This window comes from Salipiger thiooxidans, assembly GCF_900102075.1.
GTDB classification, from domain to species: domain Bacteria; phylum Pseudomonadota; class Alphaproteobacteria; order Rhodobacterales; family Rhodobacteraceae; genus Salipiger; species Salipiger thiooxidans.
Window position 1 is genome coordinate 109,115 of the sequence record NZ_FNAV01000013.1, and the last position, 53,974, is coordinate 163,088.

Annotated in this window: 57 protein-coding genes and 1 tRNA gene (2 of these 58 cut by a window edge); 25 read left to right on the forward strand and 33 right to left on the reverse strand. The window is 66.9% G+C overall.

Annotated features, from left to right (window positions below; all coding sequences use genetic code 11):
* Nucleotides 1-1,684, reverse strand: the 5' portion of a protein-coding gene (locus BLQ77_RS19295) for a primosomal protein N' (RefSeq protein WP_089962164.1). Its footprint begins 506 nt before the window's first position; only the first 1,684 of its 2,190 coding nucleotides appear in the window; the start codon lies at nt 1,682-1,684; its stop codon lies off the left edge, out of view.
* 107 nt (nt 1,685-1,791) lie between these two features.
* Here BLQ77_RS19295 and fsa point away from each other — a divergent pair, with 107 nt between their 5' ends.
* Together fsa and BLQ77_RS19305 are read left to right on the forward strand one after the other, a co-directional pair.
* Nucleotides 1,792-2,445 carry a fructose-6-phosphate aldolase gene (gene fsa / locus BLQ77_RS19300; protein WP_008883908.1) on the forward strand — a complete coding sequence of 218 codons (654 nt, stop codon included), beginning with the start codon at nt 1,792-1,794 and terminating at the stop codon, nt 2,443-2,445.
* A 2-nt stretch (nt 2,446-2,447) separates the two neighbouring features.
* A complete protein-coding gene (locus BLQ77_RS19305) occupies nt 2,448-2,786 on the forward strand; it encodes a hypothetical protein (protein WP_008884644.1) in 339 nt (112 codons plus the stop codon).
* A 6-nt stretch (nt 2,787-2,792) separates the two neighbouring features.
* Here BLQ77_RS19305 and BLQ77_RS19310 read toward each other — a convergent pair whose 3' ends face one another.
* Both BLQ77_RS19310 and parA read right to left on the reverse strand, forming a co-directional pair.
* The gene (locus BLQ77_RS19310; RefSeq protein WP_089962166.1) at nt 2,793-3,635 is read right to left on the reverse strand and encodes a DUF6206 family protein; all 843 of its coding nucleotides are present in this window, start codon (nt 3,633-3,635) and stop codon (nt 2,793-2,795) included.
* Nucleotides 3,636-3,676: 41 nt separating this feature from the next.
* The gene (gene parA, locus BLQ77_RS19315) at nt 3,677-4,318 is read right to left on the reverse strand and encodes a ParA family partition ATPase (protein WP_008883742.1); all 642 of its coding nucleotides are present in this window, start codon (nt 4,316-4,318) and stop codon (nt 3,677-3,679) included.
* Between the two features lie 164 nt (nt 4,319-4,482).
* On the opposite strand from parA, the gene BLQ77_RS19320 reads away from it, so the two are divergent.
* Complete coding sequence (locus tag BLQ77_RS19320) at nt 4,483-5,175, forward strand: hypothetical protein (protein WP_089962169.1); 693 nt, start codon at nt 4,483-4,485, stop codon at nt 5,173-5,175.
* A gap of 38 nt (nt 5,176-5,213) precedes the next feature.
* Complete coding sequence (locus BLQ77_RS19325; protein WP_089962170.1) at nt 5,214-5,696, forward strand: HugZ family pyridoxamine 5'-phosphate oxidase; 483 nt, start codon at nt 5,214-5,216, stop codon at nt 5,694-5,696.
* A 63-nt stretch (nt 5,697-5,759) separates the two neighbouring features.
* On the opposite strand, the gene BLQ77_RS19330 is transcribed toward BLQ77_RS19325, so the two are convergent.
* Nucleotides 5,760-8,048: a glycosyl hydrolase family 28-related protein gene (locus BLQ77_RS19330; protein WP_089962173.1), complete on the reverse strand. Its 2,289-nt coding sequence runs from the start codon at nt 8,046-8,048 to the stop codon at nt 5,760-5,762.
* Between the two features lie 152 nt (nt 8,049-8,200).
* Between BLQ77_RS19330 and BLQ77_RS19335 the strand changes: the two genes are divergently transcribed.
* Nucleotides 8,201-9,079 (forward strand): CHAD domain-containing protein, encoded by an 879-nt coding sequence (locus BLQ77_RS19335; protein WP_089962175.1) that lies wholly within the window; start codon nt 8,201-8,203, stop codon nt 9,077-9,079.
* A 6-nt stretch (nt 9,080-9,085) separates the two neighbouring features.
* Here the strand turns inward: BLQ77_RS19335 and BLQ77_RS19340 are convergent, their stop codons facing one another.
* Both BLQ77_RS19340 and BLQ77_RS19345 read right to left on the reverse strand, forming a co-directional pair.
* A complete protein-coding gene (locus tag BLQ77_RS19340; RefSeq protein ID WP_089962177.1) occupies nt 9,086-9,490 on the reverse strand; it encodes a DUF4864 domain-containing protein in 405 nt (134 codons plus the stop codon).
* A gap of 56 nt (nt 9,491-9,546) precedes the next feature.
* Nucleotides 9,547-11,124 carry a lysine--tRNA ligase gene (locus BLQ77_RS19345; RefSeq protein ID WP_008884216.1) on the reverse strand — a complete coding sequence of 526 codons (1,578 nt, stop codon included), beginning with the start codon at nt 11,122-11,124 and terminating at the stop codon, nt 9,547-9,549.
* A 122-nt stretch (nt 11,125-11,246) separates the two neighbouring features.
* On the opposite strand from BLQ77_RS19345, the gene BLQ77_RS19350 reads away from it, so the two are divergent.
* Nucleotides 11,247-11,672, forward strand: a complete 426-nt coding sequence (locus BLQ77_RS19350) for a tellurite resistance TerB family protein (RefSeq protein WP_008884423.1) — start codon at nt 11,247-11,249, stop codon at nt 11,670-11,672.
* A gap of 78 nt (nt 11,673-11,750) precedes the next feature.
* Here the strand turns inward: BLQ77_RS19350 and dacB are convergent, their stop codons facing one another.
* The 3 genes from dacB to BLQ77_RS19365 all read right to left on the reverse strand — a co-directional run bounded on the left by dacB (nt 11,751) and on the right by BLQ77_RS19365 (nt 16,464).
* Nucleotides 11,751-13,250, reverse strand: coding sequence for a D-alanyl-D-alanine carboxypeptidase/D-alanyl-D-alanine endopeptidase (gene dacB / locus BLQ77_RS19355; protein WP_089962180.1), 1,500 nt, complete (start codon nt 13,248-13,250; stop codon nt 11,751-11,753).
* A 58-nt stretch (nt 13,251-13,308) separates the two neighbouring features.
* Nucleotides 13,309-13,923, reverse strand: a complete 615-nt coding sequence (locus tag BLQ77_RS19360) for a nicotinate-nucleotide adenylyltransferase (RefSeq protein ID WP_089962183.1) — start codon at nt 13,921-13,923, stop codon at nt 13,309-13,311.
* 156 nt (nt 13,924-14,079) lie between these two features.
* Nucleotides 14,080-16,464, reverse strand: a complete 2,385-nt coding sequence (locus BLQ77_RS19365) for a methyl-accepting chemotaxis protein (protein ID WP_165617152.1) — start codon at nt 16,462-16,464, stop codon at nt 14,080-14,082.
* Nucleotides 16,465-16,688: 224 nt separating this feature from the next.
* On the opposite strand from BLQ77_RS19365, the gene ettA reads away from it, so the two are divergent.
* Entirely contained in the window at nt 16,689-18,344 is a 1,656-nt protein-coding gene (gene ettA, locus BLQ77_RS19370) for an energy-dependent translational throttle protein EttA (RefSeq protein ID WP_089962187.1), read from the forward strand.
* Between the two features lie 393 nt (nt 18,345-18,737).
* Here the strand turns inward: ettA and BLQ77_RS19375 are convergent, their stop codons facing one another.
* The 3 genes from BLQ77_RS19375 to BLQ77_RS19385 form a co-directional block, all read right to left on the reverse strand.
* Nucleotides 18,738-18,929, reverse strand: coding sequence for a hypothetical protein (locus tag BLQ77_RS19375; RefSeq protein WP_089962190.1), 192 nt, complete (start codon nt 18,927-18,929; stop codon nt 18,738-18,740).
* 113 nt (nt 18,930-19,042) lie between these two features.
* Nucleotides 19,043-19,597, reverse strand: a complete 555-nt coding sequence (locus BLQ77_RS19380) for a hypothetical protein (RefSeq protein ID WP_131822038.1) — start codon at nt 19,595-19,597, stop codon at nt 19,043-19,045.
* Nucleotides 19,598-19,743: 146 nt separating this feature from the next.
* Nucleotides 19,744-20,241: a DUF2938 domain-containing protein gene (locus BLQ77_RS19385; protein WP_089962195.1), complete on the reverse strand. Its 498-nt coding sequence runs from the start codon at nt 20,239-20,241 to the stop codon at nt 19,744-19,746.
* Between the two features lie 342 nt (nt 20,242-20,583).
* On the opposite strand from BLQ77_RS19385, the gene BLQ77_RS19390 reads away from it, so the two are divergent.
* On the forward strand, nt 20,584-20,790 hold the full coding sequence (locus BLQ77_RS19390; RefSeq protein WP_008886002.1) for a cold-shock protein: 207 nt from the start codon (nt 20,584-20,586) through the stop codon (nt 20,788-20,790).
* Between the two features lie 121 nt (nt 20,791-20,911).
* Here the strand turns inward: BLQ77_RS19390 and BLQ77_RS19395 are convergent, their stop codons facing one another.
* Entirely contained in the window at nt 20,912-21,517 is a 606-nt protein-coding gene (locus BLQ77_RS19395; RefSeq protein WP_089962197.1) for a CDP-alcohol phosphatidyltransferase family protein, read from the reverse strand.
* Between the two features lie 73 nt (nt 21,518-21,590).
* Here BLQ77_RS19395 and BLQ77_RS19400 point away from each other — a divergent pair, with 73 nt between their 5' ends.
* From BLQ77_RS19400 to BLQ77_RS19440, 9 genes are all read left to right on the forward strand, one after another.
* Nucleotides 21,591-21,974: a winged helix-turn-helix domain-containing protein gene (locus BLQ77_RS19400; protein ID WP_089962200.1), complete on the forward strand. Its 384-nt coding sequence runs from the start codon at nt 21,591-21,593 to the stop codon at nt 21,972-21,974.
* Nucleotides 21,975-22,040: 66 nt separating this feature from the next.
* Complete coding sequence (modA, locus tag BLQ77_RS19405) at nt 22,041-22,814, forward strand: molybdate ABC transporter substrate-binding protein (protein WP_089962203.1); 774 nt, start codon at nt 22,041-22,043, stop codon at nt 22,812-22,814.
* 10 nt (nt 22,815-22,824) lie between these two features.
* Nucleotides 22,825-23,517: a molybdate ABC transporter permease subunit gene (modB, locus tag BLQ77_RS19410; RefSeq protein ID WP_008884743.1), complete on the forward strand. Its 693-nt coding sequence runs from the start codon at nt 22,825-22,827 to the stop codon at nt 23,515-23,517.
* Entirely contained in the window at nt 23,514-24,614 is a 1,101-nt protein-coding gene (gene modC, locus BLQ77_RS19415; RefSeq protein WP_089962205.1) for a molybdenum ABC transporter ATP-binding protein, read from the forward strand. The genes modB and modC overlap by 4 nt, the downstream gene beginning before the upstream one ends.
* Before the next feature lie 147 nt (nt 24,615-24,761).
* The gene (locus BLQ77_RS19420; RefSeq protein WP_089962209.1) at nt 24,762-25,586 is read left to right on the forward strand and encodes a UDP-2,3-diacylglucosamine diphosphatase; all 825 of its coding nucleotides are present in this window, start codon (nt 24,762-24,764) and stop codon (nt 25,584-25,586) included.
* A complete protein-coding gene (locus BLQ77_RS19425) occupies nt 25,583-26,707 on the forward strand; it encodes a ceramide glucosyltransferase (RefSeq protein ID WP_089962213.1) in 1,125 nt (374 codons plus the stop codon). Before BLQ77_RS19420 ends, BLQ77_RS19425 begins: the two co-directional genes overlap by 4 nt.
* A 3-nt stretch (nt 26,708-26,710) precedes the next feature.
* Nucleotides 26,711-27,283: a DedA family protein gene (locus BLQ77_RS19430; protein ID WP_089962216.1), complete on the forward strand. Its 573-nt coding sequence runs from the start codon at nt 26,711-26,713 to the stop codon at nt 27,281-27,283.
* Nucleotides 27,280-27,972: a glycosyltransferase family 2 protein gene (locus tag BLQ77_RS19435; RefSeq protein ID WP_089962219.1), complete on the forward strand. Its 693-nt coding sequence runs from the start codon at nt 27,280-27,282 to the stop codon at nt 27,970-27,972. The genes BLQ77_RS19430 and BLQ77_RS19435 overlap by 4 nt, the downstream gene beginning before the upstream one ends.
* 100 nt (nt 27,973-28,072) lie before the next feature.
* Nucleotides 28,073-29,059 (forward strand): Lnb N-terminal periplasmic domain-containing protein, encoded by a 987-nt coding sequence (locus tag BLQ77_RS19440; protein WP_089962221.1) that lies wholly within the window; start codon nt 28,073-28,075, stop codon nt 29,057-29,059.
* 16 nt (nt 29,060-29,075) lie between these two features.
* On the opposite strand, the gene argE is transcribed toward BLQ77_RS19440, so the two are convergent.
* The 9 genes from argE to BLQ77_RS19485 form a co-directional block, all read right to left on the reverse strand.
* Nucleotides 29,076-30,152, reverse strand: coding sequence for an acetylornithine deacetylase (argE, locus tag BLQ77_RS19445; RefSeq protein WP_089962224.1), 1,077 nt, complete (start codon nt 30,150-30,152; stop codon nt 29,076-29,078).
* A gap of 4 nt (nt 30,153-30,156) precedes the next feature.
* Complete coding sequence (locus BLQ77_RS19450) at nt 30,157-30,834, reverse strand: DUF1028 domain-containing protein (protein ID WP_008883949.1); 678 nt, start codon at nt 30,832-30,834, stop codon at nt 30,157-30,159.
* 89 nt (nt 30,835-30,923) lie between these two features.
* A complete protein-coding gene (locus BLQ77_RS19455) occupies nt 30,924-32,048 on the reverse strand; it encodes an aromatic ring-hydroxylating oxygenase subunit alpha (RefSeq protein WP_089962226.1) in 1,125 nt (374 codons plus the stop codon).
* A gap of 286 nt (nt 32,049-32,334) precedes the next feature.
* Nucleotides 32,335-33,699: an aminotransferase class III-fold pyridoxal phosphate-dependent enzyme gene (locus BLQ77_RS19460; RefSeq protein WP_089962228.1), complete on the reverse strand. Its 1,365-nt coding sequence runs from the start codon at nt 33,697-33,699 to the stop codon at nt 32,335-32,337.
* Between the two features lie 2 nt (nt 33,700-33,701).
* Complete coding sequence (locus BLQ77_RS19465; protein ID WP_089962231.1) at nt 33,702-34,469, reverse strand: carbon-nitrogen hydrolase family protein; 768 nt, start codon at nt 34,467-34,469, stop codon at nt 33,702-33,704.
* A gap of 8 nt (nt 34,470-34,477) precedes the next feature.
* Nucleotides 34,478-35,503 carry an extracellular solute-binding protein gene (locus tag BLQ77_RS19470; RefSeq protein ID WP_089962234.1) on the reverse strand — a complete coding sequence of 342 codons (1,026 nt, stop codon included), beginning with the start codon at nt 35,501-35,503 and terminating at the stop codon, nt 34,478-34,480.
* Between the two features lie 22 nt (nt 35,504-35,525).
* Complete coding sequence (locus tag BLQ77_RS19475; RefSeq protein ID WP_089962236.1) at nt 35,526-36,335, reverse strand: ABC transporter permease; 810 nt, start codon at nt 36,333-36,335, stop codon at nt 35,526-35,528.
* Nucleotides 36,332-37,252, reverse strand: a complete 921-nt coding sequence (locus tag BLQ77_RS19480; RefSeq protein WP_175583534.1) for an ABC transporter permease — start codon at nt 37,250-37,252, stop codon at nt 36,332-36,334. The genes BLQ77_RS19475 and BLQ77_RS19480 overlap by 4 nt, the downstream gene beginning before the upstream one ends.
* Nucleotides 37,252-38,319, reverse strand: coding sequence for an ABC transporter ATP-binding protein (locus tag BLQ77_RS19485; protein ID WP_089962241.1), 1,068 nt, complete (start codon nt 38,317-38,319; stop codon nt 37,252-37,254). Before BLQ77_RS19485 ends, BLQ77_RS19480 begins: the two co-directional genes overlap by 1 nt.
* Nucleotides 38,320-38,432: 113 nt before the next feature.
* On the opposite strand from BLQ77_RS19485, the gene BLQ77_RS19490 reads away from it, so the two are divergent.
* The gene (locus tag BLQ77_RS19490) at nt 38,433-39,233 is read left to right on the forward strand and encodes a helix-turn-helix transcriptional regulator (protein ID WP_242661781.1); all 801 of its coding nucleotides are present in this window, start codon (nt 38,433-38,435) and stop codon (nt 39,231-39,233) included.
* 25 nt (nt 39,234-39,258) lie between these two features.
* On the opposite strand, the gene BLQ77_RS19495 is transcribed toward BLQ77_RS19490, so the two are convergent.
* From BLQ77_RS19495 to BLQ77_RS19505, 3 genes are all read right to left on the reverse strand, one after another.
* Entirely contained in the window at nt 39,259-39,813 is a 555-nt protein-coding gene (locus BLQ77_RS19495) for a L,D-transpeptidase (protein ID WP_008885564.1), read from the reverse strand.
* 75 nt (nt 39,814-39,888) lie between these two features.
* Entirely contained in the window at nt 39,889-40,500 is a 612-nt protein-coding gene (locus BLQ77_RS19500) for a DsbA family protein (protein ID WP_089962247.1), read from the reverse strand.
* Nucleotides 40,497-41,231: a L,D-transpeptidase gene (locus tag BLQ77_RS19505; protein WP_089962248.1), complete on the reverse strand. Its 735-nt coding sequence runs from the start codon at nt 41,229-41,231 to the stop codon at nt 40,497-40,499. Before BLQ77_RS19505 ends, BLQ77_RS19500 begins: the two co-directional genes overlap by 4 nt.
* 197 nt (nt 41,232-41,428) lie before the next feature.
* Here BLQ77_RS19505 and rimO point away from each other — a divergent pair, with 197 nt between their 5' ends.
* Both rimO and BLQ77_RS19515 read left to right on the forward strand, forming a co-directional pair.
* A complete protein-coding gene (gene rimO / locus BLQ77_RS19510) occupies nt 41,429-42,793 on the forward strand; it encodes a 30S ribosomal protein S12 methylthiotransferase RimO (protein ID WP_089962251.1) in 1,365 nt (454 codons plus the stop codon).
* Between the two features lie 495 nt (nt 42,794-43,288).
* Nucleotides 43,289-43,879 carry a thymidine kinase gene (locus BLQ77_RS19515; RefSeq protein ID WP_089962254.1) on the forward strand — a complete coding sequence of 197 codons (591 nt, stop codon included), beginning with the start codon at nt 43,289-43,291 and terminating at the stop codon, nt 43,877-43,879.
* 17 nt (nt 43,880-43,896) lie between these two features.
* Here the strand turns inward: BLQ77_RS19515 and BLQ77_RS19520 are convergent, their stop codons facing one another.
* The 4 genes from BLQ77_RS19520 to dapF are packed head-to-tail and all read right to left on the reverse strand — an operon-like array spanning nt 43,897 to nt 47,364.
* Nucleotides 43,897-44,592, reverse strand: a complete 696-nt coding sequence (locus BLQ77_RS19520; RefSeq protein WP_040383791.1) for a CDP-alcohol phosphatidyltransferase family protein — start codon at nt 44,590-44,592, stop codon at nt 43,897-43,899.
* A gap of 54 nt (nt 44,593-44,646) precedes the next feature.
* Nucleotides 44,647-45,270, reverse strand: a complete 624-nt coding sequence (locus BLQ77_RS19525) for an FMN-binding negative transcriptional regulator (RefSeq protein WP_089962257.1) — start codon at nt 45,268-45,270, stop codon at nt 44,647-44,649.
* A gap of 4 nt (nt 45,271-45,274) precedes the next feature.
* The gene (gene mtaB, locus BLQ77_RS19530) at nt 45,275-46,528 is read right to left on the reverse strand and encodes a tRNA (N(6)-L-threonylcarbamoyladenosine(37)-C(2))-methylthiotransferase MtaB (RefSeq protein WP_089962261.1); all 1,254 of its coding nucleotides are present in this window, start codon (nt 46,526-46,528) and stop codon (nt 45,275-45,277) included.
* A complete protein-coding gene (gene dapF / locus BLQ77_RS19535; RefSeq protein WP_089962262.1) occupies nt 46,525-47,364 on the reverse strand; it encodes a diaminopimelate epimerase in 840 nt (279 codons plus the stop codon). Before dapF ends, mtaB begins: the two co-directional genes overlap by 4 nt.
* A gap of 108 nt (nt 47,365-47,472) precedes the next feature.
* Here dapF and BLQ77_RS19540 point away from each other — a divergent pair.
* A tRNA-Lys gene (locus BLQ77_RS19540) sits at nt 47,473-47,548 on the forward strand.
* 4 nt (nt 47,549-47,552) lie between these two features.
* On the opposite strand, the gene BLQ77_RS19545 is transcribed toward BLQ77_RS19540, so the two are convergent.
* The 4 genes from BLQ77_RS19545 to BLQ77_RS28475 form a co-directional block, all read right to left on the reverse strand.
* Nucleotides 47,553-48,338 (reverse strand): tyrosine-type recombinase/integrase, encoded by a 786-nt coding sequence (locus BLQ77_RS19545; protein WP_089962265.1) that lies wholly within the window; start codon nt 48,336-48,338, stop codon nt 47,553-47,555.
* Nucleotides 48,339-48,443: 105 nt separating this feature from the next.
* Nucleotides 48,444-48,671 carry a hypothetical protein gene (locus BLQ77_RS19550; protein WP_089962268.1) on the reverse strand — a complete coding sequence of 76 codons (228 nt, stop codon included), beginning with the start codon at nt 48,669-48,671 and terminating at the stop codon, nt 48,444-48,446.
* The gene (locus BLQ77_RS28865) at nt 48,668-48,841 is read right to left on the reverse strand and encodes a hypothetical protein (RefSeq protein WP_165617153.1); all 174 of its coding nucleotides are present in this window, start codon (nt 48,839-48,841) and stop codon (nt 48,668-48,670) included. Before BLQ77_RS28865 ends, BLQ77_RS19550 begins: the two co-directional genes overlap by 4 nt.
* 18 nt (nt 48,842-48,859) lie before the next feature.
* Entirely contained in the window at nt 48,860-49,084 is a 225-nt protein-coding gene (locus BLQ77_RS28475) for a MerR family transcriptional regulator (protein WP_131822039.1), read from the reverse strand.
* Between the two features lie 176 nt (nt 49,085-49,260).
* On the opposite strand from BLQ77_RS28475, the gene BLQ77_RS19555 reads away from it, so the two are divergent.
* The 4 genes in view from BLQ77_RS19555 to BLQ77_RS28480 are tightly spaced (at most 6 nt apart) and all read left to right on the forward strand, a layout consistent with a single transcriptional unit that may run on beyond the window.
* Entirely contained in the window at nt 49,261-49,695 is a 435-nt protein-coding gene (locus tag BLQ77_RS19555; protein ID WP_089962273.1) for a helix-turn-helix domain-containing protein, read from the forward strand.
* The gene (locus BLQ77_RS19560; RefSeq protein WP_089962277.1) at nt 49,695-50,270 is read left to right on the forward strand and encodes a hypothetical protein; all 576 of its coding nucleotides are present in this window, start codon (nt 49,695-49,697) and stop codon (nt 50,268-50,270) included. Before BLQ77_RS19555 ends, BLQ77_RS19560 begins: the two co-directional genes overlap by 1 nt.
* Nucleotides 50,271-50,276: 6 nt before the next feature.
* Nucleotides 50,277-53,723 carry a class I SAM-dependent DNA methyltransferase gene (locus tag BLQ77_RS19565; RefSeq protein WP_089962280.1) on the forward strand — a complete coding sequence of 1,149 codons (3,447 nt, stop codon included), beginning with the start codon at nt 50,277-50,279 and terminating at the stop codon, nt 53,721-53,723.
* A protein-coding gene (locus tag BLQ77_RS28480; protein WP_131822040.1) for a hypothetical protein crosses the window boundary here: on the forward strand, nt 53,720-53,974 show its 5' end (the start). 345 nt of this gene lie beyond the right edge of the window; the window shows 255 of its 600 coding nt (coding positions 1-255); its start codon is at nt 53,720-53,722; its stop codon lies off the right edge, out of view. The genes BLQ77_RS19565 and BLQ77_RS28480 overlap by 4 nt, the downstream gene beginning before the upstream one ends.

Here is a 53,974-nt window from a genome sequence, read left to right on the forward strand (position 1 = left end):
GGTCGGCGTCGATCACCCCCACCAGCGTCAGCAGCGGGAAGTTGTGCCCCTTGGCCACCAGCTGGGTGCCGATCACGATGTCCGCCCCGCCCTGCGCGATCTTCTCGATCTCTTCCTTGAGCGCCCGGGCCGAGCCGAAGAGGTCCGAGGACAGCACCGCCAGCCGCGCCTGCGGGAAAAGCTCCGCCGCCTCCTCGGCCAGCCGCTCGACCCCGGGCCCGACCGCGGCGAGCTTGTCCTCGGCCCCGCAGGAGGGGCAGGTTTCGGGCTTGGCGATGGTCTCGCCGCACTGGTGGCAGACAAGACGCTGCAGGAATCGGTGCTCGACCATGCGCGCGTCGCAATGGGGGCAGCCGATCTGGTGGCCGCAGGCCCGGCAGATCGTCACCGGCGCATAGCCGCGCCGGTTCAGGAACAGCATCGCCTGCTCGCCCTTCTGCAGCCGCGCCAGCACCTCGGACTGCAGGCTGGGGGAAACCCAGCGGTTCGAGGGCAGCGTCTCGGCCCGCATGTCGATGGCGCGCATCTCGGGCAGCAACGAGGCGCCGAAGCGCGAGGTCAGGTCGAGCCGCCGATACTTGCCCGCATCGGCGTTGGCCCAGCTCTCGAGCGACGGCGTGGCCGAGGCCAGCACCACCTGTGCCGCGCAGATCGAGGCCCGCAGCACGGCCATGTCGCGGGCGTTGTAGAACACCCCCTCGTCCTGCTTGTACGAGGTGTCGTGTTCCTCGTCGACGACCACCAGCCCGAGGTCGCGGTAGGGCAGGAACAGCGCCGAGCGCGCCCCCACCACCAGCTGCGCGCCACCGGCGGCGATCTGCTTCCAGACCCGCCGGCGCTCGGTCACGGTGACGCCGGAATGCCACTCGGCGGGGCGGGCACCGAAGCGCGCCTCGACCCGGGTCAGGAACTCGGCGGTGAGCGCGATCTCGGGCAGCAGCACCAGCGCCTGCCGCCCCTGCGCGAGGCATTCCGCCACCGCCTCGAGATAGACCTCGGTCTTGCCCGAGCCGGTCACCCCCTTGAGCAGCACCGTGCCGTAGCGCCCCGAGGCGACGCCCGCGCGCAGGTCCTGCGCCGCCACGGCCTGGTCATCGGCCAGTGCCTTGCCGCCGTAGTCGGGATCGAGCCGCGGGAAGGGCGTGTCGCGCGGTGCCTCCTCCTCGCGCACCGCACCCGTCTTCGCGAGCCCCTTGATCACCGAGGGCGTCACGCCTGCGGTCTCGGCCAGCTCCCCCTGCGTGAGCGCGAGCCCGCCCATGTCGCTCAGCACGTCCAGTACGCGGCGGCGGGCGTCGGTCATGCGTTCGGGCTCGCTGTCGCCCAGCCGGTAGATCTTGCGCATCGAGGGCGCGTCGCCCAGCCCCGGCGCCCGCGTCGCCAGCCGCAGCATCGCGGACAGCGGCGTCAGCGTGTAGTCGCCGGCGCGTTCGAGGAAGCTGCGCAGCTCGTCCCTCATCGGCGCCGCGTCGAGCACCCGGATCACCGAGCGCACCCGTGCATAGTCGAAATCGCCGCGCCCCGGCCCCCAGACCACGCCCAGCACCTTGCGCGGTCCCAGCGGGACCTCGACAAAGGCGCCCTGCCAGCACCCGCCCTCCGGCGCCTTGTAGTCCAGCGCCCGGTCGAGCGGCTGCGTGGTCAGTACCGCGACCAGCGTGCCTTCATCGTAGAACGCGTCCATTCACCGGGTTTCCGTTAGCGCAACACTTGAGGGCCTTCCGGCCCGCCCTAGCATGGGGTATGACACGCGCAACGGAATGCCAAGCAATGCCGGGAGGGCAGACGCAGATGAAATTCTTCGTAGATACCGCAGACGTGGACGCGATCCGCGAGCTCAACGAACTGGGCCTCGTGGACGGCGTGACCACCAACCCCTCGCTGATCGCCAAATCCGGCCGTGACATTCTCGAGGTCACCAAGGAGATCTGCGACATGATCGACGGTCCGGTCTCGGCCGAGGTGGTCGCGACCGAATACGAGGCGATGGTCGAGGAAGGCTTCAAGCTGGCCGAGATCGCGCCGAACATCGCGATCAAGGTTCCGCTGACGCTGGACGGCCTGCGCGCCTGCCGCACCTTCAGCGCCGAAGGCAAGATGGTCAACGTGACGCTGTGCTTCTCGGCCAACCAGGCGCTGCTCGCGGCCAAGGCCGGCGCGACCTACATCTCGCCCTTCGTGGGCCGTCTCGACGACATCAACATCGACGGGCTCGAGCTGATCGCCGACATCCGCACGATCTACGACAACTACGGCTACGAGACCCAGATCCTCGCGGCCTCGATCCGCTCGGCCAACCACATGTCGGACTGCGCCAAGATCGGCGCCGACGTGGCCACCGCGCCGCCCGCCGTCATCAAGGCGATGGCCAACCACGTGCTGACCGACAAGGGTCTGGCCGCCTTCCTCGCCGACGCGGAAAAGGCGGGCATCAAGATCGTCTGACCATGGCGCGCAGGGTCCCCGCCCCGGTCCGGCAGATCGACGCCGACCTGAGCCTGCTGGACAAGCGGGCGGTGATCCTCGCGTGGCAGGCCTACCAGCTCGAGATGTGCGACATTCCCGCCGAGCTTTTCGGCGAGGAGCTGGATTTCCACCTCGACTGGTCGCTGAAGGACGGCGATGCCATGGGCGTCCTGTCCCGCTGCCTGCGCGAAGTGCTGATGTCGCTGCGCGAGGTGGCGGTGCAGGATGCCGAGGAATGGCCGATCCTGCGCGACAGCCTGCGGGCAGCCCTGCCCGAGGCGCTCTTCACCACCCTGGTCGAAGGTCTGGCACTGGACTGACGCCGCTCAGACGTTGGGTTCGCCCTGCAGGCCCAGAAGCTTGCGGAACCCGGTCCAGTATCCCGGCAGTTTCGGCGTCTCGGTCATCCCGGAAATCGCCTCCTCCGCCCAGCGCGGCATCTCGCGCGTGGCGAACTCGCGCCCCCAGTCGAGATAGGCCCGCGCGTGTTCGGGCCGCAGCCGGCAGGCCGAGCCCACGAGCCCCACGAGCGTCTCCGGGGCCGAATACCATTCGTCCTGGATGCCGGTCACCCGCCGCCGCATCAGCGGCCCGACGAGCCGCATCAGCCGCTTTTCAGAGAACAGCAGCAGCATCCGGCCCATCTCGTCGCGCGAGTAGTGGATGAGCGGCGGGAAGGTGTCGTAGAAGACCGCGACCCCGGCGACCACCGAGAAATTGCGGATCGATGGGTGAAAGCCGATGCGGGTACCGAAGCGGTCGGCGGCATTCCAGAACCGCGCGATGACCTGCCCCGCGGCCTCCATCATCTCGAGCGTGGAGGCGAGGTCCTCGACCTGCATCCGCGGCCGCATCAGCGAGGATTCGGGCAGCGCCTCCTGCACCACCACCGGCACCCGGCCGTCGTCGGTCTGCAGCAGGTGGAATTCGGTCGCCGGCATCGGCACCCCGGCATCGAGCAGCGCCGCGACGTAATCGTCATGCGCCTTCGCCAGCCGGTCGAGCGCGGCCTCGTCGCCAAGCCCGCGGTAAACCTTGATCACCCGGTCCGAGAACGGCCCGTCCGCGGGGCGGAACGGGGTGCAGAAATAGCCCAGCCGCGAGATCGGCTGGCCCTGCGCGGCCTCGTGGCGGCGGATGGTCTCGGCAAGGGCGGCAAGGTCGGTCATCGGGGCACTCCTTTTCCGCGGCATCCGCGGACAGGTTCCCTTTACCCGTTCGCCAGGATATCCGCCACCTCTGCGGACAGCGCCTCAACCTCGTCACGCGCCGGGGTCTTGCGCCCCTCCGCCGCGCTGAGCCCGTGGCCGAAGGCCTCGGCATAGCCCACGCGGTTGGCGAACTGCGACTCGGCGATGCGCGCCTCCATCTTCTGGGCGGCGCCGGCGATCTCTCCGGACAGGCGGGTGCCGGGACGGGTGCGGTTCATCACCATGAGCACCTCGCGGTTCTCGCGCCGGGCAAGATCGAGCACGCTTTCCGTGGCCCAGAGGTCGAGATGGCTCATCGAGACCGGCACGATCACCAGATCCGCCACCCGCAACGCCGGGCGCAGGTCGCTGTCGGCCTTGGGCGGCGTGTCGACGATCACCACGTCGACCCGGTCGGCAAGCTTGCGGCATTCGTAGGTGATGCCCCAGGCGGACGAGGTCGCGAACTCGATGCCTTCGGCGGCCTCGGGGTTCTGCTCGAGACGGGTCATGAACCAGCGTCCCAGGCTTCCCTGCGGATCGGTGTCGACCAGCGCCACCGTGCGCCCCATTGCCCGGAACCCCACGGCGAGGTTCGCCGATAGCGTGGTCTTGCCCGAGCCGCCCTTCTGTTGCGCGACGGTGATTACCGAACCTGCCATGGCGTCCCCTGATTCCCGCTCACGAAGCGGTTACATTCGCATTCGCAGCATAGGAATTCCTTTGCCCACGTCCAGTGCGCAAGAACGCGGCGGCTCCGCTTACCTTCGTTAACGTCGGATTAACCCTAAATGCGCCACGCTGGTCCCTCGCGAGGACCCCTGCCATGTGGACCAGACCGCTTCTTGCCGCGCTCTTCCTGCCGCTTCTGGCCGGCGCCGCCGTCGCCGGTGCGTGGCCCCGCGAAAAGGGGCAGGTGTTCCTCAGCGGGGCGGCGCGGCTGAACTGGCCGCAGGAGCTCGAGCACTGGACCTCCTACGAGCCCACCGGCCAGTATTACACGCTCTATCTCGAATACGGGCTCACCGACCGCATCACCGTGGGCTTCGACCTCGGGCGCTCGGTCTCGGGGAATGGCAAGAGCGTCGGCTTCCTGCGGCTGCCGGTGCGCGACAAGGCGGGCGGGCTGAAGATCGCCGCGGAACTCGGGCTCGGCAAGATCGACGGCCACCCGGTGATCCGCCCGGGCCTGTCGTTCGGGCTGGGACTCGAGCGAGGCTGGCTGGCGGCGGACGGTTTCGCCGAGATCGCATGGGTCGACGACAGCGACTACATCGCGCCCTTCCTCGGGGTGGATTACAAGCTCGACCTGACCTGGGGCCGGAACCTCGCCAGGGATCGCAAGCTCATCCTGCAGGTGCAGACCGGCAAGCCCTGGGGCAAGCCCTTCTTCGCCCGCTTCGCCCCGTCCGTGGTGCTGCCGGTGACCGACGTGTTCTCGGCCGAGCTTGGCGTCACCTGGGGCGCGACAGGCGACAGCTCCATGGGCGTGCTATTAGGGTTCTGGAGCAGCTTCTGACCCTTCCGCCCGCCCCGCAGCCGCGCTAGCGTGCCGCCATGACCGATCCCATCCGCCCCACCGACGACGCAGCCCGCGCCCTTGCCCGCGACCTGATCGAGACCGCCCGCTTCGGCGCGCTCGCGGTCACCGATCCCGACACCGGCCACCCGATGGTGAGCCGCGTCGCGGTGGTGCCGGGCCCCGACGGAATGCCGCTGAGTCTCGTCTCGGACCTCGCCTTCCACGCCCGCGCGCTCAAGGCCAACCCCGCCTGCGCGCTGATGGTGGGCGAGCCCGGCCCCAAGGGCGACCCGCTCACCCACCCGCGCCTCAGCCTGCAGGCACGGGCGGTGTTCGTCCGTCACGGCGCGCCCGGGCACGCGGCACTGGCCGAGCACTTCCTGTCGCTTCAGCCCAAGGCCAGGCTCTACATCGGTTTCGCGGATTTCTCGCTGCTGCGCTTCGAGGTCACCGGCGCGCACCTGAACGGCGGGTTCGGCAAGGCCTTCCTCCTGGGCCCCGCCGACCTCGGCGCCTGAGTCCCAACGGCAAGGGACCGGCGTCCCGAAGGACACCGGCCCCTGCCACAGACCCCGGCCAGGTCAGTTGTCCATGCGCACCGTCATGGTGATGTCGCCCAGGATGGGCTCGGGCCAGATCACGTGAACCTGGTCCTGCGCCGCGCCTTCACGCGTCGAGGTATAGGGCATCGCGTGGCTGGTGATGTTGCCCGACGTGCGCGGCCGCGACCGGGTCACGAGGCTGTCGACCTCCATGGCGTAACCGCCGAAGGGCAGCCGGTCCTCGGTGTCGATCACCCATGTCGTGGCGTGGGTGTTCTGCGCATGCTTCACCGTCAGCGGGTTGGCGCAGCCGTTGTCCACGTTGAGGTAGGTGTTGCTCGAGACGTAGACGTTGCGCATCGACGACAGGTCGAGCGGCGCGAAGCTGTCGTCCACCCGGTCGACCCGCGCGATGTTGCCCCCCACCGAGCGGAACAGGTTGCCCGAGACGTTGAGCCCGTTGACCCGGTTGTTCTGGCCGTAGGGCTTCACCACGATGAAGCCGAAATGCGACGCCACGTCCGAGCACAGGAAGACGTTGTTGGTGATCGAGAGACCCGAGAAGCCGAAGCCCGAGACGAAATCCGGCTCCGGCTCGCGCTCGTTGGTCCACTCGATGAAGCAATTGTCGACGTAATTCCCCGAGATCGTGGTGTTGGTTGCCTTCACGCACAGCACGATGCCAGCGCTGCGGGTGCCGTTGCCGCTGTCATCGCCCTGAAAGAAGTGGTTGTTGGCAATCACCCCGTTCGCCCCCGAGACCACCGCGAAATGGCGGAACTGCGAGGCGCGGTTGTTGCGGATCTTCACGTCGTTGGCGTTGGTGTTGAGCGCCACCGAGTTGCGGTTCTGGGTCGCGAGTCCGCCCTCGGCGCTGACGAACTGGTTGTGATCCAGAAGCAGGCCCTGGCAGCCCTCGCCGATCGAGGTCACGCAGCGGTCGGCGGGGCGGTTGAACACGCAGTTGCGGATGACGTTCACGGTGCCCACCGGCGGCAGCATCAGCCCGCTGCAAAGCTCGGAACACTGGAACTCCACGTCCTCGATCTCGAACTTGTCGAGCCGGGTGAAGCCGCTGAAGTCGAGCATGTAGCGGAAGCGCGTGAAGGTGTAGGTCTGCGTGCCCACCGCGTCCGAGAGCGGCTGCGACAGGGTCACCGTCTGGGCGCCGACGTTGACCTCGCGCACGTAGATTTCGCGCCCCACCCCGGCGCCGGTCACAAGGCTGCCAACCTCGATATTGGCCACGTTCGCGACGTTGGTGAGCTGCGACTTGTTGCTCGCCGAATAGGTCGCGACCGAGGTCACGCTGTCGCTGTCCCACCCGTTCGAGGTTTCGGCCCGGAGCTGGCCGTTGCGCAGCACCCGGCGCTGCGCGTAGTTGTCGCGGTTGTCCACCGCCGCCTGAACGTCGATCGGCCCGGTGAGCGAAACACGGCGCCCGCAGAGGTCGAAGCTCTCGTGATCGGCGTTGTTCAGCAGCGACTGCAGGCCCTTCTTCAGCGCCAGCTCCTCGTCGTTGCCAAACGCGTCGATATAGGTCGAGAGGTCGAAACCCTTGGTGAGCGACAGCACCGCGCCGACCGGCATCTGGACCGAGCCCTCGAACTCGACATGGTTCTCGAAGGTCACCGAGCTTGCGAGATAGTAGCTGCCCGTCGGCACCAGCACCTTGCGCCCATCGGCGGCGGCATCGGCGGCGGTAAAGGCCGCGCTGTCGTCGGTGGAACCATCCCCCAGCGCCCCGAAATCGCGGACGTCGACCCAGTTCATCATGTCGCGCAGGAAGAGCGAGGTGATGTCCTCGATCTCGATGTCGTCGATCCTGACGATGCCGCCGTTGGCGCCGGTCAGGTCGAGCCCGAAATGCCCGTAGGCGGGCTCGGTCCCCCAGACCATGTCGACGCCGCCGCGTGCGCCGGTGCCGACGATGGCGCTGACCTCGGTGACCTCGCCATAGGCCGTAAGCTGCACCGACGGGCCCACGGTCACGAGCCCGGTCACCTCGGTGTCGTTGCTGCGCCCGGCCCAGCCGGCGATGCGCACCGCGGGCATGGTCCCCGACATGGCCTTCACCCGCACGGTCACGCGCAGGTAGCAGCCGGGGAGGATCGGGGTCTCGCCCATGTAGCGCAACAGCTGCGTGGCATCGGTCTTCTGCAGTTCGAGACAGCCCGCGAAATCGGCATCCGACGGGACGAAGGCGGCCGTGCCGAGGCTCGCATAGGTGTCGGACCCGGCCGTTCCATTGCCCCGCGACCAGACTCCAAGCCCCTCGGAGAAGGGTGTCGGCATGAAGACCACGCCATCGGTTACCGCCTTGTTCATCCGTTCGATCCTCTGATTCTGCGCCAGTCCCCGGGGTCGCGGACGCGCTCCGCGTTGACCCCGCGCAGACAGCAGATATCTACGATGTGTTAAGAGGCTCTGCGGCCACCGTGACGGTGACCGGACTGTCCGCGCAACGCCCGGAGGAGAAAATGGCCTACCGGATCCTGAAGTCCGACAAGTCCCTGACCACAGCCCTGCGGCGCATCTCGGACGAGCAGCTCGGCCGCGCCATCGCCGCGAACGGCCGCCCACCCGAGGAGGCGGACGAGGCGATCCACGACATCCGGAAGCGCTGCAAGAAGCTGCGCGGACTGTTCCGGCTGGTCCGGTCGGGCTTCGACGACTACGCCGACGAGACCCGCGCCGTGCGCGACGCCGCCCGGCTGTCCTCGTCGCTGCGGGACGCGGGCGTGCTGCTCAAGACCTTCGACGCGCTGCTGGCCGAAACCGATCCCGCGCCCTACGCGGTGCTGCGCGAGGTGCTCGGCGGCGAGACAGACGCGGAACTGTTGCCGGACGAGCTGTCCGAGACGCTGGCAACCCAGCGTCTGGCCCTGAAGGAGATCCACGCCCGCAGCCGCGACTGGAAGGTCCGGGGCGGCACCGGGACCGTGCTCTATGCAGGCCTTTCGCGGTCCTGGAGCCACGCCGCCCGCGACATGGAGGCCACAGGCTCCGGCGCGACGCCCGAGATCTTCCACGACTGGCGCAAGCGGGTGAAGGACCACTGGTACCACAGCCGCCTGCTGCAGGGCTTCTGGCCCGCAGGAATCCGCCCCCACCGCAAGGCGGTCAAGGAATTGTCCGAGTTGCTGGGTCGGTATCAGGATCTGACGGTGTTCCTCGAGAGGCTTGACCAGGCGGACCTGCCGAGCGAGGCCGAGGACATGCGCAGGCGCGCCGTCGCGCGGCGCGACACACTGGCCTACGAGAGCCGCGCGCTGGGTGCGAAGATCTTTCAGGGAACGCCCGAGGATCTCCCGGACGAATGGGCCCGCCACTGGCGGAAATGGGCGTCCTCGCGCTAGGCCCTCCTAGGCCGAGACCGCAGGGTCCGTGACAAAGCGCACGCCGCCGATGCGCCAGGCACCGTTGATCTGCTCCATCATGTAGTCGAGAGCGTAAGGCATCCCCTGGCCGTCGCGCACGATGACCCTCTGCCAGAGCGCACCCTCGGTCTGGGACAGCGAGCCGAACTCGACGCTCTGCGGGTGCCACACCATCGGGTAGCCCTCGCGCACCATCTGACCGAAGCTGTCCGCCGTGCCAAAGAGCCCCTGGATGCCGGGGCTTGCGAACTCGAATGCCGCGTCGACGTCACCGGTGCGGAAGGCATCCATCTGCCCCCGGATCACACCCTGGATCGCGTCGGCCTCCTGCGCGCCCGCGGGCGCCGCCAGCATCAGCCCGACCATAAGTCCGAATAGCAACCTGCGCATGGCGCCACCTCCTCCTCTGCGAAGGAGATAGCGCCGGCGTGTGGGGCGTCAAAGGCTCAGCCGAGCTGGCCCGCGAGCCCCTGCTCAATGAGGGCAACGGTCTCGTCCACGCCGTAGAGCGCGATGAACCCGCCGAAACGCGGCCCCTGGCTCTGGCCAAGCAGCACCTCGTAGAGCGCCTTGAACCAGTCGCGCAGGTTCTCGAAGCCGTGCTCCTTGCCGACCGCGAAGACCAGCGTCTGCAGCGCCTCGTCGTCGGCTGGACCATCGTAGGCACGCAGCCGTGCCGCGAGGTCCTCCATGGCGGCGCGCTCGGTCTCGTCGGGGGCGCGGAAGGACTTCGTGGGCTTCACGAAGTCGTTGTAGTAGCGCACCGCAAAGCCCGCGGCATCGTCCATGTCGGGATGGCTCGCCGGGCTCGCCTCGGGGGCGTAGCGGCGGATGAAGCCCCACATCGCGTCCTTGTCCTCGGCCCCCGCGGCGGAGGCGAGGTTGAGCAGCATCGAGAACGGCACCACCATCTTCGACTCGGGCACGTCGCCGCCGTGGATGTGCCACACCGGGTTCGCAAGCTGGGCCTTGACGTCCTGATCGGGGAAGGCGCGGAGCTGCTGGTGGTACTCGTCCACCGCCTTGGGGATCACGTCCCACCACAGCCGCTTCGCGGTCTTGGGCTTCTGGAACATGAAGTAGGACAGCGACTCGGTCGAGGCATAGGTCAGCCACTCATCGATCGACAGCCCGTTGCCCTTGGACTTCGAGATCTTCTGCCCCTGATCGTCGAGGAACAGTTCGTAGGTGAAGTGCTCGGGCGCACGCACGCCCAGCGTCCGGCAGATGCCGTCGTAGATCGGCGTGTTGGTCGAGTGGTCCTTGCCGTACATCTCGAAATCGACGCCCAGCGCCGCCCAGCGCGCGCCGAAGTCCGGCTTCCACTGCAGCTTCACCTTGCCGCCGGTCACCGGCAGCGTGTGCTCGACACCATCATCGTCATCGAAGGTGATGGTGCCGTTGGCGGCGTCCACGTGCTTCATCGGCACATACAGCACCCGGCCGGTCTCGGGGTGGATCGGCAGGAAGATCGAATAGGTCGAGGCCCGCTCGTCGCGCAGCGACTTCAGCATGATGGCCATGAGTTCGTCATACTTCTCGACGCAGCGCAGCAGGATCTCGTCGAACTGGCCCGAGGCGTAGAACTCGGTCGCCGAGTAGAACTCGTACTGGAACCCGAAGGTATCGAGGAACCGCCGCAACATGGCATTGTTGTGGTGGCCGAAGCTTTCGTATTCCTCGAACGGGTCGGGCACGCTGGTCAGCGGGCGCTGCAGGTTCTCCTGCAGCAGCTCCTGGTTCGGCACGTTCTCGGGCACCTTGCGCATGCCGTCCATGTCGTCCGAGAAACAGATCAGCCGCGTCGGGATGTCCGAGATCAACTCGAAGGCGCGGCGGATCATCGTGGTCCGCGCCACCTCGCCGAAGGTGCCGATATGCGGCAGGCCCGACGGACCGTAGCCGGTCTCGAACAGCACGTATCCCTTCTCCGGCGCCTTCTTCTCGTAGCGTTTCAGGACGCGGCGCGCCTCTTCAAAGGGCCAGGCCTTCGAGCTCATCGCGGCTTCGCGCAGATCGGACATCCGAAACACTCCATGGGATAACGCCCCGTTTCGCCCGGGGCAGATGCGAACCGCGTCCTATTGCAGACGCGGTTCGGGGTCAATAAATTGCCCACAACGACACAAATCAAGAAAGAGCAGCCGTGACCGAAGCCGCCCCGCATCCGCTGACCTCGCAAGACTGTCTGGTGGCGGTGATGATCGCCGTATCCGCCTCCGACCAGAACATCCGCACCGCGGAGCTGGTCAAGATCGAATCCTCCGTCAACCTGCTGCCGGTGTTCGCCGATTACGACATCGACCGGATCCGGGTGATGTCCGAGCTGGTGTTCGAACTCTTCGAACAGGAAGACGGGCTCGACGCGCTCTTCGGCCTGGTCCGCGCCAACCTGCCCGAACGGCTCTACGAGACCGCCTATGCGCTGGCCTGCGACGTGGCCGCCGCCGACGGCACCCTGCGCGAGGCCGAGCTGCGCCTGCTGGAAGAGATCCGCTACGAGCTCAATATTGACCGCCTGCACGCCGCCGCCATCGAGCGCGGCGCCCGGGCCCGACACCTGCGCGACTGAGCGCCCGGGACACCGGGTTCCGAGGTCTCCGGATTCCTGAGATTATGATGCACTGAGGCCGCGCGAAGCGGCCTCAGCTCAGCTCGCCGAGAGCACCGCCCAGCGCTCGATGAGGCTCGACTGCAGTCCCTTGGCGCGGGCGTTCCAATACGACGCACCGTCCGGCTTCTCGCGTTGCGCAAGGGTCAGCTTGTCGCGCCGTTCGAGATCGCCGCAGAAGATCGCGAACACCAGCTCGGTGCCGTCGGGCAGATCCGCAAAGCCAGCGAGCCCGCTGACGAAATTGAGCGTGCCGGTCTTCGCGTGCACCTTGATCGGGTGATTCTTGACCATGCGGCGCTGCGCATCGCGCATCGGGAACTTCTTCAGCAGCGGCTTCAGCCCGAGCCTCCGGTTGACCTCGAGCAGGGCTCTCGCCATGTCGCGAGCGGCGATCCGGCTGTCGGCGCCGAGCCCGGAGTGATCGACCATCGCCACGTGGCTCAGGCCGAGATCCGTGCGCGCCCAGTTGCTCATCGTCTCGGCCGACTGCCGCAGCGACAGCGGCCGCCCGTCGCGCGCCGCGGTGGCCGCGAGGCCGACGCATTCGGCGGTGAGATTGGTCGAGTATTTCAGCATCTCGCGCAGCACGGTCTGCAACGGCGCGCTGTCATGGCGCGCGACGACCTCGCCCTCGGGCGCGGAGTCAACGATCTGTGGCGCGGAAAGCTTGATGCCCTTGCCCGCGGCAATCGCCTGGAAGACCTCGCCCGCGTAGATCTCGGGTTTGCGCACCGGCAACCAGCGCGCGCCGCCATTGCCGAGCGCACCGCTCGCCACGGTCCATTCGTCGCGGCCGTCGGAATCAGCATAGGTGTAGACCGGCATGCTGCGGCTCACGACGCCCATGCTGGCCACGTGCACCGCGGGCCGCAACGAGGCGGACCGCGCATCCATGCTGATCTCGTAGCCGCTGCCGCCGCGTTTCCACTCGAAGTGCACGCGGTTGAAATTGAGGTTCAGCCCCGAGACCGAGGGGCTGTAGCCAAGGTGCTCCGGCTGCTCCACGTCGATGGTCCGGGTGAAGGGCAGCGCGCTGCCGCAGACGAGGAACCGCCCCGTGACGTTGGTGACGCCGGCCTGCGCAAGCTGGCCGACCAGCTCCGCCAGCCCGTCGGTGTCGAGCGTCGGATCGCCGCCGCCGAGCAGCACGAGGTCCCCCGCCACGACGCCATTGGTGATGCCGCCGGTGGCGAGAACCTGCGTCGTGAACAGGTGGGCCGGGCCGAGCGTGTCGAGCGCATAGGACGCAGTCAGCGCCTTGGCGACGCTGGCAGGCGGCATCCCGACCTCCGGATCGTGCTCGTCGATGACCGCGCCGGTGGCGAGGTTGAAGGCCGAGAACCCGACGATGCCTTGCAGGCCAGAGGCCGAGATCAGCTCCTCGGGAGTCTTCAGATTGCGGAGCCGCAGGTCCTCGCCGCGGCCGACCGGGCGGAGCGAGGTGAGCGGCGCTTCGGCCCTCGCGGACGTGGCTGCGAATGCCCCGGCTGCAAGGGCCGTGCTCAGGAATCCGCGCCTGGAAAGTCGTTGCGTCATGGCGTCGATCTAACCCGAGCACACCGGCGCGGACAAGCGGGGCCGCTGCGCGCCATGTTCACTTTTTCTCCTGCTTCGCGCGACGAAGCTCGGTCGAGCTCAGGTCGACCATCGGCACGTTCACGAAGCACCACGCGGGCGGCGGCGTCAGCGCAAGCCGTGACGCCTCGCGTTCCGGCAGACGTGCGTGGGCGTAGACATCCGCGGCCATCGAGCCCTGCGCCGCCATGCGGCTGCCAGGCCGCGCCAGCACGCCCACCGGCATCCGTTCCATGATCTGGCGCCAGTCTTCCCAGCGGTGCAGCTGCGCGAGGTTGTCGGCCCCCATGAGCCAGGTGAAACGGACGCCCGGGAAGGCCTGCTGCAGCAGCTCGAGAGTGCGGGCGGTGTGCCGCGTCCCGGCCAGCCGTTCGAAATCGCTGATGAGGACGCGGGGGTGCTGCATGATCGCCCGGCAGGCCGCCATGCGATCCTCGAGCGGTGCGGGGCCATGGGCCTTGAGCGGGTTGCCCGGGCTCACCAGCCAGATCACCCGGTCGAGCCGGAAACGCCGCAGTGCCTCGAGCGTGATGTGCACGTGTCCCTGATGGGGCGGATCGAAGGATCCCCCCAGCAAGCCAACCTTCTGCCCCCGCGCCAGCCGGAACCCGGCGGCATGCGCATCCCAGAGCATTGCGCCCCTTCCCGTTCGAACGGAAGCCAAAAGACACCGGAATGCGCCCCGGTTTCAATAGGTAAAGACCGATCACGCCACTGCCCCCGCCCGGGCATCGCACGGCACAGGACTGGCGCCCGAACGTCGCCGCCAGGCCCGATGGCAACGGTGCGCTCAGAAATCCTCCCAAACCGCATCGGCCTTTCCACCCGCTGCCACGCGCCGAGGAGCGGGCGCCGGCTCGGCGTGCTCGTGCGCCTCTCCGGGTGCCATGTCCCAGCCACTGCCCGAGGATGCGGCCCCGAAGGCCTGTGGCGCGGGCAGTGGTTGCACCTCGCCAGAGTCGAAGCGCGCGACAAGGCTGCGCAACCCGGAGGCCTTCTGCAGCAAGGCCCGCCCGGCGGTAGCACTGTCGCCGACCATCGCGGCGTTCTGCTGGGTCACCTCGTCGAGCACCGAGAAGCCGGAGTTGATCTCGGCAAGGCCGGTGGCCTGATCAGACGCGCCCGTCGCGATATCCTTGATCTGGCCCGAGATGTCGGTGACCTCGGTCAGGATCGTCTCCATCGACTGGCCAAGCTCGGAGACAAGCGTCACCCCCTTGCTCACGTTGTCATTTGAGGTGCGGATCAGATCCCGGATCTCGGCCGCGCTGTCGGCCGAGCGCTGTGCCAGCGCGCGCACCTCGGAGGCCACGACGGCGAAGCCGCGCCCGACCTCGCCGGCGCGCGCGGCCTCGACCCCGGCATTCAGCGCCAGAAGGTTGGTCTGGAAGGCGATGTCCTCCATGACCCGGATGATCTGCCCGATCTGCTTGGAGGAATCCTCGAGGTTCGACATCGCGAGGATCGCGTCGCCGCGCACCCGCTCGCCACGCTCGGCCTCGGCGCGGGCCGAGTTGATCGCGGTGGCGATGGTGTTCGCGCCCTCGGAGGTGAACCTCACGTTGTTGGTGATCTCTTCCATCGCGGCGGCGGTCTCTTCCAGCGTGGCCGACTGGTTCTCGGTCCGCTGAGAGAGCTGGTCGATATTATCGCTGAGGCCGCTCACGTCGGCGTCGATGCTCTGGGCGCTCTCGCCCAGCTCCTGCACCACATCCATGAGCGAATCGACGGTGGCGTTGAAATCGCGGCGGAGCCCCTCGTAGTCGTCGCCGAGCGGCTCCTCGATGCGGCAGACCAGCCAGCCTGCCGCCAGATCGGCAAGGGCACCGCTCAACCGCTCCACCACCTCGCGCTGACGCCCCTGCGCCTTTTCCTGGGCCGCGGACGCCTCGCGCCCCTTGGCCAGATCACCCTTGAGCCGTTCCAGCGCCCGCGCGATGTCCCCAAGTTCGTCGCCGGTCTTGGTCTCGTTCACGATGGTCTCGAAATCGCCCTCGGACATCATGCCGACACTGTCGGCGAGCCGCGAGATCCGCTTGGTGAGCAGGCGCGCGACAGAGACCGACAGGCCCGCCACCAGCGCGATGATCACCACCAGCGTCCCCAGCGTGACCATCAGCAGATGGCGTTCCGCCGCCGTCGCCTCGGCCATGTCCTGTTCGACCACGATTCCCCAGCCGGTGCCTGCGAAGCGCCCGAAGGTGGTGACGGCGACCACGGGCCGGCCCCCGAGCCCGGGCACGTTCAGGAACGTCTCGGACCGCTCATCGCGCGCGGCGCGGATCTGCGGCAGCTCGGGCATCTGGTCGAGCACGGCATAGTCCTGCCCCGCGGACACCGGGCTCAGGGCGCGGCCCTGATGGTCCACCGCATAGGCGATGCCGGTGTCGCCCAGAAGCTCGGACTCGGCCAGCGCCCGCGCGATCTGCTCCGTGGGGATCTGCAGCGCCACGACGCCGATCCGTTGCCCCTCACGATCGAAAACCGGGGTGGCGGCGAACTTCGCGGCGGCGCCTGCACTTGGGGCGTAGCTGTCGAAATCGGTGAAGACCACCTCGTCCGGCCCGGCCACGGAGGCATCGCGGAAGGCTGTCGCGAGCCCGGTCTCGGCATAGGGGCCATCGAGCATGTTGGTGGCGAAATCCAGCTCCTTGAAGACGCTGTAGATGACGTTGCCCTTGAGGTCGAAGAGGAACAGGTCGTAGTAGCCCCGCTGGCGTTGGAAGTTGCGGAGCCCCTCGTGGTAGGTGCCGTGGATCTGCGACCAGGCCGAGCCGTCGTCGGCCTGCACCAGATCGTCCTTCTGCCCCGTCGGATGGGGGTTCGCGTCGATGTAGGCCTCGCGCAGGCGGGCGCCCACGTCGCCCTGTATCAGCCCCCAGTTCCGGTCGAAGAGAGGCAGCGCAGTGCGGATGTCCCTGCTTCCCGCCAGATCGCGAAGATCCGTCTCCGTGTGGGCAAGCCATCTCTGAAGCTCGGCCTTGCGATCCACGAGGAGGTTGCGGAAGGCCAGTTCGCGTTGGTGCCCGAGCTCACGACGGGCGTCGTAGTAGCCAATTCCCACCACCAGCAGCATCAGCAGGATCGACGGTACGCCGATCATGATCGGCATCTTCCACTTCAGCTTGAGACGTCTCCAGCGATTGCTGCGATACTTGCGTTTGGGCGTGGACACGTCGGGCTCCGTCAGGTTCCGGGACATTGCGTCAAAGATCGGCCAGAGGCGGCGCGTACCCCTTCGAGCGGGCCCCGCGTTGCAAGCACATGGCCCCCAAACCCTTACGATCCGATTAAGTCGCGAATTCCCGGCATCGCGGCGCGGAAAAGGACGCGTTCCGGACCTTTGCATTCCCCGCGCGCGATGCGATACAGGCGCCCGACCAGTCACCGGAGGACCGCATGGCCAGCTATCAGTACGTCTACCACATGGATGGAGTGTCCAAGACCTATCCGGGCGGCAAGAAGTGCTTTGAAAACATCCGCCTGAGCTTCCTGCCCGGGGTGAAGATCGGCGTCGTCGGCGTCAACGGCGCCGGTAAGTCGACGCTGATGCGAATCATGGCCGGCATCGACAAGGACTTCACCGGCGAGGCCTGGGCGGCCGAGGGCGCCAAGGTCGGCTACCTGCCGCAGGAACCGCATCTCGAGCCCGGTCTCACCGCGCGCGAGAACGTAATGCTCGGCGTGGCCTCCAAGAAGGCGAAGCTCGACCGCTTCAACGAACTCGCGATGAACTACAGCGACGAGACCGCCGACGAGATGGCGCAGCTGCAGGACGAGATCGACGCCAACAACCTGTGGGATCTCGACGCCCAGATCGACGTCGCCATGGAGGCGCTGCGCTGCCCGCCGGACGACGCCGACGTCACCACGCTCTCGGGCGGTGAACGGCGCCGCGTGGCGCTGTGCAAGCTGCTGCTCGAAGCGCCCGACATGCTGTTGCTCGACGAACCGACCAACCACCTCGACGCCGAGACGATCGCGTGGCTGCAGAACCACCTGATCGAGTACAAGGGCACGATCCTGATCGTGACCCACGACCGTTACTTCCTCGACGACATCACCGGCTGGATCCTCGAGCTCGACCGCGGCCGCGGCATTCCCTACGAGGGCAACTACTCCTCGTGGCTCGAGCAGAAGGCCAAGCGCCTCGCCCAGGAAGCGCGCGAGGACAAGGCCAAGCAGAAGACGCTGGAGCGCGAACTCGAGTGGATGCGGCAGGGTGCCAAGGCGCGTCAGGCCAAGTCCAAGGCGCGTATCGCGGCCTACAACGAGATGGCCGGCCAGTCCGAGCGCGAGCGCGTCGGCAAAGCCCAGATCGTCATTCCGAACGGCGAGCGCCTCGGGGCCAAGGTGATCGAGGTCGAGGGCCTGAAGAAGGCGATGGGCGACAAGCTGCTGATCGAGGACCTGAGCTTCTCGCTGCCGCCGGGCGGCATCGTCGGCGTGATCGGCCCCAACGGCGCCGGCAAGTCGACGCTATTCAAGATGCTGACCGGGCAGGAACAGCCCGACGACGGCAGCATCGAGTTCGGCGACACCGTGCATCTCTCCTACGTCGACCAGTCGCGCGACGACCTCGAGGCCGACGCGACCGTCTGGGAAGCGATCTCGGGCGGGGCGGAAATCATTGAGCTCGGCGACGCGCAGATGAACTCGCGCGCCTATTGCGGGGCGTTCAACTTCAAGGGCGGCGATCAGCAGAAGAAGGTCGGGCTGCTCTCGGGCGGTGAACGCAACCGGGTGCACATGGCCCGGCTGCTGAAGTCCGGCGGCAACGTCATCCTGCTCGACGAACCGACCAACGACCTCGACGTCGAGACCCTTCGGGCGCTCGAAGACGCACTCGTGGACTTCGCCGGTTGCGCCGTGGTGATCTCGCACGACCGATTCTTCCTCGACCGGATCTGCACGCACATCCTCGCCTTCGAAGGCGAGGCGCATGTGGAATGGTTCGAAGGCAACTTCGAGGATTACGAGGAAGACAAGAAGCGTCGCCTCGGCCCCGACGCCATCGAGCCGAAGCGCGTGAAGTTCAAGAAGTTCAGCCGCTGACGGCGGCACTCCGGTTGCCGGGCGGCGCTCCGCCCGGCAACCGGAACGGGAATCCGACTGGTGGAATTCCCAACCTGACAAGTGCGACGTTTTGGCGCATACTCGACCACATTGAACCAAATGTGTTTCGAGGAACGATCATGAAACCGCGCATTAGAATCAAACGTATTCCCGAGAAGCGCCCTGTGCCCCCGATCTGGAAGGAGCCTGCTCCGACCACGATCTTTTCCGATTGGGCAATGATCTGAAGGGACGATGATGATGAGAAACGATTGACCGCCGCCGGTATCCCTACCGGCGGCGGTTTGCGTTTCTCGACTCGGCTTTGCCGATCATTGCGAGATCCGGAGAGTCCGACAGATCAATTCCGCCAGACCAACCCCGGCGTCCGGCTCAGATGGCCTTGCGGATTGCCCGCGCCGCCTTGGACGCCAGTTGCGTCTCAAGGCTCCGGCCGCGCTTGAGCGGGCGGTGCCGGATCGGACGGTTGCGCATCGGGCGGGTGGTGCCGTAGCCCGTCGTGCCGGCGGTCTTGCTGCGTGCGTAGGCCGAAAAGGCTTTCTTCGCGATAGACTTGATCGACATTGGAGGTCTCCTTTCCTGCGATCCGTTGCGGTGTCGGGGAAAGAACACCCATGCCACCAAACCTGTTCCGACGGCGCCGCCGGTCGGCGACGCCTTGCCGGTCCGGCCCGGACCTACTGTACCCGCGTCTGTGCCAGCGGAGCGCCATCCAGCGTCCGGCCGGTGCGCCGCTCGTAGCCGTTCCGGCTGTTCTGGCTGAAGGCGATGGCACAGACCGCACCGATGCCGATGGCGGCGGGCGGCACGCCCCCGGCCAGCAGCGCGATGTTGTTGCACGCCGCGAACATGCCCGCCGTCTCGACCGTCCAGTTGGCCCGCGCGGGCTTCGTCCCGATAGAGACCAGCGCCTTCTTGGCGGCGTATTTCACCGGGATGAGCATCAGCGGCGCCCCGCCCCCGGCCCAGGACACCAGCGGATTGGCCTCGGTGAAGCCCGACGCGATCCCCGCCGCGGTGCTGCCGACATCCCCGATGTCCGCCGGCCCAAGGCGCACACGGTCGAGCGGATCCTGGCTGCGGGTGCTCGCGAGCGGCGTCTGGACGGCGCGCGTCACCTCGGCCACCGCGGCCGGATCGGGGGCGGACCGGCTGCGTGGGGCCTGCGCGCACGCGGTCAGTCCGAGGACCGCCACGAGGGCGGCGGCAGTTGCAGTTCTGGCTGCTGGCATTCGAATACCTCCATGAAACGGGACATCACCCGGCTCATGGATGGGACGGCGGTGCTTAAGACGCGGATAACGCGGCGCCTGCCGACGGGCGCTTTGTCGTCAGCAACCCCAGAATTTACTTCAAATTTTACGCAACACTGGAAATTTTACGCAGCACTGGCGCCATGGATGAAGGCCAGCCCCCCGACCCACATACCGAGACCGAAGACCGTGTGCGCCACCAGCCCGAGCCCCCGCGCCCGCCACGGCGTCGCGCTCTTCGACTGGGCGATGCCCAGCCCCATGCCCGGATGCAGAAGGAACCACCCGGCGCCGACGGTCACCAGCGCGAAGACCCAGAGCGGCAGGAAGCTCGGCGCCGCCAGCCAGTCGCGCCCGGCGAGCAGGACCCAGATCAGCCCGTAGGCCACGCCCACTGCGTAGTGGAACGCCCAGCCGATCGCTGCCTCGCTCGGCACCCCGGGCACGCCGGCGATGGCGTCATGGAACACCCGCCCGCTGCGCAGCGTCGCGACCCAGCGCCCGACGAAGGCCCAGTTCGGACGGCCGATCCCGCAGAGCCGCTCGAGCAGAAGCCCCCAGAGGTCCATGGCCACAGTCCCGGCAAGCCCCATGACCACCCCTGCCACCACCAGTTCGCCCATCGCGGGAATTCCTTGTCACTGTCTCTGCCGCGCCCGGAAGGATGCGCGGGCATCTCTGGGGTCCGCAAGCCCGTCCCGGTCGAGGCACCGAAACCGCCGCCCAAACCCCGGACCGAGGCGCAAAAACCACACAGTATCAAGTGCCGTTGCGGCGTTCCATGCCACCTTGCCGGGATTTTCCTTGCCGGAATCATGTCCTTCTGGCATACGAGTTCGCGCTGACGTTACCACTATCGACCCACCTGTCTCCGTCACCGGCAACAGCGCTACCGATACTGCACTGACGATACGCCGGGCTGTCGCACTCTCGCGGACAGCATGAAACAGGAAAGGGTTCTACCCATGGCAACTGGCACCGTGAAATGGTTCAACACCACCAAAGGCTACGGCTTCATCGCTCCTGAAGGTGGCTCGAAGGACGTCTTCGTGCACATCTCCGCAGTCGAGCGTTCGGGTCTGACCGAACTCAAGGACAACCAGAAAGTGTCCTACGAGCTGCAGTCCGGCCGTGACGGCCGTGAGAGCGCGATCAACCTCGAGCTGCTCTGATCCGTACCGGATCCATTGAAGAATTCTTAAAGGCGCGCGGCCACGGCGCGCCTTTTTTCATTGCGTTACTTTCATGGCCAGACGTTCATGGCCGACAGGCTGATGCGCGGCCCCGGCGGCCTCAGCCGAAGAGCCGCCAGCCGGCCATCCAGCGGGTCAGCGTGGTGACGAAGCAGGCCACGGCGAAGACCACCGCCAGCACCGGGAAGCAGCCCGGCACGAGGCACATGAGCACGAAAAGCAGAATGGTCTCGGCCCCTTCGGTCAGCCCGCCAAGGTAGTAGATGCCCTTGGTCGGGTAGTCTTCGGCCCGGATGCCCCGGCGCTCGGCGATCACCGAGAAGGCGAGAAACGAGGCCCCCGTGCCCACGAAGCTTGTCACCAGCAGCAGTGCCGGCAGGGCGTTCGCCGCCGGATCCGCCAGCGCAAAGCCCAGCGGAAACAGCGCGTAGAACAGGAAATCCAGCGCGATGTCGAGGAAGGCGCCGCGATCCGTCGGCCCCGAAAGCCGCGCGACCTCGCCGTCGAGTCCGTCCGCCAGCCGGTTGGCAAGCAGCCCCGCCAGCGCCAGCCAGAACAGCCCGAACGAGGCGGCAACAACGGCCAGCAGCCCCAGTACGAAGCCCGTCAGCGTGATCCAGTCGGCCCGAATCCCTGCGCCGTGCAAACCCCGCGCCGGGCCGTGCAGCAAGCGGCGCTGCAGCGGCAGAAGTCTTGCGTCGAACATGCGCCCTCCCTCGCTGGGCCGACTGAACCGCGTTGCGCTTGCATGCGCAAGCGCGATCCCGGACAGTTGATCCATGAGCGACCTGATGCCCTCTCCCGAGTCCGACACCCGCCTGCGCATGCGCATCCTCTTCGGCGACAGCGCCATGCTGGGCCCCGGCAAGGCCGACCTGCTCGAGCTGATCCGCGACACTGGCTCCATTGCCGCCGCGGGCCGCGCCATGTCGATGAGCTACAAGCGGGCCTGGAGCCTCGTCGAGGAGATGAATGCCGCCTTCCGCGCGCCCCTCGTGGCCCGCAGCCGTGGCGGCACCAAGGGCGGCGGTGCCCTGCTGACCGAGACGGGCGAGGCCGTGTTGAGCCACTACCGCAACGCCGAGGCCGCCGCCGCCCGCGCCGCCGCCGAGGACATTGCAGCACTAAGGGCCATGCTCTCCGATATTCCCGGCGGGAAATAACGCTTGCAAGCCGGGGCGATCCGAGTCGATATGTTTCAAGAAACATATCACTCCGGAGCTTCCCCCATGTCGCTGTGCCCCTGCCCGCCCCTTGCCGCCGCCGTCCTCATGCTGGCGTCCTCCGTCGCTGCCGCGAATGCCGCCGAGGTGACCGTCTTCGCCGCGGCCAGCATGAAGAATGCCATGGACGAGATCTCGGCCCGCTACGCCGAGGAGACCGGCAATACCGCGGTGGTCTCGCTCGCCGGGTCCTCGGCACTGGCCCGTCAGATCCAGGCCGGGGCGCCTGCCGACGTGTTCATCTCGGCCAACACCGACTGGATGGACACACTGGAGCAGGACGGGCTGATCGACACCGACAGCCGCGTCGACCTGCTGGGCAACAGCATCGTGCTGGTCGCGCACGATCCGGACGCCGCGCCCGTCACCATCGACGCCGACCTGCCGCTGGCCGAGATGCTGGGCGAGGACAGGCTCGCCATGGCGCTGGTCGACGCGGTGCCCGCCGGCATCTACGGCAAGGCGGCGCTGACGTCGCTTGGGCTCTGGGACGGCGTCATGCCCCAGGTGGCGCAGACCGACAACGTGCGCGCCGCGCTGGCGCTGGTGGCCACGGGCGAGGCGCCGCTTGGCATCGTCTACGCCACCGACGCCGCGGCCGAACCCGACGTGTCCGTGCTCGGCACCTTCCCCGAGGACAGCCACGCGCCGATCACCTACCCCGCAGCCACGCTCGCCGACGGCGACGCCGCCGTCGCGCAGGAGTTTCTCGACTACCTGCAAGGGCCTGTTGCGCGCGCGGCCTTCGAACGGCAGGGTTTCACTGTCCTGACGGAGTGATCCCCCCCCCATGACCCTGCTCAGCCCCGAGGAATGGCAGGCCGTCGCGCTGTCGCTGCGCGTCGCGCTCTGGGCGACGCTTGGCGGGCTCCCGTTTGGCATCCTCGTGGCGTATGCGCTGGCCCGCTGGGAGTTTCCAGGCAAGCAGATCCTCAACGGGCTGGTGCACCTTCCGCTGATCCTGCCACCGGTGGTCACCGGCTACCTGCTGTTGCTGACCTTCGGTACCCGAGGGCCCATCGGCAGCGTCCTGCAGGATATCGGCATCGTCTTCGCCTTCCGCTGGACCGGCGCGGCGCTGGCGGCGGGGATCATGGCCTTTCCGCTGATGGTCCGCGCCATCCGCCTGTCGATCGAGGCGGTGGACCCCAAGCTCGAACAGGCCGGCGCCACGCTCGGCGCCTCCCCGCCCTGGGTCTTCGCCACGGTAACCCTGCCGCTCGTGCTGCCAGGCATCCTCGCGGGCGCGATCCTCGCCTTCGCCAAGGCGATGGGTGAGTTCGGCGCCACGATCACCTTCGTCTCGAACATCCCCGGCCAGACCCAGACCCTGCCCTCGGCGATCTACGCCTTCCTGCAGGTGCCGGGCGGCGAGGCCTCGGCGCTGAGGCTGGTCGTGGTCTCGGTGGTCATCGCCATGACCGCGCTGATGCTGTCCGAGGTCCTCTCCCGGCGCATCGCGAAACGGGTGGCGGGCGCATGAGCCTGAAGGTCGAGCTCAGCCACCGCTTCGGCACTTTCGCGCTCGATGCTAGCTTCGAGGCACCGCAGGGGGTGACGGTGCTGTTCGGGCGCTCGGGCTCGGGCAAGACCACCATCGTCAACGCGGTCGCGGGGCTGCTGCGGCCCGACACAGGCAGGATCGCCGTCGGCGAGCGGGTGCTCTTCGACAGCACCCGGCGGGTCTGGTTGCCGACCCATCGCCGCAGGCTCGGCTACATCTTTCAGGACGCGCGGCTCTTCCCGCATCTCACCGTGCGCCAGAACCTCGCCTACGGGCGCTGGTTCGCGCAGAAAGCGGGCCGGAGCGAAGACAGCGCCCGCGTCATCGAGATGCTCGGTATCGGCGCGCTGCTCGACCGGCGGCCCGGCGCACTCTCCGGGGGCGAGCGCCAGCGTGTCGCCATCGGGCGCGCCCTGCTGGCCCAGCCGCAGCTCATCCTTGCGGACGAGCCGCTGGCCGCCCTGGACGAGGAGCGGAAGTCCGAGATCCTGCCCTATTTCGAACGGCTCCGGGACGAGACCTCGGTGCCGATCCTCTACGTCAGCCACTCCCCCGCCGAGGTGGCGCGGCTGGCGACCTCGGTCGTGGCCCTGCAGGACGGGCGCGTCGCCCGGCAGGGCAGCGCCACCGAGGTGCTGGGCGACCCCAAGGTCACCCCGCTTGGCCCCGGCGGCGCTGGTGCGGTTCTCGAAACCACCGTGGCGACGCACCATCCCGACGGGCTGACCGAGCTTCAGGCCGGCGGGGTGCAACTGCTGGTGCCGCAGGTCCAGCGCCCGCCCGGCGCCCACGTACGCGTCCATGTCGAAGCGCAGGACGTGATGCTGGCGATCCGGCGCCCCGAGGGGATCTCGGCGCTCAACGTGCTGCCGGCCCGCATCCTCGCGTTGCGGATCGGCGACGGCCCCGGCGCGCTCGTGCAGCTCGACGTCGGGGGCAACCTGCTGCTGGCACGGGTCACGCGCCGGTCGGCGACAGTGCTCGGGCTCCGGACCGGGCAGGAGGTCTTCGCGGTGCTCAAGGCCGTTTCGGTCGCCAAGGACGGCATCGCGGGGCGCGGGATCCTACCGCGCTGAGGCGCGCCGGAACCGCGCGCTATCGGCCTCCAAATATTCTGCTTTTTGCGTGGAACTTCTGCAGCGCAGAAACTGTTAAAGTTGCGTCATAATACCGATACAAGCTCCCCTCATAAGGCGGGCGAGCGAACAAGGAAGATGCCACGTATGCCGTCCTCCCCTGCCGGCACAGACGCCCGCCGCACCCTGCGCAGCCTATTCCTCTCCGACCTCCATCTCGGTGCCCGTGCCAGCCGGCCCGGACATGTTCTCGACTTCCTGCGCGGGATCGAGGCCGAGACGATCTATCTCGTCGGCGACATCTTCGACATCTGGCACGGTGGCCGCGTACACTGGTCCGACGCCCATGACGCGGTGCTGACCGACCTGCGCGCCCGCGCGAGGGATGGCACCCGGATCGTCTACCTGCCCGGCAACCACGACGCCGCCATGCGCGCCCCCGACGCCAACATGGACGGCTGGGAGTTGCGCGAAGCCGTGGTCCACAAGGCCGCCGACGGCCGCCGCTACCTCGTGCTGCACGGCGACCAGTGCGACCCGCGCTTCCTGCGCTGGCATTTCATGACCCGTCTCGGCAGCCGGCTCGACGCGCTGCTCCGGCAGGTCGACGACTGGCAGCGGAAGCGCAGCGACATCGGCCCCGACGAGCGCAGCCCCGCCCAGCGCGTCATCGACCGCGCCAACCAGGTGATGGCCATGGGCGACCGCTTCGAGCGCCGGCTGATCAAGCTCGCGCAGGCGTCTGGAACCATGGGCGTGATCTGCGGCCACTCGCACAAGCCCGCGCTGCGCCGGCACGGCGAGCTGGTCTACGCCAATTGCGGCGACTGGATCGACAGCCTGACGGCGCTGGCCGAGGACACCCGCGGCACGCTCCGCCTGCTCGAGTTCACCCCCGCCCCCGCCACGCTTCCGGCGCTGCCCAAGCCCGCGAAAAGCAACGACGGCGCGCTTGCAGGGGGCATCGCATGACCGAAATCATCCTCACCACCGTCCTCGCCGTCACCCTCGGGGTGCATCTCCTGACCGCGCTGCTTGCGGCGCTGCGCTATCGCAAGGCCCCGCCCGCGGGCGTTGACGACGAACTGCCGTTCGTGTCGCTGGTGCGCCCGATCTGCGGGCTCGACACCTTCGACGCCGAGACCCTCGGTTCGTCCTTCGCCCAGGAGTACCCGCGCTACGAGGTGATCTTCTGCGCCCCCTCCGACCGCGATCCCGCGGTGCCGCTGGTGCGCGAGATGATCGCCGCCAACCCCCATGTCGAGGCCGAGCTGCTCTGTGGCGAGACTGCGATCAGCGGCAATCCGAAGCTCAACAACCTGCACAAGGGCTATATCTCGGCCCGGGGCGAGTGGCTGGCGATGACCGACAGCAACCTGCTGCTGCCGCCCGAGTACCTGCGCACCCTCGTCGATACGTGGCGCGGCAACACGGGACTGGTCTCCTCGCCCCCCGCCGGGATCCGCCCGGGCAATTTCTGGGGGGCGCTGGAATGCGCCTTCCTGAACACCTCGCAGGGGCGCTGGCAGCTCGCCGCAGATTCGCTCGGCATGGGCTTTGCGCAGGGCAAGACGCTGTTCTGGCACCGCAAGGTGCTCGAGACGGGCGGCGGGCTTCCGGCGCTGGGCCGCAACCTCGCCGAAGACGTGGCCGCGACCAAGCTGGTGCGCAACCAGGGCCGCCGGGTACGCCTGACACCCCGGCTCTTCGCCCAGCCCATCGGCACCCGCAACGCCCGCACCGTCTGGGATCGCCAGCTGCGCTGGAGCCGGGTACGCCGCGACGGTTTCCCGCTGATCTTCTCGGCCGAGATCCTGCAGGGGCCGCTGGTGCCGGTGGCCGCGCTTGCCGGGCTCGCGGCGCTCGGCGTGGTGCCGGCGCTGCTGATCCTGCCGCTTCTTCTGGCGTGGTACGGTGCGGAATACGCGCTTGCGCGCATCGCCGGCTGGCCCGCGTCGGCCCGCGACATCGGCGCCATGATCCTCCGGGACGTCTTGCTTCCTCCGCTCTGGGTTGCCACATGGGCAGGGCGCGGGATTACCTGGCGGGGCACCGAGATGGCGCCCGAGGCTTCCCCCCGCCCCGCGGAGTAGAGTTTGTTGGGACTGGAAACGGTTGCTGCGCTGATCGCCAAGGACGGTCTGGCGATCCTGGCCCCGATTGCCGTGTTGGAGGGGCCCATCGTCACGGTCATCGCCGCATGGCTGGCGAGCCGCGGCCTGCTCGACGTCTGGAGTGTGGCCATCGTCGTCATCCTCGCGGATCTCTTCGGCGACGCGATGTTCTATGCGCTCGGCCGCTGGGGCCTGAACCGCCTGTCGATCCGCTGGCGCTACCGTCTCGGGCTCAGCCGCTCGCGCATCAGCTCGCTGGCCGAGCACTTCCGGACCAGCGGCGGCAAGACCCTCGTCTTCGGCAAGCTCACCCATTCCGCCGGGGCGCCGATCCTCGTGGCGGCGGGGCTGGGCCGGATGCCGGTGGCCAAGTTCCTCTGGGTGAACCTGCTGGCCACGATCCCCAAGAGCCTGTTCTTCGTGGCCATCGGATATGCGTTCGGATCCGCCTACAGCCAGATCGACAACTGGATTGCGCGCGTTTCGCTCCTACTTCTTGGTGTGATCATGCTGACCGGCATCGTCTGGTTCCTGAAGAAGCAAACCCGCAAATGACCAAGATCTCCTGCATCATCCCCGCCTTCAACGAAGCCCCCCGCATCGGGGCCGTGCTGCAAGCCGTGCTCGACCATCCCATGATCCACGAGGTGATCGTGGTAGATGACGGCTCATCCGACGGCACCCCCGACCTTGCTGAAGACTTCGCGACCCGACACGACCGGCTCCGGGTGATCCGCCAGCCGCAGAACGGCGGCAAGAGCCGCGCGGTGGCCTCGGGGGTTGAAGCCGCTTCGGGCAGCCACATCCTGATGCTCGACAGCGATCTGCTGGGGCTCGACCACGAGCACCTCGCGGCGCTGATCTCGCCGGTGGTTGACCGCCGCGCCGAGGCCACGATCAGCCTGCGCCGCAACGCACCGCGCGTCTGGCGCGCCATCGGCATCGACTACATCTCGGGCGAGCGGGTGATGCCGCGCGCCCTGCTGGCCGAGCGTCTGGACGAGCTGCGCGCACTGCCCCGCTTCGGGCTCGAAGTCTTCATCAACGAGCTCTGGCTCGACGAGGAGCTGCGCATCGCCATCGTCGACTGGCCCGGCGTCGAGAGCCCCTTCAAGCACACCAAGCGCGGCGGCTGGCTGGCCGGGATCCGCGCAGACATCTCGATGCTGGGCGACATCTTCCGCACCGTCTCGCCGGCCGAGACCCTGCGGCAGGTTTTCGCGCTCCGCGCACGCCGGATTTGACCCCGCCCCGCCGGAACGCCTTGCGGCGCGGGGCGCCCCCGTCCAGCCGTGCCCCGGCTGCCGGGGACGGCAGCGCCGGGAACTGCGGGACCACTTGCCGATGAGCCGACCCCTGAAGTTCGCCGCCAACGCGGTCTTTGCGATCGTAGTGCTTGCCGGGACCGCGTGGACTGCCACGGCGCTCTGGTTCCACCTCGCGGGCCTGCCGCTGATCCTCGGCTGGGCGCTGCTGGCCATCGTCGCAGTGGTGGCGATCTACGCGCGGGCACGCCAGCCGCTGCTCGGCTGGGTCGTGGTGGGCCTCGCGGCGCTGCTCACCGCGGGATGGTATGCCACCATCCGGCCCTCGGACGACCGCGACTGGGCGCCGGACGTGGCCCGCGGCGTGAAGGCGCAGGTCGCGGGCGAACTCGTCACCCTCAGCGACGTGCGCGACTTCCACTGGCAGGACAGCGACCACGCGGAAGAGCGCTGGATCACCCGCACTGTCGACCTGAGCCAGATCAAGACCGTCGACATGCTGACTTCGGTCTGGAACAACCCCGAGATCGCCCACCTGCTGGTGAGCTTCGGCTTCGCGGGTGGCGAGCACGTCGTGTTCTCGGTCGAGATCCGGCGCGAGGCGGACGAGAGCTTCAACGAGATCGGCGGCTTCTTCCGCCAGTTCGAGCTGGTGCTGATCGCCGCCACCGAGGGCGACATCGTCCGGCTGCGTACCAACCACCGCAAGGAAGAGGTGCGGCTCTACCCCATCGACCTGACGCCCGACCAGCAGCGGCGGCTGTTCCTGTCCTACGTGACGCTGGCGCAAGATCTCGAGGCGGCGCCGCGCTTCTACAACACCGTCACCGCCAACTGCACCACGGTGGTCTACGGGCTCGCGCAAGTGCTGAACCCGAGCCTGCCGCTCCACAGCAGCCTGATCCTGTCCGGGCGGTTGCCGGAGTACATCGACGCGCAGGGCGTGCTGGCCGGCGAGGGAAGCGTCGGCGACCGGCGTGCGGCGGCGCTGATCACGCCCAAGGCGCAGGCCGCCGGAGAAGCCGCGGATTTCTCCGAAGCCATCCGTCGGCCGGCTGCCCCCTGAGCGGGCTTGGGCCGCCTCAGGCCACGAGCCTGCGCAGCGCCTCCATGCAGTCCACCAGCTGCGACAGCTCGATGAACTCGTCCGGCTGGTGCCCCTGCGCCATGTCACCCGGGCCCCAGACCACGGTCGGGATCCCTGCCGCCGCGAAGTAGCCGGCCTCGGTGCCGTAGGAAACCTTTCCGGTCCCCTGCGCCAGCCCGCGCAGCCGCACCAGCGCCGGTTGCTCCGGGTCGGTGTCGAGCCCCGGGTAGGCGATCGTCTGCTCGAGCTCGACGTCCTCGAGCCCCGCCATCACCCGCGGCAGGATCGCCTCGGGCGTTTCCGAGGCGAGGTGGCGGATCTCGAAGGCCACCTCGGCGCGGTCGGGCACGATGTTGAGCGCGGTGCCGCCGTGGAGCGTGCCCACGTGCAGGGTCGAGCAGGGCACGTCGTAGCCCGGATCCTGCGCGCCCTCGGCCATCAGCCGCGCCTGCTCGGCCCGGACCGCGGCGACGAGATCGCAGGCGACGTGCAGCGCGTTCCTGAAGCGGGGTGCCATGGCGGAATGCCCGGCCTCGCCGCGACAGGTGGCCCGGTAGGCGGCCTTGCCCTTGTGGCCGGTGGCCATGACCAGCGAGGTGGGCTCGCCCACGACGCAGAGCGCCGGGTCGGGCAACAGCTCGCGCACGGCGGGCATCATCTGCGGGATGCCGCGGCAGCCGACCTCCTCGTCCCAGGACAGCACGATGGCCAGCGGTCCGGCGCTTTCCGGAAGCTCCTCGGCAAGCGCGAGGCAGCAGGCGACGAAGCCCTTCATGTCTGTCGTGCCGCGCCCGAAGAGCCGATCGCCTTCACGGGCGAGTGCAAACGGATCGCGGGTCCATGCCTGCCCGCTCGCGGGCACCACGTCGGTATGCGCCGAGAGGACCAGCCCGCCGTCGCCGCCGCGGCGGGCGATGAGCCCGGCCTTTTCGCCGCAGGAGGACGGCACCCTCGTCACCTCGAAACCGGCGCCCGAAAGCTGCGCCTGCGCCCAGTCCACCAGCGCGAGGTTGCTGTCCGACGACACGGTGGGAAACGCGATCAGACGGTCGAGAAGCTCGAGAACCCGCATGCGCTCACTCGTCCCCGGGCACGCCGTAGGAGGGCGCGGCAGAAGGGTTCAGCGCGCGCGTGACGTAATCCGCCGCCTGCGGCTGGTAGACCTCCCATGCGCGGGCGATGGCCTTGATCGGGCAGCCGTCGTCGATCCAGTCGCAGCGCAGCTCGGCATAGGGCCAGCTCTCGCGGTCGACGATCAGAAGCCCCGCCGAATGCACCGGCCCGGCCTCGCCTCCCGCAGCCATCCCCGCCTGCATCGCCGCGATCAGCCGGTCGCCCAGCGCGCCGGTCGCTTGTTCGAAGCCCGCGACGATGGCCGCCGGCACGCCGTCATTGGCAAGCAGGTTGCCGGCCGAGACCACGTCGCGCCCGATGGCCTGCGTCCAGATCCCCAGCGAGTTCGGCCCCGAGTGGATTGCCGTGCCGCCCTGCGCATCGACCGCAAGCACCTGTCGGTAGTCCATGAAGGCGCCTGAGGCGCGCACCTGTGCCACGGCCTCTTCGGCGCCCGCGCCCTTGGCCATCAGATCCAGCGCCGCCGGTCCCAGCCGCGGGTCGGTCACGTTCTGCGAGGCCACCGCGCCCACGCCGGCCCGGGCAAAGGCGCAGCGCGCCGCCACGGCGGGCGAGGAGGACGAGATCGCCACCCCGAACTGTCCGGTCTCGGCGCAGCGCGCCACCAGCGAAAAGGTCATGATTGCTCCTTCCGCCCGACCCTCGCCGGGCTGTCTTCTGTCTTCGTTTGCCCGCCGACCCGACGACCCGAAGGGCGCCCCGGCGAGGGTCAGGTCGGGATGCGCCCGGCGATCCAGGTGGCGAACTCGTAGTTCGGCCGCTCGAGATGCGACAGCGCGCCGGGCACGGCGTGGCGGGCCTGCATGCCCTTCCACACCCGCTCGGTGCAGCCCCGGTCCTCGTCGTTGACGTGGTCGAGAAGCCCCTTCAGCGTGGCGAAATGCTGGTCGGCGTCATCGTCCTTGCTGAAATCCGGGTGCAGGCCACCGCCGTAGAGGATCCTGACGTGGCCCGGCCCGTCCGGGGTCAGCGAGAGATACCAGAAATAGCCCGGCGTCAGCGTGATCATCAGCGACGGGTAGACCGACAGCAGCCACGTGCGGTAGCGGTCCTCGCCCTCGAGCACGGTGTTGTCCTTGTGCGCGATCGAGAGCGCGATGCTGTCGTCCTTGAGGATGTGGTGGAAGTTGAAGCCGGGATAGCCCTCGGGGCAGGTCATCTTCTTGAGGTCCACCGCGCCGCCGATGGTGCCGCCGTGGCACATGGGCAGGTGGTAGCTTTCCATGAAGTTCTCGGCGAGGATCTTCCAGTTGGTGTTCCAGCGGTGCTCCTCGCGGAACACCTCGACGTAATCCTCCATCGGCAGGTAGCCGACGAGGTCGTCCATCTCCTTGAGCGTCTCGTGCGGTTCCGGCAGGTCGGGGTCGAGCGTGACCATGATCCAGCCCTTCCAGTCGACGCAGCGCACTGCCGGCAGGCCGGAGGCCTCCTTGCAGAAGCTCGTGTTCATGTCCATCGCCGGCGCGCCGCGCAGCGAGCCGTCGAGGTTGTAGGTCCAGGCGTGGTAGGGGCAGGTGATGGCGCGCACGTGCCCGCGCCCCTCGAGCAGGATCGACATGCGGTGGCGGCAGACGTTCGACATGGCGCGCAGGGTGCCGTCGCGGTCGCGCAGCACAATGACCGGCTCGCCCGAGATTTCCATGGTCAGGTAGTCGCCCGGCTCCTTCAGCGCGTCGGCGCGCCCGGCGCAGAGCCAGCTTCTGGCGAAGATGTGCTCCTGCTCCAGCGCAAGGAAGTCTTCGCTGGTGTAGACCGAAACCGGCATCGCATGGGCGCGTTCGAAGGGCGTGGCGACGTTCGAGCGAAGTTCGGCGGCGGGATCGTGGATATTCATGTCTGCGTTTCCCTCTGGGCCCTGCCGTGGCGCCATCTGCCACGTCTGCGCATCATTTCGTCCGTCCGAAGCCGCCCGTCGTCAAGCGTTTCCGGCGCCGGCCCTTAATTGGGCCCCCGCGCCCGGACCCGGCCAACCGCCGCAGGCCCCCGGAACGACCGTGCCGCCCCTGTTGCGGAACAGGGGCGGCACGCAAGATTTGGCAGAGCGCGGACATCCGCGCCATTAAAGCCTTTCGAAACCCTGCTTAGGGTTTTCCTATGGCGCCTCTGCGGACGCGCCGGCCTCAGAGTTCCTTCATCACGTCGAGGATGCTCTCGCGCAGGATGGCGCCGATGGTGTCGATCTGCTCGGGCGTCAGGATCAGCGTCGGCGACAGAATCAGGATATGGCCGAGCGGACGCGCGATGAGCCCCCGCTCCTGCGCCTTGCGCGCCACCCGCAGGCCGATGTTCAGGGCCGGATCGAAGATCTCCTTCGTCTCCTTGTCCTTCACGAACTCGATGCCGATCATGAAGTGGCTGCCGCGCACCTCGCCCACGATGTCGAGATCGTCGAGCCCCTTCAGCGTGGCCTCGAAATGCTTGCCGGTGCTGCGCACCGTCTGCGGGATCTGCTCGCGCTCCATCAGGGCGATGTTGGCAAGGCCCGCGGCGGCGGCGGCGGGGTGGCCCGAATAGGTCATACCATGCAGGAACACGCCGCCCGGCCCCGAGATCACCTCGTGGATCTCGTCCGACATGATCGTGGCCGAAAGCGGCTGGTAGCCCGAGGTCAGGCCCTTGGCGGTGGTGATGATGTCGGGCTGGAAATCGAAGACGTCCTTCGAGGCGAAGAAATACCCAAGCCGGCCGAAGGCGGTGACCACCTCGTCCGAGACCACCTTGATCTCGTACTCGGCGCAGAGCTCGGCAGCACGCTTGTGATAGCCTGCCGGCGGCACGATGACGCCGCCCGCGCCCATGATCGGCTCGCCGATGAAGCAGGCAATGTTCTCGGCCCCGATGCTCTCGATGTCAGCCTTCATGTCCGCCAGCAGCGCGTCGGTGAACTCGGCCTCGGACATGCCGTCGCCCTCGCGCCAGTAGTGCGGCTTGCGCATGTGGTGGACGATGCCCTCGGCCTTGTGCCAGCCGTCGGAATAGTGCGGCGTGGTCATCGCCACCGCGAGGTGGGTCGAGCCGTGGTAGGCGCCGTGGCGGCTCAGGATCTTGCGCTTCGAGGGCTGGCCGAGCCGCTTGTAGTAGTGGTGCAGCACCCGAACTGCAGTCTCGTTCGCGACCGAGCCCGAATTGCCAAAATGCACCTTGTTGAGGTTCCCCGGCGCCAGCTCGGCGAGCTTGGTGGCCAGCGCCGCGGCGCTCGGGTGGGTGAAGCTGTAGAAGGTCGAGTAGAAGTCGAGCGTGTTGAGCTGCTCGGTGATCGCGTCGATGATCTCGGCGCGCTTGTGGCCGACATTGACGCACCAGAGCCCGCCGATGCCGTCGATCAGCCGGTTGCCCTGGCTGTCGGTCACATAGGAACCCTCGGCCTCGACGATGGCAGTGGTCGCGCCGTTCTGCTTGAGCGAGTTGAGGTCGGCCCAGGACTGCACGAGGTGCACATCGCGGGTCAGGATGTCGTCGGTGGTCTTGGGGAGGTCGAGGGTCATGATCAGAGTTCCCGGTAATCGGTCAGTTGGGTGGAAAGCGCGGCCTTCGGCAGGTCGCCGAGGACGCCGAGATCGGCCACGAGAAGCGCCTCGCCGCGGCCGGCGCTGACGAGCGCGTCGCCCAGCGGTCCGGCGATCAGCGAGCGGCCGCCAAAGGGCAACCCGGCATCGGTGCCGCAGTAGTTGGCGTAGACGATGGTGAGGCCCATCTCGGCGGCGCGGCCCGGCACGGTGTAGTTCTGCACGTGATCGAAGCCCGCGGGGTTGGCGGTCGGCACCAGTACGAGCGAGACGCCCTGCTCCGCCAACGCCCGCACATGCGGCGCGAATTCCACGTCGTAGCAGATCAGCAGGGCGGCCTTCATGCCGCCGAACTCGAAGGTGCAGTAGGCATCCCCGGGCACGAAGGAGGCAGCCTCCATCGGCCCGAAGAGCTGGATCTTGCGATAGTGGCCCAGCACCGCCCCGTCGGGCCCGAAGGCCGTGGCGGCGTTGTAGACCCTGTCGCCCTCACGCTCGGCCCAGCCGATGGTCAGCCCGCAGCCCGCCTCGTGGGCAAGCGCCGCCAGCCGGGTCTCCCACGCGCCGCCACGCGGCTGCGAGAGGCTGCCGTGCATCTCGGGCTGGTTGTAGCCGGGCAGGAAGAGTTCCGGCATCACCAGCATCCGGGCGCCGGCAGCGGCGGCCCCGTTGAGCTGGGTCCCGATGCAGGCAAAAGCCTCCTCCGTGGCCCCGCTGATCGCGGGGCCCTGATAGAGCGCGAGTTTCATGTGTCGTGTTACTTCTTCAGGTTCGTCCAGATGGCGTCGTAGAGCACCTGCACCTCTTCCGGGCAGGCCTCGACGAAGACGGTCTTGGTGCCTTCCGGCGGGTTGGATTCGGGCGAGTTGGCGACCTCCGGGTCGAGGAACTCGGCAACGCCCTTCACCCCGGCGGAGTACTGGGCGTAGTTGGTGAGCGTGGCGGCGTTCTCGGGCTCGAGCATGAAGTTCAGGAAGGCCAGAGCGCTGTCGCGGTTCGGTGCGTCCTTGAGCAGCGTGAGGTTGTCCATCCAGACGATGACGCCCTGCTCGGGGAAGGCATACTCGATCGGCGCGCCCTCGCCCCGGGCCTTGGCGGCGAAGCCCGACCAGATCATGCCCGCGGCGGCGTCGCCCGAGACCAGCACGTCCTTGGCCACGTCCGAGCCGAACGAGGCCCAGTCGGCCTTGGCACCCATCACCAGCGCGTTCAGCGCCTTGAGCTGCTCGCGGTCGCTGGTGCACTGCGGGATGCCGAGGTGCAACGAGGCCAGCGTCAGGGTTTCGCCCGCGGTGTCGAGCACGTTGATCTTGCCCTTCAGCTCGGCGGGCGGCTCGAAGATGATGCCGGTGGTCGAGATGTCGCCGTCAAAGACCTCGCGGTTCACCGCGAAGGAGGTCGAGCCCCACTGGTAGGGCACCGAGCTGTGGCGGCCCTCGTCGAAGGGCACGTTTACCCACTGTTCCTCGATGTTGCCGAAGTTCGGGATCTCGTCGGGCGTGAAGGTGCCGAGCATGCCCTCGTCGCCAAGGATCTTGACCATGTAATCGCCCGGCACGGCGATGTCGTAGGACCCGAGCCGACCGGCCTTGAGCGAGGCCAGCAGCGCCTCGTTGCTGTCGTAGGTGTCCATGGTCACCGTGATGCCGGTCTCGGCGGTGAACTTGTCGAGCAGCTCCTGCGGCATGTACTCGAACCAGTTGTAGAGCTTCAGCTCGCCTTCGGCCTGCGCGGCGGTGGCCGCCACAAGGGCCGCAAGAGAGATTGCGAGGATCTTCTTCATCGTTGTCTCCACTGTTGGTTTCTTATGCTTTGTCCCGCTGACCGCTGCGTCCGATCAGCCAGGAGAGGGTGACGAACACCACCGAGACGCCGAGCATCAGAGTGGAAATCGCCATGATGTTGGGCTTGATGCCCTGTTTCACCGCGCCGAAGATGGCGGTCGGCAAAGTCTCGACGCCCGCCCCCTTCACGAAGTTGGTGATGAGGAAGTCGTCGAGGGAAATGATGAAGGCCAGCAGGAAGCCCGAGAAGATGCCCGGCATCATCAGCGGCAGCAGCACCAGCCGGAACGCTTCCCACGGGGTGGCGTAGAGATCCATCGCCGCCTGCTCGTAGGCGTCGGGGATGCTCTGCATTCGGGCCGCGATGGGCAGGTAGGCGAAGGGAATGCAGAACGTCAGGTGCGCCAGAAGGATGGTGCCAACCCCGCCCGAGAAGCCGATGGCGGTGAAGAAGATCAGGCTCGCGACCGCGGTCACCACCTCGGGCACCATGAGCGGCAGGTTGATCAGCGCGAAGCTCGCGGTCTTGCCCCTGAAGCGGCCCGCCCGGTGCATGGCGACCGCCGCCGCCGTGGCGATGATCGTGGCGCCGCAGCCCGCCAGCACCGCGATGATCAGCGAGTTCATCGCCGCCACCCGGAACTTGGGCGCCTCGGGGCCGGTAAAGACATCCGCATACCAGTCGAGCGAGAAGCCGCCCCAGAGGGTGATCGAGCTCGAGGCGTTGAAGCTGTAGACCGCCACCACCATCAGCGGCGCATAGAGCACCACGACGCAGAGCATGGTCACCGCGAAGAAGCCGGGGAAGCGGCGCAGGTCGAGCTGTCTCATGCGGCGGCCTCCCGGGTCTGGGATCGGGCGTAGACCAGCAGCACGATCATCACGATGGTCATCAGGATCATCGCCGCCGCCGCGCCGAAGGGCCAGTTGCCCGCCGCGCCCTTGAACTGCTCCTCGATCAGCGAGCCGATCATGAAGCTCTTGGCGCCGCCCAGCAGGTCGGGCGCGAGGAAGGCGCCGAGCGAGGGCACGAAGACGAGGATGCAGCCCGCCACCAGCCCCGGCTTCACCACCGGCAGGATCACCAGCCGCAGGATCGTCCAGCGGTCGGCATAGAGATCCGCCGCCGCCTCCGAGAGCGCGAAGTCGTAGCGCTCGACCGCGGCATAGATCGGCAGCACCATGAAGGGCAGGTAGGAATAGAACAGCCCGAGCTGCACCGCGAGGTTGGTGTTGATGAGCCCCAAGGGCTGGTCGATGACGCCGGTCCAGAGCAGGAAGGCGTTCAGCGGGCCCTCGTCGCGGATCAGGAACTTCATCGACACGGTGCGGATCAGCAGGTTCACCCAGTAGGGCACGGTCACCACCAGCAGCCAGACCGTGCGCATCCGGGCGTCGCGCGTGGCGATGAACCACGCGGTCGGGAAGCCGATCAGCAGGCAGAGCACCGTGGCAAGGCCCGCCTGCCAGATCGAACGCCAGAAGATGGTGATGTAGGTCCACTCGATGCTGGGCGGCTCGTCGCCGAACAGCCCGCGGTCGAGGAAGAACTGGTCATAGGCGGCAAGCGTGAACTCCCAGATCACGCCGCCGCGGAATTCCTTGGTGAGAAAAGAATAGATGGCCATCAGGGCGACCGGGACCAGCAAGAAGACCCCGATGACCACCCATGTGGGCAACAGCAGCCGAGGCGCGTTGCCCTTGTAGATTTCCGAGGAAGAGGCGCCGCCCGGCGCCATCGCCGCCATCAGGCCGCGAGCAGGCGCGCCGCGCCCGCTTCCAGTTTCAGCCCCACCTGTGTGCCGGCTTCGGGCAAGCGGGTGGCCAAGGCGTTCTGCAGCCGGATCGTCAGCTCCTGCCCGCCGGCGAGTGTCGCCTTCAGCTGAATGTCGGTGCCGAGGTAGACCTGATCGGTCGCGGTCACCACGAGGTCCGCCTCGCCCGGCGCGCAGAGGTCGATGCGCTCGGGGCGCAGCGACAGCACCCCCTGCCCCACTGGTCCGGTGAGTGGCGTCGGGCAGCGCAGCGCGCGGCCGCCGGGCAGCGAGACCTCGGCCATGCCGCCTTCGATGCCCAGCACCGGAACCTCGATCAGGTTGGTCTCGCCGATGAAATCAGCCACGAAGCGGTTGGCGGGGGCCTCGTAGATCTCGCGCGGGGTGCCGATCTGCTGCACGTGACCGTCTGACATGACCGCGATGCGGTCGGACATGGTCAGCGCCTCTTCCTGGTCATGGGTGACGAAGACGAAGGCGATGCCGGTCTCGCGCTGGATCTGCTTCAGCTCCATCCGCACCGCCTGCCGCAGCTTGAGGTCGAGCGCCGAGAGCGGCTCGTCGAGCAGCAGCACCTTGGGCTCCGGCGCCAGCGCGCGGGCCAGCGCCACGCGCTGCTGCTGGCCGCCGGAAAGCTGGCCGGGGCGGCGCTTGAGGAACTGCGACAGGTGCACGAGCTCGAGCGCCTGCTTGGCGCGGCCCTCGGCGTCGACCACCGACCAGCCCAACCGCTGCAGCCCGAACATCACGTTCTCGAGCACCGTCATGTGCGGGAAGAGCGCGTAGTGCTGGAACACCGTGTTGACCGGGCGTTTGAACGGCGGCAGCGGCGCGATGTCCTCGCCGTGCAGGCGGATCTGCCCGCCCGAGACCGGCTCGAACCCCGCGATGCAGCGCAGGAGCGTGGTCTTGCCGCAGCCGGACGGCCCCAGCAGCGTGAAGAATTCGTTGTCCGCGATGTCGAGCGACACCTCGTGAAGTGCGGTGAAGGTGCCGAAGCTCTTCACCACGCGGTCGATGCTGATCACGGTCCCGGTCACGATGCCGAACCACCCCCTGAACTGTTTTTCTTTGCCCGGATGATACCACCCGTTTATGGGTTCATACCCTAAGAGAGGCACATTCAAGGGGTATATACCCCCAGAGAGGTATGATGAGAAAACTGCCCAACCTGACCGAAAACTTCCTTGGCCGCGCCATCGAGGCGCTTGAGACCGAGGCGTTCGCGGGCGTTTTCTTTCAGTGGCTTGTGCGCTGCTTCGAGATCGACAACACCACGATGCTGGCCTACTTCCAGAACCGCCCGCCGCAGCTTCTGTTTTCCCACGCGCAGGAAAAGCGTGTCCACGAAAAGCTCGAATCGAACTACCTGACCGGGGCCTATCTGCTCGATCCGTTCCACGATCTGCACATCCAGAGGGCACCGGCCGGGCTGCACCGGATGCGCGACATCGCCCCGGACCAGTTCCTGCGCAACGAGTACTACTCGGTCTACTATCGCCGGACGACGCTGATCGACGAGCTGGCCTATGTCGCCTACCCGTCCGAGGGCGTCTCGGTGCACGTCTGCCTCGGGCGCGACGCCAGTTCCGAGCGGGTGTTCTCGACGCGCGACATGGAACGGGCCGAGCAGATCGCGCCCATCGCCTGCGCGCTGATCGCGCGCAACTGGTCGGGGCTCCGGACCTCGGGGGATTTCAAGGACAGCACGGTGTCGGACGGGCTCCGGGCCCGGATGGACAGCGTCCACGGGATCTCGCTTACGCCCCGGCAGGCGGAAATCGCGCTGCTGATCCTCAAGGGGCACTCGTCCGCCTCCATCGCCATGCGGCTCGAGATCAGCCCGCAGACGGTGAAGGTCTTCAGAAAACAGCTCTACCGCAAATGCGAGATCTCCTCGCAGGCAGAGCTGTTCTCGCTGATGATGCCGGTCCTGACGACGCTCGAGTTCTGAGGCGCCTCCGGGACCGGCCGATGGCTCAGATCACCCGGACCTGCGTGCCGATCGGGCAGAGCTTGAAGAGCTCGGCGATCTTCTCGTTGTAGAGCCCGATGCAGCCGTCGGACGAGCGGCGACCGATCTTGCGGGTGTCGTGGGTGCCGTGGATGATGTAGGCGGGCCAGCCGAGATACATCGCGTGCGTTCCCAGGGGGTTGTCCGGGCCGGGGCCGATAGGCTTCCAGTCGGGGTAGCGCTCCATCTGGCTCGCGGTCGGCGTCCAGGACGGGCCCACCTTCTTGCGCACGATCTCGGTGTAACCGCGCTTGGTCAGCTCGTCGGTAAGCGGCACAGAGGTCGGGTAGACGCGGTAGTCCGAGCCATCGCCCGACCAGAAATGCAGCGCCCGCGAGGCGGTGTCGGCGACGATGGCGCCCTTGCCCAGCGTCTCGAAATGGTCGCGCCAGTCCTGCATCGCGAAGCTCGAGATGTTGCGGCGCTGGACCGTCTGCGCGGCCGCGACGGATGGCACCAGAAGGCTTCCGGCGGCGGCGGCGCCCAGTGCGAGGGTTCCACGTCGTGTCAGGCGATTCATGTCGTTCTGCTCCTTGGTCTGCCACGGCACATTCCGGCCGTTGTCGCCAGAAACCAACCGAGCCTTAACCGAAACTTAAGCCTGGTCGCGCGCCTCGGCGATGGCGTCGCGCAGCGCCTGCGCGTCCATGGCGCCGTCGTAGATGGTGGTCTCGACGGCAACGCCGGGCGTGCCCTGGAACCCCAGCGCGGTCGCCTGAAAGGCGTTGCGGCTCATGAGCCCGTCCCACCTCGCGCGGCGGCGGCGGTAGGACTTGCGCGCCTCCGCCGGCGCCAGCACGGCCGAGACCGCCCGGTCGACCTGCCGGTCGCTCAGCCGCCCCTTGGTGGCCATCAGCGCAGACACCACCGCCTCGTAGGCGCCGAGATCGACCGCCCCGAGCGCCAGCTGGCTGGCGCGAAGCGAGGCGGCGCCGAAGATCGGCCAGTCCTTGAGCACCAGCCGGATGTCGCCATCCTCGGCCACGACCTCGGTCAGGGGCTGGTGCATCGCCTTGCAGAAGGGGCACTGGTAGTCGAAATACTCCACGATGGTCAGCCCGCCCTGCGGGTTGCCCAGCACCGGCGCGTCCGGGTCGTTCAGCACCGGCTCGACGGTGAGCCCCTGCGCCGAGGCGCCCCGCGGCAGCAGCGCCAGCGCGCCCGCCCCCGCGAGGATCGCGAATGTGCCCCTCCTGCCGACGATCATCCGGCGTCGCCGTCCGTGGTCTCGGCCGAAGCGACCGCTTCACCCGGAGGGGTGGTCCACTTGCCGGCCTGCTCCTTGGTCAGCACGACGACCTTGGTGCCGTTCGGCACTTCGGCGGCGAGATGGATCGAATCCTGATTGAACATGCGGATGCAGCCCGACGAGGTGGCGTGCCCGACGGTCCAGGGGCTCGGCGTACCGTGGATGCGGTAGAGTGTGTCGCGGCCGTTCTTGTAAAGATACAGCGCCCGCGCCCCGAGCGGGTTCTCGAGCCCGCCGGGAAGGCCGTTGCGCACCGGCCCGTAGGTTTCGGGGTCGCGCTTGATCATGTTGGCGGTCGGCGTCCAGTACGGCCAGTCGCGCTGGAAGGGAATCGTCGCCTCGCCGGCGAACCCGTAGCCCTGCGCGCCCACGGCGATGAGATAGCGCATCGCGGTGTCGTCGCCCTGCAGGTGGTAGAGGAACTTGCCGCCCGGATCGACGACGATGGTGCCGGCACGGTAGGGCGCGTAGTAGTCCACGAGCTGGCGTTTGTTGTATTCCGACAGGTACTTGTCCTCGATCGCCGGCACCTCGATGCCGTTGTCGACGGTGGCGGCGTACATGGCGCGGGTCTCTTCGGTAATCTGGCCCGGCTCGTTCATCGGCACGGTGGTGGCACATGCGCCAAGCAACGCAGGCGCGGCCAGCACCGCGAGCATCGTCAGGCGGATCTTTGTGAGTGCGATCATCGGGTTCCTACTGTCCTCTCGTTGCCGCCAGAGCTCTTCGTCCGGCCCCTTTGCGGGGCGGGACATGCGGATTGTCTGTTCCAAGGCTGTCGTGCGGCGTGATTGTTGTAGCTTAAGACAGCCTTAAGGTCGTTCCCGAAGCGCCGAGGTCAAGCGACAGCGCGCCGGGGCTTCCCCAGAGGCGAAGCGTCGCTTATATGCGCGCCATGCAGAATCCCCCCGACCTGCGCCCCGATCTGGCGCGCGCCCGCATCACCGAGACCCGCCGTGACGGCCAGCCGACCATCGGCATGGTCTCGTTGGGCTGCCCCAAGGCGCTGGTCGACAGCGAGCGCATCCTGACCCGGCTGCGCGCCGAGGGCTACGGCATTTCGCCCGATTACGCCGGTGCCGACGCGGTGATCGTGAACACCTGCGGTTTCCTCGACAGCGCCAAGGCCGAAAGCCTCGAAGCCATCGGAGAGGCGCTCTCGGAGAATGGCCGGGTGATCGTGACCGGATGTCTCGGCGCCGAGCCCGAGTACATCACCGGGGTGCATCCGCGCGTGCTCGCGGTGACCGGCCCGCACCAGTACGAGCAGGTCCTCGACGCGGTGCATGGCGCCGTTCCGCCCTCGCCCGATCCCTTCGTGGACCTGCTGCCGGCCGGCGGCGTGAAGCTCACGCCGCGCCACTACAGCTACCTGAAGATATCCGAAGGCTGCAACCACGCCTGCAAGTTCTGCATCATCCCCGACATGCGCGGCAAGCTGGCCTCGCGCCCGCACCGCGCCGTGCTGCGCGAGGCCGAGAAGCTGGTCGAGGCCGGGGTGAAGGAACTGCTGGTGATCAGCCAGGACACCTCTGCCTACGGCACCGACTGGAAGGACCGCACCGAGAAGGCGCCGATCCTGTCGCTGGCCCGCGATCTGGGAGAACTCGGGGCGTGGGTGCGGATGCACTACGTCTACCCCTACCCCCACGTCCGTGAGCTGATCCCGCTCATGGCCGACGGCAAGGTGCTGCCCTACCTCGACATCCCCTTCCAGCACGCCCACCCGGACACGCTGAAGCGCATGGCCCGGCCCGCGGCCGCGGCCCGCACGCTCGACGAGATCGCCGCGTGGCGCGCCGCCTGCCCCGAGATCGTCCTCCGCTCGACCTTCATCGTCGGCTACCCGGGCGAGACCGAGGAAGAGTTCCAGACGCTGCTCGACTGGATGGACGAGGCCCGGCTCGACCGGGTCGGCTGCTTCCAGTACGAGAACGTCGACGGCGCCCGCTCGAACGCGCTGCCTGACCACGTGCCCGCCGAGCTCAAGCAGGAGCGCTGGGACCGGTTCATGGAGAAGGCGCAGCAGATCTCCGAGGCGAAGCTTGCCGCCAAGGTGGGCCAGCGCATCGAGGTGATCGTCGATCTCGTCGAGGACGACGCTGCCACCTGCCGCACCAAGGCCGATGCGCCCGAGATCGACGGCAACCTCTTCATCGACGAGGGCCACGAAAAGCTCACGCCCGGCGACATCGTCACCGTCGAGGTCGACGAGGCCGGCGAATACGACCTCTGGGGCCGCCTCGTCTGAGGCGCCCTGTCGCCGCCGCCCCCCGTGGCGGCGGATGATTCGCCGGTGATTCGCCGGTGATTCGCGGCTGATTCCCGCCGACGCATCGCGATTCTGGCGATTCCCCGCCTCCCAAGTGTACAATTCGCCTACTTTTTGGGCGAAATCGCTCTCACGGGCCGTTTCGGCACGCCCCGCGGTGCACGACGCGAGTCATCCTGTCGCGGCCATGCTAGGGTCTCGGCGTTAGACTGGTTTGTCGGCAGGGGATCTCGCAAGTGATCGGCTGGCAGGGTGGTGTGGAGAGAACTCGGCCCGGTTTTGGGTGTCGGCATTTCCGCCTTCATCTCGTCACGTGAAATGGATTTTCTCCCCTCGGGGAGAACCGGCTATACGTTTGTATTTTGGCTAATTCAGAATGCTCCTGCGCTGCAGGGGCATTTTTTTCTGGGCAGCGCGCCGGCATCCCCCGGCCCGTCTTGCGAACCGCCCCGCGCTGCGGCATGCACCGGGCCCATGGCCAAGCTCTACTTCAACTATTCCACCATGAACGCCGGCAAGTCGACGCTGCTGTTGCAGGCGGCGCACAACTACGGCGAACGCGGCATGGAGGTCTACCTGCTGACCGCAAGGCTCGACACCCGCGCAGGCGAGGGCCGGATCGGCTCGCGCATCGGGCTCGGTCGCGAGGCGGATACCTTCACGCCCGAGGACGACCTCTTCGCGCGCGTCGCCACGGAACAGTCGAAGCGGGCGCTGGCCTGCATCTTCGTGGACGAGGCGCAGTTCCTGACCGAGGCGCAGGTCTGGCAGCTGGCGCGCGTGGCCGACGATCTGGGCATCCCGGTGATGGCCTACGGGCTCAGGGTGGATTTCCGCGGCCAGCTCTTCCCCGGCTCGGCGGTGCTGCTGGCACTGGCCGACACCATGCGTGAGGTGCGCACGATCTGCCACTGTGGCCGCAAGGCGACCATGGTGATCCGTCAGGACGTCGAGGGCCACGCGGCGACAGATGGTGATCAGGTGCAGATCGGCGGCAACGAGACCTATGTCTCGCTCTGCCGCAGGCACTGGCGCGAGGCGGTGGGAGACCGTCAGCCGGACTGAGCCGCGCCTCGCAGGCCTTACTGCGTGCGGGCGGGGATGACCTGTTGCGCGACGCCCGCGAAGATCAGATAGACCGAGGTGGCCACGAGGCCCCAATGCGCCCAGCTGTCCGGGTGAAAGTCGACCCATGCCGCCCAGCCCGCGAAGAATGTCCAGGCCAGCGCCACCGGCAGCGACAGCCCGCGCCAGCGCTCGGTGCGCACCGGGTGAATGAACTTCAGCGGCAGGAACATCGCCACCGACAGCACCGCCACCAGCGTCAGGATCACCCAGAAGTTCGGCTGCACCGCGAAGAGCACCAGCACCAGCATGTTCCAGCAGCCGGGAAAGCCGTGGAACGAGTTGTCGGAGGTCTTCATGCGGCTGTCGGCGAAGTAGAGCGCGCTGGCGAAGGTGATGATGATGATCGCGAACCATCCGGTCCAGCCCGGCAGCAGCCCCGACTGGAAGAGCGCGAAGGCCGGAATGAAGACGTAGGTCAGGTAATCGATGATCAGGTCCAGCAGCACCCCGTCGAACCGCGGTGCGTTGGCCTTGACGTCGTAGCGCCGCGCCAGCGGGCCATCGAGCCCGTCTACGAAGAAGGCCACGACCAGCCAGAGAAACATCTCGGACCAGTGCTCCTCCGCCGCAGCGAGTAGCGCAAGCATGGCAAAAACCGCGCCGGTGGCGGTGAAGAGGTGGACCAAGAGTGCCTGGGAATTCCGTGTCATGGCCCTGTCATGCCGCATATGCGCGCCCGGCGCAAACACTCACTCGGCAAAGCGTCACTCGGCGGAGGGCGGCACCCGCATGGCCTCGGCCAGCGCCTCGAGCTCCTGCCCGAAGCCGGTCGGGAGCAGTCCCGCCGCGGCGAGACGCGCCGCCTCGGGCTTGTTCTGGGCCAGCTTCCAGGTGCTGTCGACCTCGGCGATTTCGAGACGGAAGGGCAGGATCATGCGCAGCAGCCGCTCCTTCGCCCCGGCCTCCATCTTGTCGAGCGTCCACGGCGCCTTGGGCAGGCGCCGCTCGTAGGCGGCGGACTGGGCGGCGAGCAGCGTCTCGATGGTCTCGGGCGGCAGCGGCACCAGACGGCCGGTCAGGTGCACGGCGACGTAGTTCCACGTGGGCACTTGGTCGGGCCCCAGCCCGTACCAGTCGGGCGAGATGTAGCCGTCGGCCCCCGACACCGCGAGCCGCGCATCGATGCCGTCGCGGACGGCCCGGCAGATCGGGTTCGAACGCACGAGGTGCAGGTCGGCGTGGGTCCCGTCCTCCGACAGCAGGAAGGGCACGTGGCTCAGCAGCGGCGCGCTCTCCGTCGACACCGCGAGGGTGCCGAAGGCCCGTTCCCGCACGAAGGCGAGGCTGTGGTCCTGTCCGGTGCCGCGGTAGACGGGATTCGGGTGCATCGGATCAGGCCACCAGGCGCTGGCCGCTCTGGCCGGTGATGGTGGCGGTGACGATGGCGCCCTCGACCTGCGGCATGGTCATGGTGACCTCGGTGAACTGCTCCGTACGGCCCATGTCAGGGGCTTCCATGAGCACGCGGTGGGTCACTCCCTGCTGGGCCGCGAGATGGCGCTGTACGGCCACGTCCCCGGCCTCTCGCAGGCGCGCGGCGCGCTCCTTGATGATCGTGCCGTTGACCTTGTTCGGGATCTTCGCGGCGGGCGTGCCGGGACGCGAGGAATAGGGGAAGACGTGCAGCCAGGTCAGGTGGCAGTCCTCGACCAGCTTCAGCGAGTTCTCGAAATGCGCCTCCGTCTCGGTCGGGAAGCCCGCGATGATGTCGGCACCGAAGGTGATGTCGGGGCGCAGCCTGCGCGCCTCCTCGGTGAAGCGGATGGCATCGTCGCGCAGGTGGCGGCGCTTCATTCGCTTGAGGATCAGGTCGTCGCCGTGCTGCAGGCTGAGGTGCAGGTGCGGCATCAGGCGCGGCTCGGTGGCGATGGCGAGCATCAGGTTCTCGTCCGCCTCGATGCTGTCGATCGAGCTGATGCGCAGCCGCGGCACGTCGGTGAGCCGCAGGATGCGCATCACCAGGTCACCCAGCCGCGGCGTGCCGGGCAGGTCGGCGCCCCAGCTCGTGAGATCGACGCCGGTCAGCACGACTTCGTTGAAGCCCTTCTGCACCAGCCGCTTGATCTGGTCCACGACCACGCCCGCGGGCACCGAGCGCGAATTGCCCCGGCCGTAGGGGATGATGCAGAAGGTGCAGCGGTGGTCGCAGCCGTTCTGCACCTGCACGTAGGCGCGCGAACGGGTGCCGAAGCCGTCGATGAGGTGGCCGGCGGTCTCGGTCACCGACATGATGTCATTGACCTGCACCTTCTCGGTGTCGCCGATGAAATCGGACCGCAGCCCTTTCCAAGTCTCGGGCGACATCTTCTCGGAATTGCCGATGACCGCGTCGACCTCGTCCATGGCGGCAAAGCTCTCGGGGTCGATCTGGGCGGCGCAGCCGGTGACGATGACGCGCGCGTCGGGGTTTTCGCGCCGCAGACGGCGAATCTCCTGCCGGGCCTTGCGCACGGCCTCCTGCGTCACGGCGCAGGTGTTGATGATCACCGCATCGCCGACGCCCGCCTCTTCGGCCAGCGCCTTCATCGCCTCGGTCTCGTAGGCGTTGAGCCGGCAACCGAGCGTGGTGAACTTGGGCACGCTCATCCCGCCGCCTCCAGCCAGGCGCGGGAGAAGCTGCCATCGAAGACATGCGCGGTGCCGCCGGTCATCCAGACCCCGTCCTCGCGCCAGTCGACCTGCAGCGTGCCGCCGTCGAGCTCGATGGTCACCTTGCGGCCGGTGAGCCCGCGCCGCGCCGCCGCCACCGCCGTGGCGCAGGAGGACGAGCCCGAGGCCAGCGTGAGCCCGGCGCCGCGCTCCCACACCCGCATGCGGATGTGATCGGGGCCGATGATGCTTGCCACCTGCACGTTGGTGCGCTCGGGGTAGAGCGGATGATGCTCGTGCACGGGGCCGAAGCTGGTGAGGTCGACCGCCTCGGCGTCCTCGACGAAGAAGGTGCAGTGCGGGTTGCCCATGCCGGTGGCGGTGGGCGCCCCGTCGATGGGAAGCTCCAGCGTGTCCATTTCGCGCGCGAGCGGGATCTCGTGCCAGTCGAGCTGCGGCTGCCCCATGTTGACCGAGGTGAGGCCCGCGCCCGCATCCTCGGCCAGCAGCGCGCCGCGCTCGGTCACGAGGGTGAGCCGGTCGCGGCCGGTCTCGTCCATGAGGTAGCGCGCAATACAGCGCGTGGCGTTGCCACAGGCGCCCGCGGTGGAGCCGTCGGCATTGTAAAAGGTGAGCCGCGCGTCCCCTGCCCCGGGCTCGATCAGCGCGAGCTGGTCGAAGCCGACACCGCGATGGCGGTCGGCGATGGCCCGAACCAGCGAGGGCGTGAGTCGCATCGTCTGCGCACGCCCGTCGAGCACGACGAAATCGTTGCCGAGCCCGTGCATTTTCATGAAGGGCAGAGTGTCTGAAGCGCGTTCCATGGCGCGCATATACGCGTGTTGCAGGGCCCTTTCCAGAGGCGGGACATTTTCCTGTCAGAAATCTGTAAAAGAGGGGTTGACCCCACCCGCCACACTTTCTAGAAGCGCCCGCACAGTGGGCCGTTAGCTCAGTTGGTAGAGCAACTGACTTTTAATCAGTGGGTCGCAGGTTCGAATCCTGCACGGCTCACCACTTCTCATAAATTATCCTTTCCCTGCTTGGGGTTGGTGTCAGAATTGACGAACCTCTTGGGAAGGTTCGCCAAATTGCGCTCGCCATTCGGACGGGCGACCAGTTTCTCAATCGCGGAATCGGCCATGCCTTCGCGACCTGCGGCCTCGGTGTAGCGCTGCACGAGGGCCAGTGTTTTGTGGCCTGTGACTGCGCCGATCTCATGCGCGGTGGCCCCAGCCTCGGCCAATCGGCGCGCACAGGCCTTACGTAGGCCATGAGCTGAACACTGGGGCAATTTCGCGTCTTCGGTCCATCGCTGCATGAGATTGCCCAGACCACCGGCGGAGCGCATGGTGCCCTTCTGGGTGGCCAGGAAGGGCTGGTCCTTCGGCAACCTTTCTAGAGCTTCCGCCAAGTCCGGGTGGATCGGCACGGAAACCAGCACCCCGCCAGACCGCTGCGTCTTCTGCCGCCGGTATTCGATCTTGCCATTGCGGACGTTCTTCGGCCCCAACTTCACCGCATCGACCCGCGCCGCGCCGGTGTAGAGCATCAGCGTCACCGCTGTATGCGCCAGCGTGCCGGGCTTGTGGACCTTGAAGAACTGCGCCAGCTCGTCCTCGTCCCAGGTGTGGAAACCGTCACCACCCACGCGAAACGGCTTCGTTGCCCGCGCCGGGTTGTCGCCGCGCCAATCCAGCGTGATCGCGAAATCCATCAACTGGACCAGCCGCTTGCGCAGGTTGTTCGCGGCTGTTGGGGTCTCGGCCTTCTCGGCCAGGATCGTCTGCACATGCCGCCGCTGCATGAGCCGCACCGGCTTGTCGCCATGCTCCTCCCGGAACTTCTCGACAATTCCGCGATAGACCTTCTGCGTGCTCGGCGCGAGATCGAGGAACTCCGGCGAGCGATATCAGAGCGCGACAAGCTGACTGGCGCTGTAGGGCTTGGTCCGGTCCGCCCCGATCAGCCCGCGCGTCTTGTGCCCGTTCACCGCATCCTCATACCGTCGAACGAAATCCTCCGATCCGTAGTCGCTCCCCAACTCCGCAGAAAACCCACCCTTCCGAAATCGCCAGCGCCGCTTCCCGTGTCGGTCAAAATAGGCCGTCGCGCCGGGAAACTGCTTTCGGCGTTTCATGGGCGATCCCATGGGTTGTTGATCTCGTCGGTCTGCTTCTCGGTGCTGTAGATCACGACCTTGCCGTCACGGCTGATCTCTGACCGCACGACCGGAATGCCCGCATCCCGGTACGCCTTGAGGTATCGTGTCAGTTCGCTCTGCGTCAGCGTCGCGCGGGGCATGGCCATGGTGTGTCCTTCACTCGATCAATTCGCGCCCGAGGCCGCACCCGGCCCTTCGCTCACGGCTGCTTTAACTGTGAATTTCTCGACGTATCGCTCCCAAGCACCCTTTGGGATTTTGGGATTGCGGCGACCTGGTGCGGTGAAAATGTGATCCAGCATGTCTTCGCGGATCAGGTAGCGCACGTTGGACACGGGAATGCCCACGCGCTCGGCCAGTTCCTTGGGGGTTTCAAGCAGCTTTCCCACGCTTCGCCTCCTGTCGTCGTTGCTCACGAACTGAAGCGGAAGAAATCGTTTTGCGTCCAGAATGAAACAAAACTACGCTGAAACTGCATGAATCAAGCGTATCGCCATCGTTCGTATCTATTTTTGATACAAATGACTACGAATGAGGTCAACACAAATACAAACGAAAGTTGAGCATGGCTGTTTCTGGCCTTGGACATCGCCTTGCGGCAGTACGAAATATGGCTCGCCTCTCCCAAGAGGAGATGGCGCAGGCGCTTGGCATCAGTCGAAGCGCCTATCAGAACTACGAACGTGGCCAGCGCGACCTGACGGCTCAGCTGCTTCTGGAAGTCTACGAGAAGTTCGACGTCGATCCTCTTTGGATGCTCGAAGGAGACTCCGAAGACGGAAAGAACCGCAGACATGACGAGATTGCCACCGCGTACCGCAAGATCGGGATCGCTGTTGAACGGCGCATCATGGATCGAGGCTTGAGCGTGACGCCCGAAAAGAAATGGGACGCCATCGAATTCCTGTTCGATGAGGTCCTGAATGCCGATGCATTGTCCGGCGAAAGCAGCGCTCCGGATACAACAAGAATTGACAGTGTTTTGAGGCTTGTAAGCTGATGTTGAGAGAAGAATTTTCCGACGACGTATTGAAACTTCGACCGCGCGAGCTGCGGCTCGGTCGTGACGCTGAACGTCTGCTGAATGATGTCTGCGGTACTGAGGGCGAACGCAGCAAATCTGCGCACAAAAGCCGCCTGCGCCCTGACGCGGACAGCATCAACGCGATCCGGTGTGCCGATTGCGGCCAGGTCGAATACATCTCCCGCGACTATTGTCGGTGCGGGCACTACCTCGCCGGGCAGCTGATGGACGAATTCCTGGCTTGGGAGCGAGGATTGGTCGAAACGCGTGATCGCTTGGCCGCCGCTGCCGAGGAAAAGATGAAACCGGTGCGTTGGGTTGGGGCCTGCGGTATGCCGTTCATCGTCTGGCCCCTGCTTCACAGCGTCTTCAGCGCCGGAAGCACAGCCCTTGCCATCTGGCTATGGCTGATCCCCGGCTTTGCCATCATGGGTTTCTGCGCCTTGATCGAAACCTGGATCACCGCCGCGCGTGACGCGAGCGCGCATGCGGTCGAAACTGCCACTTTCGAGCAATTCTTGTCCGAACGCGTTCCCGCACCGAGTCACTGATTTCACATGAGCAACGCCCCGCAGATCGACGCCTTCATCGCCCGCTGGAAAGACACCGGCGGCAGCGAACATGCCAATTACCAGCTCTTCGTGATCGAGCTGACCGAACTGCTGGGCCTCGACCGGCCCAACCCGGCCACCGATGACGACAGCAACGACCATTACCGGTTCGAACGGCCCGTCACCTTCGCCCACACGCACAAGCGCACCACGGGCTTCATCGACGCCTATCACGCGGGGCATTTCGTGCTGGAAACCAAGCAGGGCGTGAACCAGAAAAAGAACCGCGCCGCCGATCTTGCCAAGGGCACCGCCGCGCGCAGCCAGAAGCGGATCGGCCACGGTGTGCGGGGCACCGCCGCTTGGGACGACACCATGCTCAAGGCGCGCAACCAGGCCGACAATTACGCCCGCGCCGTGGCGCGCGAGGATGGCTGGCCACCCTTCCTGATGATCGTCGACGTCGGCCATGTGATCGAGCTTTATGCCGACTTCTCGAAACAGGGGCAGGGCTACAACCAGTTCCCGGATGGCAACCGCTATCGCATCTATCTCGACGATCTGCGCAAGGACGACATCCGCGACCTGCTCTGCACGATCTGGACCAATCCCTACAGCCTCGACCCCTCGCTCAAGGCTGCCGAGGTTACCCGTGACATCGCCGCTCACCTGGCCGAATTGGGCAAAAGCTTCGAAGGGCAGGGCCACGACAGCGAAACCGTCGCCCGCTTCCTGATGCGGTGCCTTTTCTCGATGTTTGCCGAAGATGTAGACCTGATCCCGCGCGGCAGCTTCACCGAACTCCTGCACAAACTGCGTTGCCATCCGGAACACGCCCAACCCGCCCTCAAGGGGCTGTGGGAGACGATGAACACCGGCGGCTTCTCTCAGGTCCTGATGCAGGACCTCAAGCGCTTCAACGGCGGCCTCTTCCGCGATGCTGACGCGCTCCCCCTCAACAACCTGCAACTCGGCCTGCTGATCGAGGCGGCGGAGGCCGACTGGAAACAAGTCGAACCGGCGATCTTCGGCACGCTCCTCGAGCGAGCGCTCGACAAGCGCCAGCGCCACAAGCTGGGCGCGCACTACACCCCGCGCGCCTATGTGCAGCGCCTTGTCACGCCTACCATCATCGTACCCCTGCGCGAGGATTGGCGCGACGTGCAGACCGCCGTGCAGCGCCTGACCGAGGACGGCAAGACCGACGAGGCGTTGAAGCTAGTCCGCGACTTCCACGCCAAGCTCTGCGAGACCACCGTGCTCGACCCCGCCTGCGGCTCGGGCAACTTCCTCTATGTCGCGCTAGAGATGATGAAGCGGCTTGAGGGCGAGGTCACGTCGCTCATGTTCGAACTGGGTGATACGCGCCCGTTGATCACAGTGGACCCGCACCAGTTTCTGGGGATCGAGCTGAACCCCTGGGCCGCCAACGTGGCCGAGCTGGTGCTGTGGATCGGCTACCTGCAATGGCACTACCGCACCCATGGCACCGCCGCCCCGTCCGAGCCTGTGTTGCGCGACTTCAAGAACATCCGCAACGCCGATGCGGTTCTGGAATGGTCCGACAGCACCCCGCGCATGGATGCCGACGGCAACCCCGTCACCCGCTGGGATGGCGTTACCACCATGCGCCATCCCGTGACGGGGCAGGAGGTGCCGGACCCCGCCGCGCGGGTGCAGGTCTTTGACTATGCCAAGCCGAAACCGACCCAATGGCCCCGCGCGGAGTTCATCGTCGGCAACCCACCGTTCATCGGACTGCGGAACATTCGCAAAGCCTATGCAGACGGCTATCTGGAGGCGCTGCGTGGCGCTTATCCAAAGGTCCCGGAAAATGCCGACTACGTCATGTATTGGTGGGAAAAAGCGGCGCTCGCTGCGCGTGGATTTGACCGCTCCAAAAACAAGGGGACACGCCGCTTTGGGCTGATCACGACAAACTCGATCAAACAGAGTTTCAACCGAGCTGTTACTTCGCTTCACATGGGTGACACGAAGACGCCTCTCTCCCTTCTTTTCGCGATACCAGACCACCCGTGGATCGACGCAACCGATGGTGCGGCAGTTCGTATTGCTATGTCGGTTGGAGCAAAGGGGCGACGGGAAGGACGGCTGGTCGAGGTCGTCAAAGAAGTTGAGGGCGGCAGCGAGAACGAAGGGGCCATATGTGAATTCGCAACCAGCACCGGAACGATCTATCCTGATTTCAGGCTTGGGGCAGACCTCCTATCGGCTAAGCCTTTACATGCGATGGATGGCCTAGCCTGCGTTGGGTATCAGCTTACTGGAAAAGGTTTTTTGATCGAACCGGCCGATGCCAAAGCCATGGCATCCAAAGAACCCCAGTCAGAGCAGCTACTGAAGCCATGGCTTGGCGGTCTCGGTATACAGCGTCGTCAAGATGCCATGATTGCTATCGACGTTTGCCATCTCGATGTCGCTTCAGTTCGTGCCTCGAACCCAGTCATCTATCAGCACCTGTCGGACAACGTGCTGCCAGAGCGAAAAGAGAATTCGAGGAAATCCGTTCGTGAACGGTGGTGGGTTTACGGTGAGGCGAGAAATACCTTTCGGCCTGCGTTGCAGGCTATAGATCGAATGATCGTAACCTCACTGACGGCTTCAAATCGGATTTTTGTTTTCGCTCCGTCAACCACCATCGCTGACAGCACGACGGTCATGTTTGCTCTTAATGCCGGTGAACACCTGGCCTTGATGTCGTCGCGACTGCATGTCGTTTGGGCAACGAACGCCGGCGCGCGCCTCGGCGTCGGCAACGATCCTCGTTACAACAAATCAAGGTGCTTCGACCCCTTCCCTTTCCCAGACCTCACCGACGACCAGCGCACCCGCCTCCGCGCCTTGGGTGAAGAGCTCGACGCACATCGCAAGCGCCAGCAGGCCGCGCACCCCAAGCTGACCCTAACCCAGATGTACAACGTGCTGGAAAAGCTCCGCGCCGGAGAGACTATCGAGGGCAAAGACCGCGAAATTTATGATCAGGGCCTGATCGGTATCCTCAAGGACCTGCACGACCAGATCGACGCCGCCGTGGCCGAGGCCTATGGCTGGCCCGTGGACCTGAGCGACGAAGACATCCTCTTCCGACTCGTCGCGCTGAACAAGGAACGCGCCGAGGAAGAGGCGCGCGGCCACATCCGCTGGCTCCGCCCGGACTACCAGAACCCCGAAGGCCGCGTGGCCGCGAAGGGCAAGACCAAGGACATGGACCTTGGGGTTACAGCCAAGATCGAAAAAGCCCCCTGGCCCAAAACCCTCCCCGACCAGATCGCCGCCGTCCGCGAAGCGCTCTCTGAGATGGGCGAAGCTACTCCTGAGCAAATCGCCCGCCGTTTCATGCGTGCGCGGACAAACTCCGTGCAGCCGTTGCTGGATAGCCTTGCGGCATTGGGACAGGCCGAAAAGGTCGAAGAGGGGAGGTATGCGGCGTGACAGGAAACATTCCGCCATTGCCCGTCGAGCGTTTGCTTGATGAAGAACTCCTCAGAAATGCGCAAAGGGCATCCGGCTTGGAACGGGTGGCCTTCTTGGCCGGGCCGTTCATTAAAACAGACAAGGCACCTCGAAAGACCTCGCGTAACACCGCGGCGGTGTTGCGCTATTTCCTTTTCCACCAGCTCACGAATGCTGGCTGGCAAGTAACGCTGGGTGAGTATGAGAAATTGATTGGTGCAACTGCACCA

Excerpts from the sequence above, each read along its gene's own strand:
- fsa (WP_008883908.1), top strand. The coding sequence starts at position 1,792 with ATGAAATTCTTCGTAGATACCGCAGACGTGGACGCGATCCGCGAGCTC.
- BLQ77_RS19305 (WP_008884644.1), top strand. The coding sequence starts at position 2,448 with ATGGCGCGCAGGGTCCCCGCCCCGGTCCGGCAGATCGACGCCGACCTG.
- BLQ77_RS19310 (WP_089962166.1), bottom strand. The coding sequence starts at position 3,635 with ATGACCGACCTTGCCGCCCTTGCCGAGACCATCCGCCGCCACGAGGCC.
- parA (WP_008883742.1), bottom strand. The coding sequence starts at position 4,318 with ATGGCAGGTTCGGTAATCACCGTCGCGCAACAGAAGGGCGGCTCGGGC.
- BLQ77_RS19320 (WP_089962169.1), top strand. The coding sequence starts at position 4,483 with ATGTGGACCAGACCGCTTCTTGCCGCGCTCTTCCTGCCGCTTCTGGCC.
- BLQ77_RS19325 (WP_089962170.1), top strand. The coding sequence starts at position 5,214 with ATGACCGATCCCATCCGCCCCACCGACGACGCAGCCCGCGCCCTTGCC.
- BLQ77_RS19330 (WP_089962173.1), bottom strand. The coding sequence starts at position 8,048 with ATGAACAAGGCGGTAACCGATGGCGTGGTCTTCATGCCGACACCCTTC.
- BLQ77_RS19335 (WP_089962175.1), top strand. The coding sequence starts at position 8,201 with ATGGCCTACCGGATCCTGAAGTCCGACAAGTCCCTGACCACAGCCCTG.
- BLQ77_RS19340 (WP_089962177.1), bottom strand. The coding sequence starts at position 9,490 with ATGCGCAGGTTGCTATTCGGACTTATGGTCGGGCTGATGCTGGCGGCG.
- BLQ77_RS19345 (WP_008884216.1), bottom strand. The coding sequence starts at position 11,124 with ATGTCCGATCTGCGCGAAGCCGCGATGAGCTCGAAGGCCTGGCCCTTT.
- dacB (WP_089962180.1), bottom strand. The coding sequence starts at position 13,250 with ATGACGCAACGACTTTCCAGGCGCGGATTCCTGAGCACGGCCCTTGCA.
- BLQ77_RS19360 (WP_089962183.1), bottom strand. The coding sequence starts at position 13,923 with ATGCTCTGGGATGCGCATGCCGCCGGGTTCCGGCTGGCGCGGGGGCAG.
- ettA (WP_089962187.1), top strand. The coding sequence starts at position 16,689 with ATGGCCAGCTATCAGTACGTCTACCACATGGATGGAGTGTCCAAGACC.
- BLQ77_RS19375 (WP_089962190.1), bottom strand. The coding sequence starts at position 18,929 with ATGTCGATCAAGTCTATCGCGAAGAAAGCCTTTTCGGCCTACGCACGC.
- BLQ77_RS19380 (WP_131822038.1), bottom strand. The coding sequence starts at position 19,597 with ATGCCAGCAGCCAGAACTGCAACTGCCGCCGCCCTCGTGGCGGTCCTC.
- BLQ77_RS19385 (WP_089962195.1), bottom strand. The coding sequence starts at position 20,241 with ATGGGCGAACTGGTGGTGGCAGGGGTGGTCATGGGGCTTGCCGGGACT.
- BLQ77_RS19390 (WP_008886002.1), top strand. The coding sequence starts at position 20,584 with ATGGCAACTGGCACCGTGAAATGGTTCAACACCACCAAAGGCTACGGC.
- BLQ77_RS19395 (WP_089962197.1), bottom strand. The coding sequence starts at position 21,517 with ATGTTCGACGCAAGACTTCTGCCGCTGCAGCGCCGCTTGCTGCACGGC.
- BLQ77_RS19400 (WP_089962200.1), top strand. The coding sequence starts at position 21,591 with ATGAGCGACCTGATGCCCTCTCCCGAGTCCGACACCCGCCTGCGCATG.
- modA (WP_089962203.1), top strand. The coding sequence starts at position 22,041 with ATGTCGCTGTGCCCCTGCCCGCCCCTTGCCGCCGCCGTCCTCATGCTG.
- modB (WP_008884743.1), top strand. The coding sequence starts at position 22,825 with ATGACCCTGCTCAGCCCCGAGGAATGGCAGGCCGTCGCGCTGTCGCTG.
- modC (WP_089962205.1), top strand. The coding sequence starts at position 23,514 with ATGAGCCTGAAGGTCGAGCTCAGCCACCGCTTCGGCACTTTCGCGCTC.
- BLQ77_RS19420 (WP_089962209.1), top strand. The coding sequence starts at position 24,762 with ATGCCGTCCTCCCCTGCCGGCACAGACGCCCGCCGCACCCTGCGCAGC.
- BLQ77_RS19425 (WP_089962213.1), top strand. The coding sequence starts at position 25,583 with ATGACCGAAATCATCCTCACCACCGTCCTCGCCGTCACCCTCGGGGTG.
- BLQ77_RS19435 (WP_089962219.1), top strand. The coding sequence starts at position 27,280 with ATGACCAAGATCTCCTGCATCATCCCCGCCTTCAACGAAGCCCCCCGC.
- BLQ77_RS19440 (WP_089962221.1), top strand. The coding sequence starts at position 28,073 with ATGAGCCGACCCCTGAAGTTCGCCGCCAACGCGGTCTTTGCGATCGTA.
- argE (WP_089962224.1), bottom strand. The coding sequence starts at position 30,152 with ATGCGGGTTCTCGAGCTTCTCGACCGTCTGATCGCGTTTCCCACCGTG.
- BLQ77_RS19450 (WP_008883949.1), bottom strand. The coding sequence starts at position 30,834 with ATGACCTTTTCGCTGGTGGCGCGCTGCGCCGAGACCGGACAGTTCGGG.
- BLQ77_RS19455 (WP_089962226.1), bottom strand. The coding sequence starts at position 32,048 with ATGAATATCCACGATCCCGCCGCCGAACTTCGCTCGAACGTCGCCACG.
- BLQ77_RS19460 (WP_089962228.1), bottom strand. The coding sequence starts at position 33,699 with ATGACCCTCGACCTCCCCAAGACCACCGACGACATCCTGACCCGCGAT.
- BLQ77_RS19465 (WP_089962231.1), bottom strand. The coding sequence starts at position 34,469 with ATGAAACTCGCGCTCTATCAGGGCCCCGCGATCAGCGGGGCCACGGAG.
- BLQ77_RS19470 (WP_089962234.1), bottom strand. The coding sequence starts at position 35,503 with ATGAAGAAGATCCTCGCAATCTCTCTTGCGGCCCTTGTGGCGGCCACC.
- BLQ77_RS19475 (WP_089962236.1), bottom strand. The coding sequence starts at position 36,335 with ATGAGACAGCTCGACCTGCGCCGCTTCCCCGGCTTCTTCGCGGTGACC.
- BLQ77_RS19480 (WP_175583534.1), bottom strand. The coding sequence starts at position 37,252 with ATGGCGGCGATGGCGCCGGGCGGCGCCTCTTCCTCGGAAATCTACAAG.
- BLQ77_RS19490 (WP_242661781.1), top strand. The coding sequence starts at position 38,433 with ATGAGAAAACTGCCCAACCTGACCGAAAACTTCCTTGGCCGCGCCATC.
- BLQ77_RS19495 (WP_008885564.1), bottom strand. The coding sequence starts at position 39,813 with ATGAATCGCCTGACACGACGTGGAACCCTCGCACTGGGCGCCGCCGCC.
- BLQ77_RS19500 (WP_089962247.1), bottom strand. The coding sequence starts at position 40,500 with ATGATCGTCGGCAGGAGGGGCACATTCGCGATCCTCGCGGGGGCGGGC.
- BLQ77_RS19505 (WP_089962248.1), bottom strand. The coding sequence starts at position 41,231 with ATGATCGCACTCACAAAGATCCGCCTGACGATGCTCGCGGTGCTGGCC.
- rimO (WP_089962251.1), top strand. The coding sequence starts at position 41,429 with ATGCGCGCCATGCAGAATCCCCCCGACCTGCGCCCCGATCTGGCGCGC.
- BLQ77_RS19515 (WP_089962254.1), top strand. The coding sequence starts at position 43,289 with ATGGCCAAGCTCTACTTCAACTATTCCACCATGAACGCCGGCAAGTCG.
- BLQ77_RS19520 (WP_040383791.1), bottom strand. The coding sequence starts at position 44,592 with ATGACACGGAATTCCCAGGCACTCTTGGTCCACCTCTTCACCGCCACC.
- BLQ77_RS19525 (WP_089962257.1), bottom strand. The coding sequence starts at position 45,270 with ATGCACCCGAATCCCGTCTACCGCGGCACCGGACAGGACCACAGCCTC.
- mtaB (WP_089962261.1), bottom strand. The coding sequence starts at position 46,528 with ATGAGCGTGCCCAAGTTCACCACGCTCGGTTGCCGGCTCAACGCCTAC.
- dapF (WP_089962262.1), bottom strand. The coding sequence starts at position 47,364 with ATGCGCGCCATGGAACGCGCTTCAGACACTCTGCCCTTCATGAAAATG.
- BLQ77_RS19545 (WP_089962265.1), bottom strand. The coding sequence starts at position 48,338 with ATGCAGCGGCGGCATGTGCAGACGATCCTGGCCGAGAAGGCCGAGACC.
- BLQ77_RS19550 (WP_089962268.1), bottom strand. The coding sequence starts at position 48,671 with ATGAAACGCCGAAAGCAGTTTCCCGGCGCGACGGCCTATTTTGACCGA.
- BLQ77_RS28865 (WP_165617153.1), bottom strand. The coding sequence starts at position 48,841 with ATGGCCATGCCCCGCGCGACGCTGACGCAGAGCGAACTGACACGATAC.
- BLQ77_RS19555 (WP_089962273.1), top strand. The coding sequence starts at position 49,261 with ATGGCTGTTTCTGGCCTTGGACATCGCCTTGCGGCAGTACGAAATATG.
- BLQ77_RS19560 (WP_089962277.1), top strand. The coding sequence starts at position 49,695 with ATGTTGAGAGAAGAATTTTCCGACGACGTATTGAAACTTCGACCGCGC.
- BLQ77_RS19565 (WP_089962280.1), top strand. The coding sequence starts at position 50,277 with ATGAGCAACGCCCCGCAGATCGACGCCTTCATCGCCCGCTGGAAAGAC.